The sequence below is a fragment of the Colwellia sp. E150_009 genome (assembly GCF_053543955.1).
On sequence record NZ_JBHFOM010000024.1, the window covers coordinates 1 to 57,671 of the forward strand.

50 protein-coding genes, 1 tRNA gene, 2 pseudogenes and 2 riboswitches (1 of these 55 running past the window's edge) are annotated in these 57,671 nt (G+C 37.0%); of the genes and pseudogenes, 17 read left to right on the forward strand and 36 right to left on the reverse strand.

Going from position 1 to position 57,671, the window contains the following annotated elements; genetic code table 11:
• Nucleotides 1-152 precede the first annotated feature (152 nt).
• Nucleotides 153-2,018 (reverse strand): DUF885 domain-containing protein, encoded by a 1,866-nt coding sequence (locus ACE1OF_RS11650; protein ID WP_448894629.1) that lies wholly within the window; start codon nucleotides 2,016-2,018, stop codon nucleotides 153-155.
• A gap of 81 nt (nucleotides 2,019-2,099) precedes the next feature.
• Nucleotides 2,100-2,879 carry a class II glutamine amidotransferase gene (locus ACE1OF_RS11655; protein WP_448894631.1) on the reverse strand — a complete coding sequence of 260 codons (780 nt, stop codon included), beginning with the start codon at nucleotides 2,877-2,879 and terminating at the stop codon, nucleotides 2,100-2,102.
• A 196-nt stretch (nucleotides 2,880-3,075) separates the two neighbouring features.
• Here ACE1OF_RS11655 and fadE point away from each other — a divergent pair, with 196 nt between their 5' ends.
• Nucleotides 3,076-5,496, forward strand: a complete 2,421-nt coding sequence (fadE, locus tag ACE1OF_RS11660; RefSeq protein WP_448894633.1) for an acyl-CoA dehydrogenase FadE — start codon at nucleotides 3,076-3,078, stop codon at nucleotides 5,494-5,496.
• A 123-nt stretch (nucleotides 5,497-5,619) separates the two neighbouring features.
• Here fadE and ACE1OF_RS11665 read toward each other — a convergent pair whose 3' ends face one another.
• Complete coding sequence (locus ACE1OF_RS11665) at nucleotides 5,620-7,440, reverse strand: acyl-CoA dehydrogenase C-terminal domain-containing protein (protein ID WP_448894634.1); 1,821 nt, start codon at nucleotides 7,438-7,440, stop codon at nucleotides 5,620-5,622.
• 227 nt (nucleotides 7,441-7,667) lie between these two features.
• On the opposite strand from ACE1OF_RS11665, the gene ACE1OF_RS11670 reads away from it, so the two are divergent.
• Complete coding sequence (locus ACE1OF_RS11670; RefSeq protein ID WP_448894636.1) at nucleotides 7,668-8,054, forward strand: RNA-binding S4 domain-containing protein; 387 nt, start codon at nucleotides 7,668-7,670, stop codon at nucleotides 8,052-8,054.
• Nucleotides 8,055-8,072: 18 nt separating this feature from the next.
• Here ACE1OF_RS11670 and ACE1OF_RS11675 read toward each other — a convergent pair whose 3' ends face one another.
• From ACE1OF_RS11675 to zwf, 4 genes are all read right to left on the reverse strand, one after another.
• Nucleotides 8,073-8,720, reverse strand: coding sequence for a bifunctional 4-hydroxy-2-oxoglutarate aldolase/2-dehydro-3-deoxy-phosphogluconate aldolase (locus ACE1OF_RS11675; protein ID WP_448894637.1), 648 nt, complete (start codon nucleotides 8,718-8,720; stop codon nucleotides 8,073-8,075).
• 87 nt (nucleotides 8,721-8,807) lie between these two features.
• Nucleotides 8,808-10,622 (reverse strand): phosphogluconate dehydratase, encoded by a 1,815-nt coding sequence (edd, locus tag ACE1OF_RS11680; protein ID WP_448894706.1) that lies wholly within the window; start codon nucleotides 10,620-10,622, stop codon nucleotides 8,808-8,810.
• Between the two features lie 69 nt (nucleotides 10,623-10,691).
• Complete coding sequence (pgl, locus tag ACE1OF_RS11685; protein ID WP_448894638.1) at nucleotides 10,692-11,387, reverse strand: 6-phosphogluconolactonase; 696 nt, start codon at nucleotides 11,385-11,387, stop codon at nucleotides 10,692-10,694.
• Nucleotides 11,388-11,389: 2 nt separating this feature from the next.
• A complete protein-coding gene (gene zwf, locus ACE1OF_RS11690) occupies nucleotides 11,390-12,862 on the reverse strand; it encodes a glucose-6-phosphate dehydrogenase (RefSeq protein ID WP_448894639.1) in 1,473 nt (490 codons plus the stop codon).
• A 562-nt stretch (nucleotides 12,863-13,424) separates the two neighbouring features.
• Between zwf and ACE1OF_RS11695 the strand changes: the two genes are divergently transcribed.
• From ACE1OF_RS11695 to ACE1OF_RS11710, 4 genes and pseudogenes are all read left to right on the forward strand, one after another.
• The gene (locus ACE1OF_RS11695) at nucleotides 13,425-14,273 is read left to right on the forward strand and encodes a MurR/RpiR family transcriptional regulator (protein ID WP_448894640.1); all 849 of its coding nucleotides are present in this window, start codon (nucleotides 13,425-13,427) and stop codon (nucleotides 14,271-14,273) included.
• 70 nt (nucleotides 14,274-14,343) lie between these two features.
• Nucleotides 14,344-15,801, forward strand: coding sequence for a pyruvate kinase (gene pyk / locus ACE1OF_RS11700; RefSeq protein WP_448894641.1), 1,458 nt, complete (start codon nucleotides 14,344-14,346; stop codon nucleotides 15,799-15,801).
• 288 nt (nucleotides 15,802-16,089) lie between these two features.
• Nucleotides 16,090-16,224: pseudogene (locus ACE1OF_RS11705) on the forward strand (helix-turn-helix domain-containing protein); the annotation flags it as partial.
• 62 nt (nucleotides 16,225-16,286) lie between these two features.
• Nucleotides 16,287-16,826, forward strand: coding sequence for a winged helix-turn-helix domain-containing protein (locus tag ACE1OF_RS11710; RefSeq protein ID WP_448894708.1), 540 nt, complete (start codon nucleotides 16,287-16,289; stop codon nucleotides 16,824-16,826).
• 157 nt (nucleotides 16,827-16,983) lie between these two features.
• Here the strand turns inward: ACE1OF_RS11710 and ACE1OF_RS11715 are convergent, their stop codons facing one another.
• A complete protein-coding gene (locus ACE1OF_RS11715; protein WP_448894642.1) occupies nucleotides 16,984-17,142 on the reverse strand; it encodes a hypothetical protein in 159 nt (52 codons plus the stop codon).
• 133 nt (nucleotides 17,143-17,275) lie between these two features.
• Here ACE1OF_RS11715 and ACE1OF_RS11720 point away from each other — a divergent pair, with 133 nt between their 5' ends.
• The 4 genes and pseudogenes from ACE1OF_RS11720 to ACE1OF_RS11735 form a co-directional block, all read left to right on the forward strand.
• Nucleotides 17,276-18,739 carry a PAS domain-containing sensor histidine kinase gene (locus ACE1OF_RS11720; RefSeq protein ID WP_448894643.1) on the forward strand — a complete coding sequence of 488 codons (1,464 nt, stop codon included), beginning with the start codon at nucleotides 17,276-17,278 and terminating at the stop codon, nucleotides 18,737-18,739.
• Entirely contained in the window at nucleotides 18,732-19,157 is a 426-nt protein-coding gene (locus ACE1OF_RS11725) for a response regulator (RefSeq protein WP_448894644.1), read from the forward strand. The genes ACE1OF_RS11720 and ACE1OF_RS11725 overlap by 8 nt, the downstream gene beginning before the upstream one ends.
• Before the next feature lie 26 nt (nucleotides 19,158-19,183).
• Nucleotides 19,184-20,902: an EAL domain-containing protein gene (locus tag ACE1OF_RS11730; protein ID WP_448894645.1), complete on the forward strand. Its 1,719-nt coding sequence runs from the start codon at nucleotides 19,184-19,186 to the stop codon at nucleotides 20,900-20,902.
• Between the two features lie 230 nt (nucleotides 20,903-21,132).
• Nucleotides 21,133-21,483: pseudogene (locus ACE1OF_RS11735) on the forward strand (transposase); the annotation flags it as partial.
• Between the two features lie 315 nt (nucleotides 21,484-21,798).
• On the opposite strand, the gene ACE1OF_RS11740 reads toward ACE1OF_RS11735, so the two are convergent.
• Nucleotides 21,799-21,966 (reverse strand): hypothetical protein, encoded by a 168-nt coding sequence (locus tag ACE1OF_RS11740; RefSeq protein ID WP_448894646.1) that lies wholly within the window; start codon nucleotides 21,964-21,966, stop codon nucleotides 21,799-21,801.
• Between the two features lie 482 nt (nucleotides 21,967-22,448).
• Here ACE1OF_RS11740 and ACE1OF_RS11745 point away from each other — a divergent pair, with 482 nt between their 5' ends.
• From ACE1OF_RS11745 to ACE1OF_RS11760, 4 genes are all read left to right on the forward strand, one after another.
• Nucleotides 22,449-23,033 (forward strand): histidine phosphatase family protein, encoded by a 585-nt coding sequence (locus ACE1OF_RS11745; RefSeq protein ID WP_448894647.1) that lies wholly within the window; start codon nucleotides 22,449-22,451, stop codon nucleotides 23,031-23,033.
• 3 nt (nucleotides 23,034-23,036) lie between these two features.
• Complete coding sequence (gene cbiB, locus ACE1OF_RS11750) at nucleotides 23,037-24,044, forward strand: adenosylcobinamide-phosphate synthase CbiB (RefSeq protein ID WP_448894648.1); 1,008 nt, start codon at nucleotides 23,037-23,039, stop codon at nucleotides 24,042-24,044.
• Nucleotides 24,045-24,106: 62 nt separating this feature from the next.
• The gene (locus ACE1OF_RS11755) at nucleotides 24,107-25,177 is read left to right on the forward strand and encodes a threonine-phosphate decarboxylase (RefSeq protein ID WP_448894650.1); all 1,071 of its coding nucleotides are present in this window, start codon (nucleotides 24,107-24,109) and stop codon (nucleotides 25,175-25,177) included.
• A gap of 353 nt (nucleotides 25,178-25,530) precedes the next feature.
• Nucleotides 25,531-26,466 carry a hypothetical protein gene (locus ACE1OF_RS11760; protein WP_448894651.1) on the forward strand — a complete coding sequence of 312 codons (936 nt, stop codon included), beginning with the start codon at nucleotides 25,531-25,533 and terminating at the stop codon, nucleotides 26,464-26,466.
• Nucleotides 26,467-26,539: 73 nt separating this feature from the next.
• Here ACE1OF_RS11760 and ACE1OF_RS11765 read toward each other — a convergent pair whose 3' ends face one another.
• From ACE1OF_RS11765 to ACE1OF_RS11835, 15 genes are all read right to left on the reverse strand, one after another.
• Nucleotides 26,540-27,793 (reverse strand): valine--pyruvate transaminase, encoded by a 1,254-nt coding sequence (locus tag ACE1OF_RS11765; protein ID WP_448894652.1) that lies wholly within the window; start codon nucleotides 27,791-27,793, stop codon nucleotides 26,540-26,542.
• Nucleotides 27,794-28,043: 250 nt separating this feature from the next.
• A complete protein-coding gene (locus ACE1OF_RS11770; protein ID WP_448894653.1) occupies nucleotides 28,044-29,906 on the reverse strand; it encodes a TonB-dependent receptor domain-containing protein in 1,863 nt (620 codons plus the stop codon).
• A gap of 67 nt (nucleotides 29,907-29,973) precedes the next feature.
• Nucleotides 29,974-30,106: riboswitch (cobalamin riboswitch) on the reverse strand.
• A gap of 56 nt (nucleotides 30,107-30,162) precedes the next feature.
• Entirely contained in the window at nucleotides 30,163-30,984 is an 822-nt protein-coding gene (locus ACE1OF_RS11775) for a cobalamin-binding protein (RefSeq protein WP_448894710.1), read from the reverse strand.
• Between the two features lie 5 nt (nucleotides 30,985-30,989).
• Nucleotides 30,990-32,558 carry a cobyric acid synthase gene (locus ACE1OF_RS11780; protein ID WP_448894654.1) on the reverse strand — a complete coding sequence of 523 codons (1,569 nt, stop codon included), beginning with the start codon at nucleotides 32,556-32,558 and terminating at the stop codon, nucleotides 30,990-30,992.
• Between the two features lie 17 nt (nucleotides 32,559-32,575).
• Complete coding sequence (cobU, locus tag ACE1OF_RS11785) at nucleotides 32,576-33,157, reverse strand: bifunctional adenosylcobinamide kinase/adenosylcobinamide-phosphate guanylyltransferase (RefSeq protein WP_448894655.1); 582 nt, start codon at nucleotides 33,155-33,157, stop codon at nucleotides 32,576-32,578.
• Entirely contained in the window at nucleotides 33,157-33,969 is an 813-nt protein-coding gene (locus tag ACE1OF_RS11790) for an adenosylcobinamide-GDP ribazoletransferase (RefSeq protein WP_448894656.1), read from the reverse strand. Before ACE1OF_RS11790 ends, cobU begins: the two co-directional genes overlap by 1 nt.
• A 39-nt stretch (nucleotides 33,970-34,008) precedes the next feature.
• Nucleotides 34,009-35,061, reverse strand: a complete 1,053-nt coding sequence (gene cobT / locus ACE1OF_RS11795; RefSeq protein ID WP_448894658.1) for a nicotinate-nucleotide--dimethylbenzimidazole phosphoribosyltransferase — start codon at nucleotides 35,059-35,061, stop codon at nucleotides 34,009-34,011.
• Between the two features lie 45 nt (nucleotides 35,062-35,106).
• Complete coding sequence (locus ACE1OF_RS11800) at nucleotides 35,107-36,162, reverse strand: FecCD family ABC transporter permease (protein WP_448894660.1); 1,056 nt, start codon at nucleotides 36,160-36,162, stop codon at nucleotides 35,107-35,109.
• Complete coding sequence (locus tag ACE1OF_RS11805) at nucleotides 36,155-36,988, reverse strand: ABC transporter ATP-binding protein (protein ID WP_448894662.1); 834 nt, start codon at nucleotides 36,986-36,988, stop codon at nucleotides 36,155-36,157. The genes ACE1OF_RS11800 and ACE1OF_RS11805 overlap by 8 nt, the downstream gene beginning before the upstream one ends.
• A 115-nt stretch (nucleotides 36,989-37,103) precedes the next feature.
• A riboswitch (cobalamin riboswitch) is annotated at nucleotides 37,104-37,283 on the reverse strand.
• A gap of 88 nt (nucleotides 37,284-37,371) precedes the next feature.
• A complete protein-coding gene (locus ACE1OF_RS11810; RefSeq protein WP_448894664.1) occupies nucleotides 37,372-38,013 on the reverse strand; it encodes a histidine phosphatase family protein in 642 nt (213 codons plus the stop codon).
• Nucleotides 38,014-38,029: 16 nt separating this feature from the next.
• Nucleotides 38,030-39,349, reverse strand: a complete 1,320-nt coding sequence (locus tag ACE1OF_RS11815; protein WP_448894666.1) for a type II toxin-antitoxin system HipA family toxin — start codon at nucleotides 39,347-39,349, stop codon at nucleotides 38,030-38,032.
• Complete coding sequence (locus ACE1OF_RS11820; protein WP_448894668.1) at nucleotides 39,343-39,675, reverse strand: helix-turn-helix domain-containing protein; 333 nt, start codon at nucleotides 39,673-39,675, stop codon at nucleotides 39,343-39,345. Before ACE1OF_RS11820 ends, ACE1OF_RS11815 begins: the two co-directional genes overlap by 7 nt.
• 363 nt (nucleotides 39,676-40,038) lie before the next feature.
• A complete protein-coding gene (gene bktB, locus ACE1OF_RS11825) occupies nucleotides 40,039-41,223 on the reverse strand; it encodes a beta-ketothiolase BktB (RefSeq protein ID WP_448894670.1) in 1,185 nt (394 codons plus the stop codon).
• Between the two features lie 49 nt (nucleotides 41,224-41,272).
• The gene (locus ACE1OF_RS11830) at nucleotides 41,273-41,929 is read right to left on the reverse strand and encodes a 3-oxoacid CoA-transferase subunit B (protein ID WP_448894672.1); all 657 of its coding nucleotides are present in this window, start codon (nucleotides 41,927-41,929) and stop codon (nucleotides 41,273-41,275) included.
• Nucleotides 41,930-41,931: 2 nt separating this feature from the next.
• Nucleotides 41,932-42,639 (reverse strand): CoA transferase subunit A, encoded by a 708-nt coding sequence (locus tag ACE1OF_RS11835; protein WP_448894674.1) that lies wholly within the window; start codon nucleotides 42,637-42,639, stop codon nucleotides 41,932-41,934.
• Between the two features lie 156 nt (nucleotides 42,640-42,795).
• Here ACE1OF_RS11835 and ACE1OF_RS11840 point away from each other — a divergent pair, with 156 nt between their 5' ends.
• Nucleotides 42,796-43,695, forward strand: a complete 900-nt coding sequence (locus ACE1OF_RS11840) for a LysR family transcriptional regulator (RefSeq protein WP_448894676.1) — start codon at nucleotides 42,796-42,798, stop codon at nucleotides 43,693-43,695.
• A 116-nt stretch (nucleotides 43,696-43,811) separates the two neighbouring features.
• Here ACE1OF_RS11840 and ACE1OF_RS11845 read toward each other — a convergent pair.
• The 7 genes from ACE1OF_RS11845 to rlmE form a co-directional block, all read right to left on the reverse strand.
• Nucleotides 43,812-43,896 (reverse strand) — tRNA-Leu (locus tag ACE1OF_RS11845).
• Nucleotides 43,897-44,021: 125 nt separating this feature from the next.
• Complete coding sequence (gene secG, locus ACE1OF_RS11850) at nucleotides 44,022-44,429, reverse strand: preprotein translocase subunit SecG (RefSeq protein ID WP_448894678.1); 408 nt, start codon at nucleotides 44,427-44,429, stop codon at nucleotides 44,022-44,024.
• A gap of 2 nt (nucleotides 44,430-44,431) precedes the next feature.
• Entirely contained in the window at nucleotides 44,432-45,202 is a 771-nt protein-coding gene (gene tpiA / locus ACE1OF_RS11855) for a triose-phosphate isomerase (RefSeq protein WP_448894680.1), read from the reverse strand.
• Nucleotides 45,203-45,362: 160 nt separating this feature from the next.
• Nucleotides 45,363-46,700 carry a phosphoglucosamine mutase gene (gene glmM / locus ACE1OF_RS11860; protein WP_448894682.1) on the reverse strand — a complete coding sequence of 446 codons (1,338 nt, stop codon included), beginning with the start codon at nucleotides 46,698-46,700 and terminating at the stop codon, nucleotides 45,363-45,365.
• A gap of 86 nt (nucleotides 46,701-46,786) precedes the next feature.
• Complete coding sequence (folP, locus tag ACE1OF_RS11865; RefSeq protein ID WP_448894712.1) at nucleotides 46,787-47,569, reverse strand: dihydropteroate synthase; 783 nt, start codon at nucleotides 47,567-47,569, stop codon at nucleotides 46,787-46,789.
• A gap of 228 nt (nucleotides 47,570-47,797) precedes the next feature.
• A complete protein-coding gene (ftsH, locus tag ACE1OF_RS11870; RefSeq protein ID WP_448894684.1) occupies nucleotides 47,798-49,762 on the reverse strand; it encodes an ATP-dependent zinc metalloprotease FtsH in 1,965 nt (654 codons plus the stop codon).
• A gap of 240 nt (nucleotides 49,763-50,002) precedes the next feature.
• Complete coding sequence (gene rlmE, locus ACE1OF_RS11875; RefSeq protein ID WP_448894686.1) at nucleotides 50,003-50,656, reverse strand: 23S rRNA (uridine(2552)-2'-O)-methyltransferase RlmE; 654 nt, start codon at nucleotides 50,654-50,656, stop codon at nucleotides 50,003-50,005.
• A gap of 102 nt (nucleotides 50,657-50,758) precedes the next feature.
• On the opposite strand from rlmE, the gene yhbY reads away from it, so the two are divergent.
• Nucleotides 50,759-51,055: a ribosome assembly RNA-binding protein YhbY gene (gene yhbY / locus ACE1OF_RS11880; RefSeq protein ID WP_448894688.1), complete on the forward strand. Its 297-nt coding sequence runs from the start codon at nucleotides 50,759-50,761 to the stop codon at nucleotides 51,053-51,055.
• Between the two features lie 99 nt (nucleotides 51,056-51,154).
• On the opposite strand, the gene glnS is transcribed toward yhbY, so the two are convergent.
• From glnS to ACE1OF_RS11895, 3 genes are all read right to left on the reverse strand, one after another.
• Nucleotides 51,155-52,825 (reverse strand): glutamine--tRNA ligase, encoded by a 1,671-nt coding sequence (gene glnS, locus ACE1OF_RS11885; protein WP_448894690.1) that lies wholly within the window; start codon nucleotides 52,823-52,825, stop codon nucleotides 51,155-51,157.
• 127 nt (nucleotides 52,826-52,952) lie between these two features.
• Nucleotides 52,953-54,821 carry a M1 family metallopeptidase gene (locus ACE1OF_RS11890; RefSeq protein ID WP_448894692.1) on the reverse strand — a complete coding sequence of 623 codons (1,869 nt, stop codon included), beginning with the start codon at nucleotides 54,819-54,821 and terminating at the stop codon, nucleotides 52,953-52,955.
• A 121-nt stretch (nucleotides 54,822-54,942) separates the two neighbouring features.
• Nucleotides 54,943-55,794, reverse strand: coding sequence for a flagellar protein MotY (locus ACE1OF_RS11895; protein ID WP_448894694.1), 852 nt, complete (start codon nucleotides 55,792-55,794; stop codon nucleotides 54,943-54,945).
• A gap of 267 nt (nucleotides 55,795-56,061) precedes the next feature.
• Here ACE1OF_RS11895 and rnt point away from each other — a divergent pair, with 267 nt between their 5' ends.
• Nucleotides 56,062-56,748: a ribonuclease T gene (gene rnt / locus ACE1OF_RS11900; protein ID WP_448894696.1), complete on the forward strand. Its 687-nt coding sequence runs from the start codon at nucleotides 56,062-56,064 to the stop codon at nucleotides 56,746-56,748.
• A gap of 129 nt (nucleotides 56,749-56,877) precedes the next feature.
• On the opposite strand, the gene ACE1OF_RS11905 is transcribed toward rnt, so the two are convergent.
• Nucleotides 56,878-57,483: a peroxiredoxin C gene (locus tag ACE1OF_RS11905; protein ID WP_448894698.1), complete on the reverse strand. Its 606-nt coding sequence runs from the start codon at nucleotides 57,481-57,483 to the stop codon at nucleotides 56,878-56,880.
• 119 nt (nucleotides 57,484-57,602) lie between these two features.
• On the reverse strand, nucleotides 57,603-57,671 hold the final stretch of the coding sequence (locus ACE1OF_RS11910; protein WP_448894700.1) for a Grx4 family monothiol glutaredoxin. 276 nt of this gene lie beyond the right edge of the window; the window shows 69 of its 345 coding nt (coding positions 277-345); its start codon lies beyond the right edge, outside the window; its stop codon occupies nucleotides 57,603-57,605.

Below are 57,671 nucleotides of genomic sequence, written 5' to 3' on the forward strand. Positions count from 1 at the left end.
ATTTTGACAAGGGAATGACCATTCTCTTCAATCAATGCCTTGCCTCTAAGCCTTTTAATTCTCGCTGAGTGGGAAAGAACTTAATCAACTTGGTATAATACATAAAAAAAACCTAAAGTAATCACTTTAGGTTTTTGTCATTTTCTTTACCTTTATTCTTTATTTTTAGCAATCCAAGTATTAACACGACGCTCTAAAATAGAGAGTGGCATAGCTCCTCCGCCTAAAATAGTGTCATGAAAACCTTTAATATCAAATTTATCCGCAAGTTCCTTTTCAGCATGAGCACGTAATTCTAAAATTTTCAACATGCCTATTTTATAAGCTGTTGCTTGCCCAGGTAGAACAATGTAACGTCTGATTTCTGATGTAATCGCTTGAGGCGATACCGGTGTTTTCTCTTTGAAATAAGCAATAGCTTCTGCTTCAGTCCACCCTTTAGCATGCAAGCCTGTATCAACAACTAAACGTACAGCTCGCCATATTTCATTGACTAAACGCCCAAAATCAGAAAAATCATTTTGATAACCTCCCATCTCTTTTGCTAATAACTCAGCATAAAGACCCCAGCCCTCTTGATAAGCTGTAAAGCCTGCTTGAGTTCTAAACTGTGGAATAGAGGTTAACTCTTGGGCAATAGATACTTGCATATGATGTCCTGGGTTACCTTCATGGTAAGCAACCCCTTCCATTTCATTTTTAGGTAATGAGGTCATATCAGACAAATGTATATAATAGGTACCAGGTCTTGAACCGTCTGGCGTACCAGGAAAGTAATGTTGTGCTGCTCCGTCTTGCTCTCTAAATGCTTCAACTCGTTTAACAACAAGTTCAGCCTTAGGCAAAATGCCAAAAAAGTGGGGTAACTGCTGATTAATTTTCGCTAAGTAACCTTCAACATCTGAGATGTAATTTTGACGACCTTCATCAGTATTAGAATAGAAAAATTGTGGTTCTGTTTTCACAAATTTAAAAAAGGCTTGTAAATCCCCCTCGAATCCAACTTTATTTTTAATCGCTATCATTTCTTTAGTAATACGAGCAACTTCAGACAAGCCAATTTCATGAATTTCATTTGCTGTTAGTGTCGTTGTTGTTGATGCTTTTAATCTAAAGTTATAATAGTTTTCACCATTAGGCTGTGATCCTACACCTGCTGATACTTTATCAGTGTTCACAATATCCTTCTCAAACCAAGCAATAAGCGATTGATATGTTGGCAAAAATTTAGTATTTAAAGCACCCTTAGCTTCTGCAAGTAGTTCATCAGCTTTAGTCTGATCTATTTTATTTGCATCAAGCAAACTTGTGATTTTACGTTTAGCATCAGCCCATAAGGCTGAATCATCACCCTCTTTTGTAAAAGGCGCGCCAGTTATCAATGCTTGTGCTTGTTCAATTACGCCTTCATAAGCAAACTTAGGAGGTCTAACCCCTTTGCTTGCATTTAATTGTGCCCTGACAAGTAAGTCGGCAATAGCTTGAGATATACCAGAAATACGCGATATATAAGCAAGCATATCTTTTTCTTCATCAACTTTATGAAAATTAATCAAAAATTGTGCTACGAAAGCCTGAATACCTTGCATTTGAGTAAAAATATAAGCATTTTGATTGAACCGACGTTCTTCTACGGCTTCTTCATATTGATGAAGCCAAATGTCATAAGAAATCTTTGCTTCATCATTCAGTTTATCATAATCAAAATTTTCTTTAAGCTCTTCCACATCTCGCTTTTGCAATGCTAATTTTCTAACTTCTTCTGCTTCAGTCATCACATCAATTTTATCGTAATGCTCTTTACGACCTAAAAACGTTAGCATCATAGGGCTTTCTTGTAATTGCTCTTCGTATTTTTTAGCAAACCATTCATTTATGCGTTCGCTTTCACTTTGTGCAACAGCAACCGCTTTAGTTGAATTGCCTGATACTACATCCTTTTGATTATTGCTGGTTGTATTAGGCTGACAGGCCGCTAACATAACGGCCAGTGTTACTACGGATAATGGTGTACGCATGGTGAATCCTTTTCAGTGATTATATTTTGAAGCTAAAAGCAGCTAGTTCTTTTTCTTTTTTCTATTGTACAAACAATTAACTTACTTACCACAACAAATGGATACACCTAAACGAAATAAATGCCAGCTTCCTGGTTCCATTTTGTGCCAAGTTTCATCTTCGGTTAGCGGTTGAGTGGCTATTACAGTAACAATATCATTTGCGGTTGTTTCTTTATGAAAATCAACCGCCATTTCAGCATCAATTAAACTGGCTTTACCAAACGGTGCACAGCGTGTTATCCAATGTAAATTATTTGAACAATAGGCAAATAAACATTCACCATCGCTAATAATAATATTAGCAACACCAAGCGCATCAATTTTATGAGTTAATGTTGCGATAAATTTAAATAACACTTTTGATGAAGGTTGAGTAGCACCAAATTGATAATGCAATTGGTCTAATATCCAACAAAAAGCATGTTCACTATCCGTTGTACCAATTGGTAAGTGAAACTTAACAGGTAACGTTTCCTTAAAACCTTTTAATTGACCATTATGCGCATAGGTCCAGTTTTTACCCCACATTTGTCGAATAAATGGGTGGGTATTTTCTAAACACACGCCGCCAGAGTTGGCTTGGCGTATATGACAAACAACAGATTCACTTTTTATAGGGTATCTGGTAACCAAATCAGCAATAGGGGAATGCGCGCTTGGCTCGGGGTCTTTAAAACTACGACAGCCTTTGCCTTCGTAAAAAGTGATTCCCCAACCATCTTTATGAGGACCTGTATTTCCTCCTCGTTGCATTAAACCACTAAAACTAAAACAAATATCGGTTGGTACATTAGCTGACATGGCTAACAGTTCACACATAACTAAACCTTTCGCTTAAACTAAAAAAAATACAACTTATGGTAAGAATAACAATAAGGGTTAAATCAAAATAGATCATTAAAAAACCAAAACAAATGCTTGGTTATCTTGTAAATTTACTCTATAACTAGATTATACAACTAATCATTAAAATAGTTTTAATTACTTTATTTCTATTTAACAACAAGGATATTTTGTGGATACTTTTATCTGGATAATTGCAGCATTCTCACTCATTACCTTTATGAGTTATTCTAGGGCTTCCTTATCAACATTTACGTTTGCCTTTATTGCTTTAATGGCTATAGGTACTTTTTTCAATATTATTGGGTTTGTGTCTTGGTTACTCTTTGGGGTAATTGCTTTACCACTTAATATTGATAATATTCGGCTACAATTTATTAGTATGCCATTGCTGACATTATTTAAAAAAATAATGCCACAAATGTCTGAAACGGAACAACAAGCAATAGATGCTGGAACAACTTGGTTTGAAGCTGAACTTTTTCGTGGCAATCCAAATTGGTCAAAACTACATAATTACCCTCAACCTCGTCTTAGCGCACAAGAAAAAGCCTTTTTAGAAGGGCCAGTTGAAGAAGTTTGCGCTATGGTTAATGATTGGCAAACAACTCATGAATTGGCTGATCTTTCTCCTGAAGTATGGCAGTTTTTAAAAGACAATAAATTTTTTGCCATGATCATTAAAAAACAATATGGCGGTTTAGATTTTTCAGCCTATGCACAGTCTAGAGTTCTACAAAAGTTAACTGGCGTTAGCTCCGTACTTGCCAGTACAGTAGGCGTACCTAATTCCCTTGGTCCTGGAGAATTATTACAAGAATACGGTACAAAAGCCCAACAAGACTATTACCTACCCCGTTTAGCTACTGGTGAAGAAATTCCTTGTTTTGCATTAACCAGTCCTGAAGCAGGTTCTGATGCAGGCGCAATTCCTGATACTGGTATTATTTGCCGACAAACTTTTGAAAATGAGGAAATATTAGGGATAAAATTAAATTGGGATAAACGTTATATAACCCTTGCTCCCGTAGCGACAGTGTTAGGTTTAGCCTTTAAACTTGAAGATCCTGATGGCTTGTTAGGTGATGAGAAAGAACTCGGTATTACCTGCGCATTAATTCCAACCAATATGGAAGGTGTTACTATCGGTCGTCGACATTTTCCATTAAACATTCCTTTTCAAAATGGTCCTACCCAAGGTAAAGATGTTTTTGTGCCTCTAGATTACATTATTGGTGGGAAAGAAATGGCTGGCCATGGCTGGCGTATGCTAGTTGAATGTTTGTCAGTAGGAAGAGCAATAACATTACCTTCTAACAGTACAGGTGGTATAAAAACCGTTGCACTAGCAACTGGGGCCTATAGCCGAATTCGTCGTCAATTCAAATTACCAATAGGAAAAATGGAAGGCATTGAAGAACCATTAGCCCGTATTGGTGGTAATGCCTATTTAATGGATGCTGTTACAACATTATCAACTGGGGCAATTGACCTAGGTGAAAAGCCCTCTGTAGTGTCAGCTATATCAAAATATCATTTAACTGAAAAAATGCGCTCTTCAATTTCCGATGCTATGGATATTCATGGCGGTAAAGGTATATGCATGGGGCCTAGCAACTATCTTGCAAGAGGTTACCAAGGCGCACCTATTGCAATTACCGTTGAAGGTGCAAATATTTTGACTCGCAGTTTAATCATTTATGGGCAAGGTGCAATTCGTTGCCATCCTTATATTTTAGCTGAATTACAAGCAGCCAACGAAGAAAATGCAGAAAAATCATTACACGATTTTGACCATGCGTTATTTGGTCATATTGGTTTTAGCATTAGTAACATCAGCCGAAGCCTCTGGTGCTCGCTAACTGGAGCCCGTTTTTTATCGGCTCCTTTTAATGATCAAACAAAACACTATTATCAACTATTATCACGCTTTAGCTCAAATCTAGCCATGCTAAGCGATATTGCTATGATGGTACTCGGCGCAGATTTAAAGCGTAAAGAGCGTATATCTGCACGTCTTGGTGATGTACTCAGCCACTTATATCTTGCTAGTGCCTGTCTTAAACGATTTAATGATGAAGGTAGACAACAAGACGATTTACCTTTATTACAGTGGGCAGTTGAAGATTCATTATATAATATTCAAAAAGCCATTGATGAGTTGCTAAGTAACTTTCCTAATAGAGGGGTTGCGTATATGTTAAGAGGCATTATTTTCCCTTTTGGCACCTGGTTAACAAAACCCTCAGATGATTTAGACCATCAAGTAGCTAGATTATTACAAACCCCCAGTGAGACAAGAAATCGATTGGGTAAATGGCAATATTTAACAAGAGATGGTAAAAATGTTTTTGGCATTTTAGAACAAACTTTAGAAGATATTATTGCCTGTGAACCAATTTTTGCAAAAGTGTGTATTGCGTTAGATAAACAACTACCTTTTTATGACTTAGACAACGCAGCGGCACTCGGTTTAGCGGCTAACGCGATTACTGAAAAAGAAGCAGAAATACTGATTAAAGCCGAACATGGTAGAAAAGCAACTATAAGCGTTGATGATTTTGATAGCAGTGAGTTGTCAGTGTCTGCTTAAACCGAGTTGAGGTTAATAAGTAAATTTTCAATCTGGTTGTTCAAACTAAATTATGTGATTACAAATAAAAACGCACAAGTGTTAGCTTGTGCGTTTTTTATTATAAAACAATGATTCTTTGTTTTATGAAAAAGATAATAACTCTTGATCCAGTTGCATCAGAGTTTTAGGGTCTGCCATCATGGTTTTCGCCAGTGACTTAGTTCTAGGCAACATGCGTTCAAAATAAAATTCAGCTGTTTTAATTTTTGCACGGTAAAAATCACGATTTTCAACACCTTCAGCTAATTTTTCATAAGCTGATTGCGCCATTTGAGCCCAAAAATACGCCATCACAATATAACCAGAGTACATTAAGTAATCAACTGATGCTGAGCCAACGATATCTCTATTATTTTTTGCTTTCATCGCTAATCGTAAGGAGTACTGCTGCCAATTTGCAACAGCTTTACTTAACGGCCATACAAATTTGTTCATTTGACGTTTATGTGGATTACTAGAAATCATACTTCTATCTTTACAGAAGATTAATACTTCTTTAGCAAAAGCCTTTAATGATTTACCACGAGTAAGTAAAATTTTACGTCCCAATAAATCTAATGCCTGAATACCTGTTGTTCCTTCATAAAGTGTAGCAATACGCGCATCTCGAACAATCTGTTCCATGCCCCACTCTTTAATAAAACCATGACCACCAAATATTTGCAAACCGTGGTTAGCACTTTCTGAACCAAGTTCTGTTAAAAAAGCTTTAAGGATTGGTGTAATAAAACCTAAACGTTCATCAGCAGCTTCTTTTTCAGCATCTGTTTTGGCCATTTCTATTTCATCAACAATTTTAGCCGTGTAATAAATCATGGCACGACCACCTTCAGAAATGGCTTTTTGTGTCATCAACATTTTACGTACGTCAGGGTGAACAATAATAGGATCTGCAACTTTATCAGGAAACTTCTTACCCGTAAGAGAGCGCATAGACAAACGTTCTTTTGCGTACATTAGCGAATTTTGGAATGCTAACTCTGCACTACAAACGCCTTGTAACGCTGTGCCTACTCGCGCAGTATTCATAAAGGTGAACATACATTCTAACCCTTTATTCATAGGTCCAATTAATTCACCCACAGCATTATCAAAATTTAATACCGCTGTAGAAGAAGCTTTAATGCCCATTTTATCTTCAATTGAGCCACAAGTAACATGATTAGATTCACCCACATTACCTTGAGCATCTGTTTTCATTTTAGGTACAATGAATAGAGATATACCACGAGTACCAGCAGGTGCGTTAGGAAGCCTTGCTAACACAATATGAATGATATTATCAGTTAAGTCATGCTCGCCTGCTGAAATAAATATCTTGGTACCCGTTATATTGTATGTACCATCTTCATTCGGCTCTGCTTTTGTTTTAACTTGTCCTAAATCGGTACCACAATGTGGCTCCGTTAAACACATAGTGCCCGTCCACGTACCTTCAGTTAAACGTGTTAAATACAATTCTTTTTGCGCTTCGCTGCCATGTGTTTGCACTGTGTTCATTGCACCATGACTTAAACCTGGATACATTGTCCAAGACCAATTAGCTGTACCCATCATTTCTGATTTGGCCATACCTAACGATGGTGGTAGCCCTTGTCCACCATGTTCAACAGGATGAGACAAACTTTGCCAACCACCAGCAACATATTGATCGTATGCTTTTTTAAACCCTTTAGGCGTTGTTACCTTACCGTTGTTAAAGGTACAACCTTCTTTATCACCACTTTGGTATAAAGGTAATAACTCATTTTCAGAAAATTTAGCACATTCTTGAAGAATAGCATCAACCAAATCAGGGGTTGCCTCTTCAAATTCAGGATATTTTTTGTAATGACCATAAAAGTCAAATACATCTTCAATTAAAAATTTTATGTCTGCTATGGGTGCTTTATAACTAAGCATTGTTTACTCCTACCACTGAATATATTTATGGCGTTGTTTCGATGACGATAATACTAATTAAAACACTGGTCGTACCACTTATACAAGTTATTTTTAAAGTTATTTAATTCACCATGCTGAAATTATTTATTAACATACTGTTAGTATTAATAAAATATTGAAGTATATTTTTTCAAAAATGATAAAATAATAGGCCATAATAAATTATTTACAATACAGAGAACAATATGTCAGAGAGCTATTTAGAAATACAACTTGATCAACAACCCATTGAGTTATGTAAATTACTTAAAATTGCTGATTTAGTTACCGGTGGCGGTGAAGCAAAAGTTGTCATTAGTGAGGGCTACGTATTACTCAATGGCGAGGTAGAATATCAAAAAAGGAAAAAGGTATACCATAATGATATTATTGAATTTAATGGAGAAGTAATACAAGTTGTAGTTGATGAGAATTTACAACTAGAAGAACAGCCAAAACCTGAATTAAATGAAATTATTCAGCCAGTCACTCACACTAAAGCAAAGCAACAAGAAAATAATGAACAAAAAAAAGCAGTATCACTTCAAGAGGATACTGCTAAGCAACATAAAAGAAAGCCAATTTCTTTTTAAATGACAATATGATGTAGTTTATTTTACAAATGCCAACGCTTCGTTAGACAGTTTAGTAATTTCAGACCAATTTTTGTTTTCAACTGCACTGTTCGGGACCAACCAAGAGCCTCCACAACACGCCACATTGGGCAACGCTAAATAATCACGTATATTTTTCAAGTTAATTCCCCCTGTTGGACAAAAAGTAATACCAGGAAAAGGACCGCCAATTGATTTAATGGCATTCACACCACCAGACGCTTCTGCTGGAAAGAATTTTAAATGATCATAGCCTAAATCTGATGCATCCATTAAATCTGAAATTGAGGATATACCTGGAATTAACGCAATTTCACCTTCGTTACCCGCTTGTAATAAATCTGTTGTTAAACCAGGACTTATTGCAAATTTAGCACCCGCATCAACAGACTGCTGTAGCTGTTGACGGTTTGTTACTGTACCAGAACCAACAACAGCTTCAGGTAATTCTTTAGCGATAATACTAATCACATCAAGTGCTGCTGGTGTACGTAAAGTCACCTCAAGTACTTTAATATTGGCAGCCAAAAGTGCTTCTGCAATTGGCAAAGCATCTGCTACTTTATTAATCACTAATACTGGAACTATTGGCCCCATTGCGAAAAGTTCCTTTGGCATGATTTGCCAATTTTTTGATGCTGTCATAAATCCTCAATTCTTTTTACATTTAATAATATTTAATACGTAATTTCCGTTAATCAACTCAATAATCAACGTATTGCTTACCACTTTTTATTCTGTGAACAAAGAACAAGCGCCTGTTTCTGCCGAACTTAGATTACGACGCATAAAACCAAAAAGTTCACGCCCCATACCTTGATGATGCCCATTTACTTGGAATTGCGCATTATCACGTGCTGCTAGTGTTTGTTCATCAACTAACAAGGTTAATTCACCAGTTTCACCATCTAAATTAATCATATCGCCTGTTTGCACTTTTGCGATCAAGCCACCATCTAATGCTTCAGGACATAAATGAATGGCGGCAGGCACTTTACCTGAAGCACCAGACATACGTCCATCAGTCACTAATGCTACTTTGAAGCCTTTATCTTGTAATACACCCAATGGTGGGGTTAATTTGTGTAATTCAGGCATACCACGCGCTTTAGGCCCTTGAAATCGAACAACGGCAACAAAATCTTTTTCTAATTCACCGTTGTCAAACGCAGTTTGTAATTCATGTTGATCTTCAAAAACAATTGCTGGGGCTTTAATAACGTAACTGCCTTCACGTAATGATGATGTTTTTAATACAGACGTACCTAAATTACCTTTTAGCGTTTTCAAACCACCGTCATGCTTAAATGGCTTGGCAACCGTAGCAATAACTTCTTCATCAAGTGATTTTTCTATTCCATCTACCCAAACAAGTTGGCCATCTTCAAATACTGGTTTTTGGGTATAGCGTGATAAGCCTCGACCACAAATAGTTTCCACATCTTCATGTAATAATCCCGCATTGATTAACTCTTTAAACAATAAAGCCATTCCACCCGCTTCTTGAAAGTGATTAATATCAGCTTGACCATTTGGATAAATACGAGTTATGAGTGGCACAACATGAGATAAATCATTGAAATCTTGAAAATTAATAATAATGCCAGCAGCTCTAGCAAATGCAATAATATGCATGGTTAAATTCGTAGAGCCACCAGTTGCTAATAAGGCAACAATGGCATTCACTATAGAACGCTCATCAATCATTTTACCTACAGGCATATAATTTCCAGACTGGGGTGTTAAACGAGTCACTTGTCTAGCCGCTGCTTTAGTTAACTCTTGACGCAATGGAGTATTAGGCGCGACAAAAGAAGCGCCTGGTAAATGTAATCCCATCACTTCAACCACGAGTTGATTAGAGTTTGCAGTCCCAAAGAAAGTACAAGTACCAGCAGCATGGTAAGAAGCTGATTCTGCTTCTAATAAAGCTACTTCATCAACTTCACCTTGAGCATATTGTTGACGAACACGCGCTTTTTCTTTATTAGGAATACCAGAAGGCATAGGCCCTGCAGGTACAAACACTGTAGGTAAATGTCCAAAGGTCATGCTAGCAATAAGTAAACCGGGAACAATTTTATCACAAATACCCAGCATTAAAGCGCCGTCAAACATATTATGAGATAAACCAACAGCCGTTGCCATTGCGATAACATCACGGCTCATTAGGCTTAAGTCCATACCAGGTTGCCCTTGTGTAACACCATCACACATTGCAGGAACACCACTGGCAAACTGCGCAACACCACCCGTTGACTTAACCGCCTCTTTGATTATTTGAGGATAAGTTTCATATGGTTGATGCGCACTTAACATATCATTATAAGCAGAAACAATAGCAATATCTGAGTGGTTTAACCCCTTAATTGCTTGTTTATCTTCTTTATTACAAGCAGCAAAGCCATGGGCTAAATTACCACAAGACAAACTGGCACGATGCACCGTATTCGATTTAGCTGCTGTTATTTTAGCTAGATAGTCTTTTCGTGTTGCAGCACTTCGCGCAATTATACGCTCAGTAATGTCTACTATTTCTTGTTTCATTGCTATTTTCATAAGCCTACTTCTTGATATTTATTTGTTGATTATTTGATTAATTTTTACAATCGACTTCTATTTAGCCCAATATACTTGGGTATCAATAGTGTTACCTTGTAAAAAAGCACGAATTGGCATTTCAAAAATATTATTATCGCTGAGTGCTTTCTCTAACACTTGTTTTTTACTATCACCACAAATATGTAGAAAAACGTGTTTACTTTGTTTTAATGCTGCAAAACTAAAAGTAATACGCTGATTGGGTGCTGTTTTAGGTTGAACCTTCATTAACGCATTTTTATTAGATTCATCTAACCCTGCTGCTATTTGCTCACTGCAAGGAAACAGCGATGCGGTATGTCCGTCTTCGCCCATCCCTAAAATAACAACATCCAATGGAAGTAATGTATTTACTGCCGCAATATTTAAATCAGCCAATATTTCTTCGCTAAGTGTTTCACCTTGCTTTAAATGAAAAAACTTTGCTACAGAAGCATTGTTTTGTAATAAGTTTTCGTGCACTAAACGGGTGTTACTTGCATCAGAATTTAAATCGACCCAACGTTCATCAGCCAACGTTATAGTAACTTTCTTCCAGTCTATTGATTTGTTAGACAATACTTTAAAAAAGCCTGTTGGTGTTGAACCACCCGACACAGCAATACTCGCTTTGCCTTTTGTTGCAATAGCTAACTGTAGTAATTGGCTAACTTTTTCTGCTAATGCTTCGTCTAAATCTGCTTTACTGTCAAAATTATTCAATGTATGCATAATTATTCTACCCACTGACGATCGTCACGCGCTATTAAAGAAATAGAAGAGACGGGACCCCAAGAACCAGCAGCATAAGGTTTAGGTTTTTCATTTGTGGCTTGCCATGCATCAATAATGCTATCCGCCCAAGTCCATGCGGCTTCAACTTCATCTCGACTAACAAATAATGATTGATTACCGTTCAACACTTCAAGCATTAAACGTTCATACGCATCAATAACGCGTTGGTCTTTGTAAGTATCGCTAAAACTTAAATCAAGTTTGTTTTCTTGAATATTCATTTGTGAGGCAATACCTGGAATTTTATTCATCATTTGCAACTCAACGCCCTCGTCAGGCTGCAAACGAATGGTTAATTTATTGGCAGGTAAATCACTATAACTTTCTTTAAAAATATTATGCGGTTGGGCTTTAAAGTGAACAACAATCTCACTGTGTTTTACCGGCATACGCTTACCCGTTCTTAAGTAAAATGGTACGCCAGACCAACGCCAGTTATCAATTTCCGCTTTTATAGCAACAAACGTTTCTGTTTTACTTAACGTATTAGCGCCCTCTTCATTTAAATAGCCGGGAACTGCAACACCATTCAAAAAACCATCTGTATACTGACCTCGTACTGTTTTATCTTTAATGTTTGAGCGATCTATAGGAGACAGTGCTTTTACTGCTTTTAGTTTTTCAGCCCTAATACTTTCAGCACTCAAATCAGCTGGCGGCTCCATTGCTAATAATGATAAAATTTGCAACAGATGGTTTTGAATCATATCGCGCATCTGACCTGCTTCATCATAAAAACCCCAACGCCCTTCTATACCAACACTTTCAGCAACCGTAATTTGCACATGATCAATACTGTTTCTGTCCCAATTATTAGTAAAAAGAGAATTGGCAAAACGTAATACCAATAAATTTAAAACCGTTTCTTTACCCAAATAATGGTCTATACGATAAATTTGGTTTTCATTAAAAAAACGAGACACTTGATTATTAATAACTTTTGATGACTCTAAACAGTGGCCAATGGGTTTTTCCATAACAACACGATCATTATCAGCAATTAAATCTGCATGATTTAATCCATCACAAATATCACCATAAATAACGGGTGGTGTTGAAAAATAATATACGCGGGTTTTATTTGCACTTGTTGCCAATGTTGTCGCTAAACTTGCGTAATCATCAACTTCTTTCATATCCAGTTTTACGTAAACAAATCGTGCCATGAAACGTGCTAGCACACTTTCGTCAACCGACTCTTTTACAAAGGTATTAATATTTTCTAATACAATTTCTTTAAATTCTTCATCAGTATGCTCGTTACGGGCTACACCAACAATACGACTTTGCTCATTAATTAAACCACATGCATCTAATTGATATAAAGCAGGTAATAACTTGCGTCGAGATAAATCACCTAAAGCACCAAAAATAACGATTTCACTAGCTGATTGATTATCTAATTTATTCATAAAAACGTTCAGACCTCGTATTTGAGTATAATAACTGCATAATAGTTACCGTTTTAAAAATGATGCTGCTGCATAATGAAAGCTAAATTCATCGCACACAACTCTTTAAAACCCTTTATTACAAAGAAGTCACTGATTATGGCGTAATTCTTAAAGTAATAAAATAGCACTGTAACTAAACTACATATGCATCTAATTTAGCTTCTGAACGTTCATCAGTAAAGAACTTTTTGTAATTTTATTACATTTTATACAAAAAAACGCTTAATTTATAGATTTTGTCAAAATCATATAGGAATATTTGACTTTTTTCCTAAAAAACCAATAAAAATGTTATTTATATCTCTGTTTGATTATTAAACATTTGCAAATATTCTACATTTTGCATAATATTACGGTCAACTTATGAAATAAAATTTCATTGTTTCTGTTATTTAAGCAGAAAATAAATTACAGTAGCTAGGTATAGCAGCATCAAATTAGCTATGTATAGCAATTAAATATCAACGTTATTAGGCCATATATTTGGCTTATAAATGAGTAGAGCTAGGATCAAAAAATAATGAATATATTAGAAAAGATCACTAACGAACTAGACACCCTAAGTAAATCTGAGCGTAAAGTTGCTGAAGTTATATTATCTTCTCCAAGCACCGTTATTCACTCAAGTATAGCGGCACTCGCTAAACAAGCGAATATTAGTGAACCCACGGTAAATCGATTTTGCCGTCGTTTAGATACGAAAGGCTATCCAGACTTTAAACTACATTTAGCTCAAAGCTTAGCGAATGGTACGCCTTACGTTAATCGCCATGTAGACGAAAATGACACCGCTGAAGATTACACCGATAAAATTTTTGAATCGACCATGGCTAGTCTTGAACTAGCGCGTAAAAGTTTAGACCCTTCTTTGATCAACCGTTCTGTAGATGTACTTACACAAGCCAATAAAATCTCATTTTTTGGTTTAGGTGCATCGGCCATTGTGGCTCATGATGCACAAAATAAATTCTTTCGCTTTAATGTACCCGTTGTTTATTTTGATGACATATTAATGCAACGTATGAGTGCTATAAATAGCCGACAAGGTGATGTTGTCATTGTAATATCTCATACGGGACGAACTAAATCATTGGTTGAAGTTGCTAGTTTAGCAAAAGAAAATGATGCAACTGTCATCGGTATTACCACAACAGACACACCATTAGCTAAAGAATGCAGCATTGTTTTATCGGTTGATGTTGCTGAAGACACTGATCTTTATATGCCTATGTCATCACGAATCGCACAATTAGCATTAATTGATGTTCTCGCCACAGGTTTCACACTAAGACGTGGTAGTAAATTTAGAGATAATTTGAAAAAAGTAAAAGATAGTTTAAGAAGCTCACGCTTTGAACGTAAAGACTAATATTTTATAAGTTGAGCACCTCAACGCTTAACTTACATTGTAAAACACACTAAAAAGTATAAGGATTAAAATGCCTAGAAGAACAAAAATTGTTGCTACCCTTGGTCCAGCAACAGATGACAGAGCTAAATTAAAAGCAGTACTTGCTGCGGGTGTAAATGTTGTAAGACTTAACTTTTCTCACGGCGTACCTCAAGACCACATCGACAGAGCAAATAATGTTCGTGAAATAGCTAAAGAATTAGGTGTTTATGTTGGAATACTAGGTGATTTACAAGGCCCTAAAATTCGCATATCTACTTTTAAAGATGGCCCTATAAAACTTGCTATCGGGGATAAATTTGAATTAGATGCTCTATTAGAAAAAGGACAAGGCTGCCAAGAGAAAGTTGGTATTGATTATAAAAAATTAGTTCAAGATGTTAGCGCAGGCGACATATTATTGCTCGATGATGGTCGTGTTCAACTGAAAGTATTATCAACCTCAAATACTTCAGTTTTTACAGAAGTTACTGTGGGTGGCCCACTTTCAAATAATAAAGGTATTAACCGCCAAGGTGGTGGCTTAACTGCGCCTGCTCTTACAACAAAAGATAAAGCAGACATTATTACAGCAGCAAAAATCAATGTTGATTTCCTTGCCGTTTCTTTTCCTCGCGACGCCGCAGATATGCGAGAAGCACGTCTATTGGCCCAAGAAGCAGGATGTGATGCGCGTTTAGTCGCAAAAATTGAACGTGCTGAAGCCGTGAATGATGATGAAATTCTTGATGGCATTATTTTAGCATCTGATGTTGTAATGGTTGCTCGGGGCGACTTAGGTGTAGAAATTGGCGATGCAGAGCTCGTTGGTAAACAAAAACATATTATCGCACGTTCACGTCGTTTAAACCGTGTTGTTATAACAGCAACACAAATGATGGAAACAATGATTGAACAACCTATGCCAACCCGTGCAGAAGTCATGGATGTTGCAAATGCGGTATTAGATGGTACTGATGCAGTTATGCTAAGTGCTGAAACAGCGGCAGGTAAATACCCCGTAGAAACCGTGACAGCAATGGCCAATGTGTGCCTTGGCGCGGAAAAGCATCGTTCGGTTAATATTTCTAATCACAGAATGGATCTTACGTTTACCGAAACATCTGAAACTATTGCTTTATCTGCAATGTACGCAGCTAACCATTTAGACGGAGTTAAAGCTATTATTGCCCTTACTGAGTCAGGACAAACCAGTAAATTAATGTCTAGAATTACTTCTGGTTTACCTATTTACTCATTATCACGTCATGCTAAAACACTAAATAAAACGGCTATTTACCGAGGTGTTTACCCTATTGCTTTTGATTCAACACAAAGCAGTCATGAAACATTGAGCGATGATATTTTAAAAGAGGTTTGCCAAAAATCTGATTTAACCATTGGTGATAAAATCATATTAACTCATGGTGATTTAATGGAAACAGTCGGCGCTTCAAATACATTAAAAGTTCTAACCATCACGAAAAATCATGTAACAATAGACTAACGTACAGCATATGAAAAAAGCCGTTAGTATTCATTTATACTAATGGCCTTTTTTATAGGGTATGTGTAAACTAAAGTGAAGTAATACCAATTAAATTAAATTTGTGATCTAATGAAGGTATGAAATATATTTCCCAAAAAGAGCTTGAAGAAAAGCTCAAACCTATTGATTTTAAATCATTGATCTCAAAAAAACCAATGGACGATTAAGGAGCAGATTGTTAGCAATGTCACATATTCGTGATGGTGCTGATCGTACTGAAACGGCTAAACATTAAAAGTAAATCGTCGCATGGTAAATGATTGGGCTAAACGTTTTTTCAATGAAGGACTCAATGGTTTAAAAGAAAAACCAAGAACAAGTCGCCCTAAAAAACTTACCGCTGAACAACTAACTAAATTTACACAATACGTTAAAAATTAAGCCGTTAAACCTAAGGGCGGTCGGTTTAACGGTCATGACTTTGCTCATTATATAGACGAACAATTTGGTGTTCGTTACACCGTTCAAACGTGTACTTTTTACTTCACCTGCTAAATTTTTCATGGATCACAAGTCGTTCTCGACCCCCTAAACAATCGGAAGAAATTCAAGAAGATTTTAAAAAATTCCAAAATGAGTTGATCGAACTAGTGCCCAATGATCTTTCGTTAGATCATATTGATATTTGGTTTCAAGATGAGGCACGTTTTGGGCAACAGGATACGACGACTCGTATATGGGCCGAAAAAGGTACTCGACCCAGAGTAGTAAAACAACAGCAATTTACATCTGCCTATTTGTGTGGTGTCGTTTGCCCCAAAACAGGTGCAACCGAAGTACCTGCGGGTAAACAGTCTTCATCATCAGGCAATCAAGAATACGGGACAAATCTAAAGGTTATAGGAAGGGATCTGGACGACATTATCCAAGCTGTGGAGTCAACAGAAAATAACATCATAGGTCTACAATGGCATCCTGAATACTTGTTTTATTTACCCTCACATTTTGCCATATTTCGTTGGCTGGTGAACTGTAGTCGATGATATTTAGTTTCCAGATGTGAAGTGAAGATGGCTAACGTGAGGTGATGTTCGTCAAGCGTAACTTTTCTGTAATCTTATTATTTCTATACAGTGGTGTTAAATAACCAATTCCATTAATAAATTTTCCACTAGTATCCAGTCTTTAGGTATAATTTTATTACTCTGGAGGGGCAGTTATAAAGCAATTCCAAGCCCAGCTACATTCATCAACAATATCGTCACTCCCTTTGAAGCATCTATTGGTGAGTTCATTTTGACGTGCCATTGTCACCAATGAAATTAGATTTTGGCCATCTAAAGCTGGCAGATCTACCATATCCCAGTCTTTAACAATTTAAGGTCATTACTAAAAGGACACTACAATGTAGGTATTGGTTTACATATTTTGCATTTATTTTGTTTATGAGCTATAAAATAACTAGGATATTTTTTGAACAAAAGTGACTTGTATGGATAATAACCAACATTTTTCAATGGACGAGCAACAGTTACATTCACTCATTCACATCATCCCTTCTAGTGCTATGATTGTCAATAATCTAGGTTGCATTTTGTATTGCAATCAACTACTTACTGATGCATTGGGCTATAGCGCTGGTGCGCTAACCAATGCCAATATCGAGCAACTATTACCCAAGGAATACCGCAGTTCTCATCAATCTCTGATGGAACAGTTTTTAGCATCCCCTTCAAAGAGACAAATGGGCAAAGGTAAGGAATTATTTGCACTAAAGAAGGATGGTGAAAAAATCCCGATAGAAATAGGCTTAAACCCGATAAAAGTAGGTAGTGATGTTTTAGTTCTGGCGACACTTGTTGATATTTCTACGCGTTTACGAATGAACCAAATGTTCAAGAATTCGGTGAATCATGCTCCATACGGTGTTTTGGTTGTCAGTACAGCTGGTGTCATTGCCTTTGCGAATGATTCATTATGCAACTGCTTTGGCTATAATATTGAGCAATTGCTTGGTAATCCGATAGAAATGTTACTTCCTAAGCGCTATCGTGGCGATCATCAAGGTTTACGTAATGCTTATATAGAAAAACCAACCGTTAGAATGATGGGCGTTGGCAGAGACTTAACCGCTTTACATGCTGATGGTAGAGAATTTCCGATAGAAATAGGCTTAAAGCCATTTGTTGATGAAAATAATAAAAAAATGATCTTAGTTTCTCTTGTCGATATTACCCAACGTAAGCGTATGGAAAATGAATTAAAAGAAACCAATACAAATTTAGAAGAATTTACTTATGTCGCCTCACATGATCTGCGCTCACCATTACGTGGAATTTCAGATTTATTAGAATGGATTAAAGAGGATTTACCAACTGATTGTCCTGCTGATGTTAACAAAAACATCGATCGCATCTCAATACGGGTTGATAAAATGGAAGCATTAATTGAGAACTTACTCACTTATGCTCGAGCAGGTAATTTACATTCAGAAATAAAAACCATAAATATCAGTTTATTAATAGACGATGTTTTAAGTTTAGTAGCGATCCCAGATAAATTTTCCGTAGCACTTGATATTTCCGTTGATGAACTTGAATCAGCACTAACACCATTAGAAACAATCTTACGAAATCTTATTAGTAACGCGGTTAAGCATCACGATAAAGAAGTTGGAAAATTAAATATCACTTGTCGTAGAGAAAACAGTATGTTGCATTTTATGGTTTGTGATGATGGTCCAGGAATACCAGAGAGTGCTATGAAGAGAATTTTTAGATTGTTTCAAACGGTCAGCTCTTCTGAAAGAGGTGCTTCAGGCATTGGTTTATCAGTATGTCGACGTTTAGCCGAAACCCATGGCGGTCGTATTAGTGTCAATAATAATAGAGACCTAAAAGGTGTCACCTTTCACTTATGGTGGCCTCGTTTTATAAGGAAAGATACCCATGATTAAGAATCTTAGCATTTTATTAGTTGAAGACGATGATGTTGCCGCAGAGTCTGTAATGCGCAGCTTGGCTAAAACTGCTCCTAATATTCCAATCGTGCTAGCAAGTAATGGTCAAGAAGCACTCGATATAATATTAACGGATAATAAAAAGAGCCCGCTAAGTCGTCCTTTTATTGTCTTATTAGATCTTAGCATGCCGGTAATGAATGGATTAGAATTTTTAGAGGTGGTACGACAATCGAAAGATCTTAAAGAACTGGTGATCTTTGTCTTAACCACTTCGGATGCAGAAACCGACCGTACTCAAGCTTACTATCACAACGTCGCCGGTTATATGGTGAAATCTGCCGTCGGCCCACAGTTTTCAAAACTTGCTTCTCTTTTGCTCAGTTACCAAAAAGCGGTAGCAATGATACCGTAATTTTTGATATAAGGATGTTGACATAAATGAACGCCACTTCACTAAAGTTACTTGTTGTCGATGATGACGATGTCGATAGAGAAAAAATACGTCGTATGTTGAAGTCAGTTGATTTATCAGCCTTCATAGAAGAAACGTCTACCGTTTACGATTCTATTGCGGTAATAGAAAAAAGCAGCTACGACTGTATTATCGTTGATTATCGCCTTGGTAAAGAAGACGGTCTAACATTGCTTAATCAAATCCGTAAGCGACTAGCCAAAGATTGTGCAGTGATTATTATCTCTGGGCTAGGTGATGAAGAGGTCGCTGCTGAGGCAATGCGGCTAGGCGCTAATGACTATTTAGTCAAAAGCAATTTAAAAGCAACGCAATTATTCAGTGCCATATTAAATGCAATAAGTACAGCGAAGCATAAACAGGAAATTGACAACTTAGCTCATTATGACAGTTTAACAGGTTTAGCTAGTCGCCCCTTGTTGCTGGATAGATTACGACAATCGATCAAACATATTAACCGACAAAAAAAATTAGCTGCGTTAGCCTTTATTGATTTAGACCACTTTAAGCCTGTGAACGACACGTATGGACACGAGGCTGGTGACTTTGTACTGATTGAAATAGCCAAAAAATTAAAAAAAACCTTACGTACAAGTGACACCATAGCTAGGATAGGAGGTGATGAATTTGTACTTTTGCTTGATGATATTGACGATGTACAAAAATGCGAAGAATTACTGAAGCGAGTTTTACTGGTATTAAGCATACCAATTCAGCTGCCAAATCAATATTTTGTCAAAATATCTGCGAGTATCGGCGTCTCTATCATTAACAATGGGAAATTAGATGCAGATACTATACTACGTAGGGCTGATCAAACCATGTATCAAGCCAAAAATTCAGGACGAAATAAAATATTATTCTTTGACCCAAAAGAAGAAAAAAAGCAAGAGCAATACCGAAAAATGTTAACCGACGTAGACATATCATTAGATAAAAATGAATTTACTTTATTGTATCAACCGAAAATAAACACGATATTGAATGAAATCATTGGTGTTGAAGCATTAATACGATGGAACCATCCAACACAAGGACTGTTGTCACCCGCTCATTTTGCTCACGCGTTAGAACATTCGACGCTTAGCGTTAAAATTGGCGAGTGGGTCATAGAAAAAGCGTTAAAACAGTGTGATTTATGGCGTAAAGCGGGTAGTCATATCAGCGTCAGCGTCAACATATCTGGCCCGCACATTCTCAAAAGAGATTTTATTGATTGCCTGACTGAAAGTCTATTTGAATACCCAGCAGTGACCGCCACTCTACTTGAACTAGAGGTGTTAGAATCAGTATCAATCAACAACATTGAGCTCGCGGTGCAAAGACTTGAACAATGCAGAGCTTTAGGGATGAGAATTGCCTTAGATGATTTTGGTACGGGATTCGCCTCACTCAATTACTTGAAAATGCTACCGCTTGATACGTTGAAAATCGATCGATCATTTATACAAAATATAGAAGAAGATAAAGCAGATGAAGCGATCGTTAAAAGTATGATTGAGTTTGGCAAGGTTTTTAATTATCGTCTTATCGCAGAAGGCATAGAAACTAAAGCACAACTTAAAAAGTTCCAATCGCTTGGCGGTGAATATGTTCAAGGATTTTACTTTGCCAAGCCCATGGAAGGTAAATATATATTACACTGGATAAAAAACAACAAATTTCAATGTGAAAAACAGGCTTAAAAAATTAGGATGTGTTTCGCACAATGACACTTAAGCTGTAGCAGTAACGCTGTTTTCCGCTATGTATTAGTTTGTCCATAAATTACCGTTTAGCTTAGTGGAAACAGTAAAAGCAAACGACATTGAGCCGTCGGAGTATTTTATGACGTTACAGCCACAAGCAAAGACACTGGAAGATTTGGAAGCAATACTGCCTTGGAACATTAATAAAGTGGTTGGTTAGTCGCTTACCGCTAATTCATTTTATTTTAGTAGATGGAAAAGCCTTTAACAGCGGCCTTCATGTTTCTGCTTGGTTGGGGTTAGTGCTAGGACAGCATTCAACGGGAGGAAAGCCAACCTTGTTGGGAATTTCTAAACGCGGAAATGCTTATTTAAGAACGCAGCTGATTAACGGCACCAGAGCAGCGTTCAGGCACTGTAAAAATAAAACCGACCAAGTGAGTATTTGGGCAAAGCAATTGAAAGAGCGCAGTAATTATAATAATGCCACGGTTGCTTTAACGAATAAAATGGCGCGAATGGCTTGGGCGATGCTGCACCACCAAGAAGATTACAAATATAAAAGTGCAATCAATTAACAGAAAAAATAGTTTTTAGAAAAAAAAGAAGAAAACAACCTTGTAACATTGCTAGATAATAGAGATTGATGGGATACAGTTCAGCACTGCCCTATAGGAAACCTTTTAATACCAAGGGCTATTATAAGCCGCGAAATTGATAAGGTAATAGGGGCGGAAATCTATCAGGGCTAGAGGCATCAAGTTGATACCTCAGCTAAAAGCCGAATATATGGCTGCAATGCACTCTATTTCAACGATTTAAATTGTCTTGCAATCGGAGAGGGTCCATATATGGTATAACTGCAAATAATTGCAAGTTACTTTTTTATTTTCTTAGGCTTTATAAACCCACGCTAAAAAACTTTTTGAATCATTTACATTAGTAAATTTGATTAATTTTGCACCATCTTGATCAGTAACAACAACATTATGTTTGTTAACTGAAATTGAGGTTACTGGTGATTTAATTGAATAAACCATACCTTTGTATGTATAAGACATAATAGAACTCTTTTAATTTGCGTTAAAACGCATGAATAATAAAAGCTATATTATTGTATGAAAACTTTTAGATATTTTTAAATATCAACTCAATTTGAGACTATATTTTTGATAACTCAGACAATAATTTAAGCTTAATAATTTGAGTGTTGGCTAACTGTGAAAGGGAAAGACAAAACATGGTTTACCACTTAATAGATATAAACAGATAACCAGTTAAATAAACGAGAGGAGAGTAAATAACCGCGCAACTATATAAGTTAAATAAGCATAAGTAAACTAGTTTTTCGTTTTTAATTGAAAATATGGCAATTACTGAGTTTAATTGGGAGGGTAATCACCCTAAAATTACAGCTATTAATTTGTTTACCCATTCTCCACTTAATCACGATTGCACTATAGTATGGATTTAGGTATCCTGCCCACCATTAAAAGTATGGATTTAGGTATCCTGCCCACCATTAAATTTTATACAAAAAATAATGAAAACCAGACTATATCTCGCTCGACACGGCGAAACCCTATGGAACAAAAAACGTCGACTACAAGGGCACCTTAACAGCCAATTGACACCTTTAGGTAAATTGCAATCAGCACATATTGCTGAGAAATTGTCAGCTATATCTATCAGCACCATTATATCTTCTCCGCTAGAACGCGCCGTAGAAACGGCTTTTATTTGTCAACAAGCCTTCAATGTTCCCCATAAAACGTATAACAGTTTACTGGAGAGAAATTTAGGTGATTGGCAAGGAAAAGATGTTAGCTATCTTCAAACATTACCTGAATATCATGAGTTGCTAAACCAAGTAACCTCACTCAAAATTAATAATGCAGAATCAGCCCTTGATTGTGGAAAGCGTATTTTTAGTGCCCTGCAACAACTAGCCAATGCACATTTAGGACAAAACTCCTTAATAATATTTCATGGTGAGGCAATGCGTTGTTTATTTTTTTTGCTTGGCCAAACACAAAATACCAATGCATTTAATCTATTTGCAAATGGTTGTATTGTTGCTTTAGATTATCAACAGACCCCTCCTTATTTTATGATAAAAGAGAATTAAAATTTGACGACTGACAGTAGTTTTGTAAACAGTATGATGCTGTTAGTCATACCATTTAAATTAACACTGGTTTTAGCATTTGCCTTATTACTTGATTACTTAATAGGCGAACCAAAAAAGTATCATCCATTGATCGGTTTTGGACTGATAGCGAATAAAACAGAACAATGGTTAAATAAACCTAGTCATCACACGCATTACTTTACAAGAGCAAGCGCCCTACTCGGTTTTTCTGCATGGTGTTTACTTATATTACCTTTTTGTTATCTGTTGTACCTTCTACTCGCTATATTACCAGCAAGTGTAAAATTTATAATTGAAGTGTTCTTTTTATATTTAGCTATTGGCTTAAATAGTTTACATCTACATGCAATGCAAGTTTTTACACCACTAAACCAAGGAAATCTACTAACTGCGCGCCACTTCACTGGTTACCTTGTAAGTAGAGAAACTCAGCAATTATCACCTGAAGAAATGTCACGGGCTACTGTAGAGTCTATGCTTGAAAATGGTCATGATGCTGTTATCGCTTCTTTGGTTTATTACTTGATTGGTGGAATTCCTTTAGTCATATTACATCGACTCGCCAATACACTTGATGCTATGTGGGGTTATAAAACAGACCGCTTTAATTCTTTTGGTTTTTTTGCTGCACGAGCCGACGATGCGTTAGGCTTTGTCACAGGGAAAATTTGCACTGTTTTATATGCCGTACAACAACCATTTTGTCAGGCATTAAAAAATGCTTATCAACAAGGTAATGAATATAAAAGTCACAATGGCGGTTGGGTTATGGCCGCTGGTGCTACTGTAATGCAGATTTCTCTAGGCGGTAATGCTATCTACAACAATAAAAAGATAACATCCCCAACCTTAGGCTTAAATTTAAATGAAAATACCATAGTGAAAGTAACTGATATTCCTCGCAGTATAACAGTAGTAAAACGAGCAGCTATGTTATTAGTTTTATTCATTTTTATCTATCAACTAACCCACTACATTATCGTATAAATCTTGTATATTTCTTGTATAATTAACACTATTTATAAAACTAACATTCAGGTGAATCAATTTTGGCTTTGATCCATGGCGGACAATTACAACAAGTAGCAAAACAATACAACATTCCTGCAGAAAACTGGTTAGATTTATCTACTGGTATAGCCCCATTTAGCTACCCTGTTCCATCTATTCCTGAAAAACTCTACCAAGTATTGCCACAGGCAAGTAATGATTTACAAACGGCTGCAAAGCGCTACTATAATGCCGACAACCTACTCGTTACCAATGGTAGCCAAGCCATCATAAAATTATTACCCACGCTTTGGCATGAAAAAAATCCGCATTCAACCATCGTTTATTTACCAGAACAAGGTTATAAAGAGCATGCGCTTGCGTGGCAAAACTCAGGGTTTAGAGTTTGTTGGTATCAAGATGAATTGCCCGACCTTAGTAAAATTGAAAACAATGCTGTTTTAGTCGTTATTAACCCTAATAATCCAACAGGTCAGTTATACCCAAAACCTACCTTAATTAAATATCAAGAAAAACTAGCAAACAGTAACGGCCTCTTCGTCATTGATGAAGCCTTTATTGATGTAGTAAGCCCTTCACAATCCATGACACATACAATTAACGGCAATTTGATAAACACCAATATAAAGACTAATGTAAACACCCTAATTTTACGCTCTTTTGGTAAGTTTTTCGGCTTAGCTGGTATTCGCATTGGTTTTTTAATTGCTTGCGAAACTTGGATAGACAACTTTCATGAGCACCTAGGGCCATGGCAGGTAAATGGTCCTGCACAGTTTATTGCAAAAACAGCATTGGCTGATTATCAATGGCATGAGCAACAAAAACACAAGCTACAACTTTTAAGTGCTCAATTACGTACAATACTCATTGAAAGTATACCCAGTGAATACATTGATAAAATAACAGGAACGAATTTATTTCAAACCGTTTATTTTCTCAAAAATACTGAAGCAAAAAGCCACGCTGAAAATTTCTACGTTTCACTATGCCAACAGGCAATATATGTACGCTTAACCGATGACAAACAAGCATTAAGGTTTGGTTTAGCCAAGAAGGAACAACTTGCACGACTAAAGACTGGTTTAATACATATAGCTCTCTCTTAAAAACCAATTTGGTTTTTCATGATAATCCACCAAACAATCTTGTATAAATCAATTTTAGCATCTATTCTTTTTACAGAAGCATCACTGAGTAATTATATTTTATTAACTATTAGGGTCTGTTGATCTTTCATGTTTAAATTTGTTCGAATTAAATGCCTTTTTGACCGCAATGCAAGGAACGTAACTATAGTCATTCTATGTAAACTCCTTGCAACAATGAGCAAAAGGCATTTTAATGAATCCGCAGAACAGCGTTTATTAGGCATTTCTACTACATTGTATAAAAGGCTAATGAACTGCTACAAAAACAATCAGAAAAATTCAACAGCACCTAATAAAGAAAGGAGTTATTAATGGGAGATCCTTTTTTATTTACGCCTCGCGATAGTGTTCGTGACCAGGCATACCTAGATCACCGAAATCAACATTTTGATGCTATGGATTTAGATGAAAACGAACCCTCTAGGAGTATGTCATACCATTTCAGTAGTACATTACGAAATATTAACAATCAATTTTTTAATAACCCACAAAATCCAGCGCTGGCAAGTCAAGCCCAAAAAAACAAGAATAAAACACGAGCCGCAAATACTAAAAAGGAAGATTTAGCCTACCTAGATATGAGCCAATTTGATGTTAGTAGCGGTTTACATGAATGGATTCCTACCGATCTTATCGGTAAAGTTATTGCTTCTCAAAATAAACGCTGGCTATTTTTGTTCAATATGATGAGATGCCCAACATGGCTGTTAATATTAAACCCAGCTAAATACCATGAAAATGGACAAAATTACCTATCAAAAATAAAACAAGCTGCCCATAATGCAAAAATGGGAGGACAATCAAACGGATATATCCTAGCATCTGAATTAGGGTTAAATGGTCATTCTGCGGGGCTCAGCATGAATAGAATGGGTAAAAGCCCAAAACAACTGACACAATTTCAATCGCAATGGCATGATGAATTGCGTAATATTTTTCGTACGCATCTATCGACTAATGACTTCCAAGGCTGGGCTAATGCTTTAAATACAATATTGGCAAATACATTCTTATTTTCTAATAATATGAATTTACATGGTGTTGGCCCAGGAGATCCTCCTGTTGAAGCAGTAATGGATCGTATTTTATGGGATTTAAATTTGACTACTTATGGAGAAGAATTAAACCCTAAAGAATTAGGCTCTCCTCCTTATTCAATGTTAAAAGTTGCTCAATTCATGCGTAGAAATTGGAATGAGCATATGCAATTATTGTCAAACAACTTTAAGACATCCATTCATATGTAAGTTGATACAAGACCACTACATCTGTTAAATAACTACGTTACTCTTAGTGAATAATGTTTAAATTTTGAAAATATTATTCAACCTGATATAGCGCCTTTAATTCTTGCTGAATAATGTTGATGCCCGCGGTAATTTTCTCTGGGCTTTGGGCGTAAGATATTCTTATACATTCTTTTTTGTGTTGCCACTCATCTAAACCAATAAAAAATTCCTCTCCTGGTATCACTAAAACCCCTTTAGATTTCAATTTTTGATACAGTTCATTTGAAGTAATAGGTAAGTCTTGTAACCATAGCCAGATAAAAATAGCTCCCTCTGGCACATGAATTCTATAAGGTATTCCTGTAAGTGCCTTTTTAAACGCTTGAGTAACAAACTCAACTTTTGTTTGATAATAATGACGCACCGTTTGGGTTAAAGTTGTTATTTCATCATTATTAAATATTCCCGATATTAACGTAGGCCCAGTACTGCTAGTGGCTAAATTACAAATAGTATTAACCCGAGTAAATTGCTCAATAAATTCTTCATTGGCGATAACAATGCCTGTTCTTACGGCAGGTAGCCCTAATTTAGAAAGACTCAGCACTAAAATAGTATTATCATTCCAGTGTGGTTTTGCTTCGACAAACGTAATGTTAGGGAAAGGTAAACCGTAAGCACCATCGATAATTAATGGAATATTATGCTGCTTTGCCAACGCATCAAGCTGGTTAATTTCCTCATCGGTCAATACATTACCCGTTGGGTTTGTTGGCCTTGATACGGATAATGCCGCAATATTATCGTTAACTTTTAGTCGTTCAAAGTTAACATGATACTTAAACATATCGTCACCAATAAGTTCAATATCAGGTTTGGTTGATGAAAAAAATAAGTCACTTAAGCCCGCATTAGCATAACCTACATACTCTGGCGCAAGAGGAAAATGTATTTTCTTTTTCTCTCCATTTGGCATTTCACCTGCCAATAAATTATAAATCGTAAAAAAGGCCGATTGACTACCATTTGCGAAAGCGATATTTTTTTCAGTTATTTTCCAGTGAAATCGGCGGCTCAGATAACTTGCCATCTCTTTACGTAATTGTAATTCGCCTTGGGGTGATTGATAAACACTTAACAGATTAAACCTAGCGTCTTCACTTTCTGCAACTTGTTTGAGTCTTTGGTGAAAATAATCTTCTATTTCAGGGATACGGGCAGGATTTCCTCCGCCCATAAAAATTAAATCAGGATTTTCATTAAGCGCTGTGCCTAAATCTTCCATTAAACTAACAATGCCTGATTCTTGGGAAAATTTTTCTCCAAATTTAGAAAGTTTAAACATAGTTGAACCCTTTTTTCCTTAGCTTGTTTCGATTCTGGTAATAGTATGAATACATTTATTGATAAAAAAACACCATAATCAAGAATACATATTTTATTATGGTGTTTTATATCATTTATACTCGCTCCACTGTTAAATTTTAAAATGTAGGTTGAAATTTACTCTGACACAGGGCAATAAAATTCCCCTTCCCTACAACTACATCAAAGATTTCATGAGCAAAAAGCATAACCAGTTAAATTTAATTAACTTAAAAAGTATAGGTTGCAGCTAACTGATAATTAATACCATCAGTAAAGTAATGCTCTGCAACAGTATAATCTTTATCAAAAAGATTATTTACTTTAGCTAGTAATGAAAATTTGTCTGATAACTGGTAGCTTAGCGAAAGATTAGTTAACAATACTGAATCAACCGTTATAAGAGTATATTTATTATCTTTACTATCACCACGGTAATCTAAAATAAGGTTTGCAGCTATTGCTTCTACTTGGTAACCCAAAGTATAAGTTGCTTTAATTTTAGGTCGACGTAACAACTCATTCCCTGTTGCTTCATCTTCTGTTTCAACATAACCCGCTGCAAGTAAGTGAGAAAAATCACCCAATTGTAGTGAAACGGTTAAATCAAGCCCCTTAGCAGACGCCTTATCGATATTAGCTGGCGACCAGTTGCCCTCGGCATCTGGCGCCCAATTAATTAGATTGTCGATATCAGCATCATAAACACTGATTTCAACACTACCATTGTCAAACTGATTACGAAGTAAAATTTCTTTGCTGTCAACTTTTTCAGGTTGAAGTGTTGGATTACCTGATCCTGGCCAATATAAGTCATTAAATGTAGGTGCTTTAAAACCAGTTCCTTGACTTACACTTAATAACCAATTGTCATTAAACTGATAACCAACAGAAAGGTTATAAGTATTTTCTTTATCTAGCCTTCGAATATCATCATGACGAAGTGCGCCTTCAAATAGAAATGAATTCAATTGATGACGTGCTTGCACAAAAACAGCACTAGCATCTCGACTATCTTTTACATACTCAGACCCTGTATTTTTTACTTCTTCTTCGTACCAATCAAATCCACCAACAAAACTTGTATTTTTACTTAACTCATATTCAGCTAATAAGCCAAACTGATCACGCTTAGTGGTAATATCACTAACAACTTTTGGCTTAACATCACCTTCAAATGTGCCCGCTTGATCTTGCGATTTAGCAAAAGAGGTTTCAACTAATAGTTTTTCAGAATGGTAAGCACCACCCAATTTTACAGAATAATTTTTATATTCATTCTCATCTGCGCCGCCATACTGCGTGTCATATTGAGATCCACCCGTTTCATAACGTGAGACTAAATTAAGGGAATACTCATTAGTTAACTGACTTTGACCATTAATACTAAACGATTGACGGTCGTAACCATCATCATCAGCTTGACCATCATAATCGGTCGCATTGAAACCATCACTTTCTTCCAAAGCGCCAGCAATCGTTAGCGAATGTTTCTCATTACCTAAACCAATGGCTGCTTCGGTTTTCCAAAAGCCGTTACTACCTACACCCGCGGTTACATGACCATCACCAGATTGGAGTTTTTTAGTGAAAATTTGAATAACACCGCCAATAGCATCTGATCCCCAAAGTGCACCACGAGGACCTTTTACTACTTCAATGCGATCAATTAATCCCACCGACATTGAAGAAAAACTGGTTGTGCCTAATGTTGCTGAACCAACACGGACACCATCAACCAACACAAGCGTATGATTACTGTTAGTACCACGCATATACACAGAAGCTGCTTGTCCTGCGCTACCTAAATTGGCAACCGTGACCCCTGCAACTGTATTGAGTAATTCGGTAATATTTTGTGGCTGAATCATTTCAATTTCAGCTTTACTAATCACTTGTGTTGATGAAAGTGATAAAAATTGTTCTTGTTGAGAACGGTTTGCTGTTACCACAATTTGTTCTACACTTGTGTCTGCTAGATCTTCGTTTGCATTATCAGCTGCAATTGAAACAGAAGACATCAATGTAGTAGAAAGTATTGCTGAAGAAACAGCAAGTTGAGTTAGTGTTTTATTAAATAGTTTAGTTTTCATGTTACCTCGCTCTATGATGCCCTCCGCATCATGTTGATCATTTAGCTATGTTAATTACGCCAAATGACTATTAGGTAAGTACAAGGTGTCGGACTTAAACTTGTTAATGAACATCAAGTTATTACCGTTGCGGGGGCAGTATCTAAGTTTCATAGATTTCCCTCGTTGCTTACCATAGTTAAGTGAAAATACTTTCACTTGTTCGTTTTTTGATTTAATTAAGCTTTGTGCTCTTAATGTTATATTTACCAAGCACTTAACGAAACTCATCAATTTTTTCACACATATCTTCAATACCTTCTAACATTCGAGTACTGAATCTATGTAATAAATCGGCGTTAATATGAATAAAACGGTTATGTTTAACTGCAGGTATTTCGGGCCATTTTAGCCAGTCAATAATCGGTTGTTCTATCGCAGATTTTTCGTCTGGATAAATAATAATTTCAGGTTGTGCCACAATCACATTTTCAATGCCTATTTGAGGATAAGCGGTCGGATTATCAGCAAAAACATTTTGCCCCTGACAAACTTCAATCATTTGATTGATTATCGTCTCTTTGTTAATGGTACGCATTGGCTCAGGCCAAAGCTGATAAAAAACTTTCATTGGTTTGATATTGGCATGATCTTGGCGTAACTTTTCAAGCTTTTTGGTATAGTTATTAGCTACCACTTCAGCTTGCGCTTCATGGCCTATAGCTTTACCCAAGTGTCGAAGTTCGCTTGCCACATCTTCAATGTTATGTGGAAGGCTATAAACAATATTCAGCCCCATTTTTTCCATTTGTTCAATATCTGACACCTTGTTACCTGATTGCCAAACCATCACTAAATCAGGTTTTAATGCAAGTACCTTTTCTATTTGTATGCCATGATATCCTCCAACACGAGGAATGGTTAATGCAGCTTCAGGATAATCAGCGTATTCCACCGTACCCACAATATTTTCGCCAGCGCCTATGTCGAATAACATTTCGACAATATGCGGCGCAAGTGCAACAATACGTTGCTCGGTGGCAATACTTGAATAAGAAGCCAAGAACAAACTTAACAACACATAGACGGGCCTAATAATCACTTTCATGCCTTTACCTCTTGAGCGTTTGTTCCAACACCATTGTTAGCACAAGTGCTAACACCTGCCTGTAAAATTTGTTCAATCATATCCATGCGTAAGTGTTCATTACAAATATCGGCTAAACGATTTAACTGAATTTCCCGGTGTTCATTAATATCTATCACTGTTTGCACACCATGATCTTTTTTAACCCATTGTAATACAGCATGTGTCACTGTTCCGTGATCAAACACACCATGTAAATAGGTTGCTGCAATTTGATTATCATCTGAAATAAAGCCATCAACCATGGAGTTTTCAGTTGATAATCCAGTAATTAGTGGTTTGTTAAATGCGCTGCCGCTTGATTGACCACAATGAATTTCATAGCCAAAAACGTCATAACTCTGCTCTGCTAACGTTAACTTTCCTGACACCTGTGTAAGGGTTTTTTCTGTCGTTAATATTGTTGTAAAGTCGGCTAAAGCCAAACCTTCAACAGTTCTGTTACCGTTTTTATCAGCATATTCATTTACTTTGCTATTATTGAAACTTGATTCAATACCATAAGGATCGGCAATGGTTTGACCTAACATTTGTAAACCACCACAAATACCAAATACTTTACCGCCATAACGTAAATGATGATCAATGTCATCTTGCCATCCTTGCGCTTTTATAAACGCCAAATCAGCAATAACATTTTTACTACCGGGTAAAATAACTAAATCACAATGCTCAATACGCTCACCAATTTTCACATAATGTAAATCTATTTCAGGGTTAAGCCTTAATGGATCAAAATCGGTATGATTACTCATATGAGGCAACAAAGGCACAACAATTGAAATCTTGCTTGCAATAACCTTATTATCAAGTGCAACAGCATCTTCAGCATCAAGTGCTAAATCATGCAAATAAGGTAATACACCTAATACTGGTTTATTGGTGCGTTTTTCTAGCCAAGTTAACCCTGACTCAAGCAGTGCAATATCACCGCGAAAACGATTAATAATAAAACCTTTAACACGCGCTTGTTCAGACTCAGACAATAATGCTAGGGTGCCAACTAAATGAGCAAACACGCCACCTCGATCAATGTCAGCAACAATAATCACGGGGCAATCAACTTTCTCAGCATAGCCCATATTTGCTAAATCGTGAGCTCGTAAGTTTATTTCAGCAGGACTGCCTGCGCCCTCTACTATTAATACATCAAAATCATTCGCAAGCCGATAATGCGAGTCAAGCACAGCATTCATCGCTACTTTCTTATAATTGTGATAACTGCTTGCCTCCATATTTGAAAGCGCCTTACCCTGTACAATAACTTGTGCACCCGTATCGCTATTGGGTTTTAATAAAATAGGATTAAAATCAACACGCGGTGTTACATTGGCAGCAATTGCTTGCAGTGCTTGTGCTCGACCTATTTCTCCGCCGTCTTCGGTCACCGCGCTGTTTAATGCCATATTTTGTGGTTTAAAAGGCGCAACTTTTATCCCTTTATTGGCAAGTACGCGACAAAGCCCTGCGACTACGGTACTTTTACCTGCGTCAGAGGTGGTGCCCTGTATCATTAACGTTTTCATTTACGCCCCTTTGACTTTTATTGCATTAATTTAAGTGACTTTGATTTAAGCGACAAGGCAATACCCGCCATAATAAAATCAACATCTGTTGCTATCGCTGCAATGTCTTGATGTAACCAACCTGCTTGGTCAACAAAATTACGAGACAGTTCTCCCATTGGCACAATACCGTGCCCAACTTCATTACTTACCAGTAACAAATTGACCTTATTTGACGTACTTAAAGTGGAAAGCACATTAAGAAACAATTGTTTTTCTTGCTGCCAACAGTTTTTTTTAGCCGAGCATAAACAATTACTTAACCATAAAGTTAAACAATCAACCAAAATAGTCATAGACGATTCATGTTCACTTTGATGTGTGAATATTAAATGCTCAATAGCAGCACCCAAATGAATTGGTGATTCAACTAACCCCCAATGTTCAGGACGTTGCAGTTGATGTTGTTCAATTCGCACTGACATCTCTTTATCTAATGATTGCGCGGTTGCAAGGTAAAAAACCTGAGCATTAAAATTTGTTTCATTCTGCTTAGCAAGTTTTTCAGCAAACGAGCTTTTTCCAGAGCGAGCACCACCTAAAATCAAATGAATAGACATTAATTAACAACTCCTGAGCTAACGCCTAATACAGACTCACCATACCCAAATATTAATAAACTTAAATAAACAACAATTTCACTACTTTGTTGAGCTGCACCTAAACAATCACCAGTATAACCACCTAATTGACGGGTAAACCAAAAAGCTAATAAGGCTCTAAAAATAAATAAAATAACAAACAATAAAATACATTCACCTACAGGCAGAAAACAGATACTGACCAACAGCCCTGTTAATAATAAAATAAGTAAACTATTGGTTGATAAATATTGTGCTAAGGGCTTTACTTTCGATGTGGCATCAAAGGCTACATAAGACATGTCAAAAATTAAGCTAGTGGCAACAACACGGCTTAAAGTATTAGCAATAATAAGTGCGATAACGGGTGAGGGAAGTGCAATGAGGCTTTGATATTTTAGTAATAAAATAAGAAATAAAGCTGCCGCACCGTATGTTCCTAAACGACTATCTTTCATGATATTTAGTTTTTGTTCTATACTCCAGCCGCCACCAAAGCCATCCCACACGTCAGCCCAGCCATCTTCATGAAAACTTCCCGTGATAATTAAGCTTGCAGCCATCGCAATTAAAACAGCAATGCTTTTCGGTACATGTTCAACTGAAACTGCATAAATCAATGAACAAATAAGGCCAACCAAAAAACCAACCACGGCAAAGTATCTACTGGCTTTATTTAGTTGCTCAGCAGTAATATCAGCAGGTAAACGCACAGGTATACGAGTGAAAAAACTAATGGCTAACAAAAGTAGCATAAGTTGCGGTTTTATTTGTTGATGAAAGCTATGCATCTTTATATGACTCTTCAAGTGCGTAAATGGGTGTCCGAGCTAAACAACGTTAGTCACCTCTGCTTGTTCAAAACTGGCCATGTCGTTATAAAAAGCGACTGACGCTTGAATTAGTGGTAATGCCAATGCCGCTCCAGTGCCCTCGCCTAAGCGTAAGCCAAGATTTAATAACGGTTCAACCCCTAGCCATTTGAGCATTTTATGATGCCCTTGTTCTCCCGAACAATGTGCGAATATCATATAATCTTTTACGGCAGGATTTATTAACACCGCAACCATCGCTGCAGCAGTACAAATAAAACCATCGATTAAAATATGCATACTCTGTTCAGCTGCTGCTAACATAGCACCCGTTATTTGAACAATTTCAAAACCACCTAAACAAGCTAATAGCTGCCAAGGATCATTTAAACTATTACGGTGTAACTTTAATGCTTGTGTAACCACTTGTTGTTTTTTAGCCATAATGTCATCTGATACCCCTGTACCTTTACCAACAGTTTCTGCTGGCGATAGTTTCATAATAGCTGCCATGATTGCCGACGCTGATGTAGTATTACCAATGCCCATTTCACCAAAAGCAACTAAATTACTGCCCTTTTGTTTTACGTTTTTAACCAAGTCTCTCGCCATTACAAAGCCGTGTTCTACCGTCGCTAAAGTCATAGCTGGTGCTTGGTGTAATGGTTCAGTAATAGATCCTAAACGCTGATTTATCACCTTTAATTGCGCTGGTGGCTCATGTAAAATACCCGCGTCAACAACACTAAGTTGCCACCCTAATTGACGACAAAACACATTAATAGCTGCGCCACCCGTTGCAAAATTTGCCACCATTTGCCCAGTCACTTCACTGGGGGCTATCGACACGCCTTCTGACGCTACACCATGATCACCTGCGAAAACAATTAAGGTTGGCTGATTAATCGCTAAAGAATCAATTTGATTAGTAACCATTCCTTGTATTGCGGCTATTTTTTTAGCAATAACTTCTATTTGCCCTAACGCACCAAGAGGCTTTGTTTTACCGTCAATTTTCGCTTGAATTTTTTCATCAAAGTGCGTGTTAACCATTGTAATTGCGTATTTCATGCTTGTCTCATTTGAAAGTATTTATCTAATTGTTAGTAAAAGAGTTTAGCTAGGCCTATTCTTTCTAAAATAAAGTAAGGTTAGGAAAAACAAGCTACCTGTCGCAGCAGTAATCACTCCGACAGGTAACTCTTGGTTCACCAAAAGTGTTCTTGATAATATATCTACCCAAATCATAAATATTCCCCCCACAAGTGCCGTTAATACAATACCGAAAACGGTGCCTTGGGAGATAAAAAAGCGAACAATGTGTGGGATCATTAAACCAACAAAACCAATTCCACCACACATAGACACAAGCGTAGCGGTAATTAAGGAACTAAGAAGTAACATAATAATACGAAAACGATTCACATTAATGCCCAAGGTTGTGGCACTTTCGTCACCTAATAACATTGCATTTAATTGACGTCTATAGGCCAACATGAAAATAATGCAGGCAATAATAACAACGGCAGGAAAAAACAAATTACCCCATTGAGCACGTGAAAAGCTCCCCATTGTCCAAAAAAGTACAGCAGAGACAGCTTGGGGATCTGTGTGGTAAAGCAGCAGGCTGGTAAAAGAACTAAACAAAAAAGACAAGGCGACACCAGCTAATAACATGGACTCAACCTGCTGGCTTTGTCGGCGGCCTGCTATTAACATCAACATAACCATAGCCACCAAGCTGCCAGCAAAAGCAGCAATAGGTGTCATCGCAGTAAAAACCCCCCCCATAAAAGCAATAAGAATAACGACGCCAAGCGAGGCACCCGATGATATTCCAAATAAATAAGGGTCTGCCAATGGGTTACGTGTTACAATTTGTAAGATAAGTCCTGAGATAGCCAAACCACAACCAGCTAAAAATGCCAAAATAGCTCGGGGCATGCGTAACCCCCAGATAATACGCTGTATAAAACCAACATTTTTATCTTCATTATTTTGCCAAACACTATGCCACACATCGGTAAAAGTAATATCTGCCGCACCAAAAGACAGTGCACAAAAAAGACTAAAGATACACACAAATAACACTAGCACTATGATAGCTGGCTGGCTTATATGGCTTTCAGTCAATCTAGATACCTTTTTCTTTTCAACAACTGCGCTAAACATGATTATCCTCATGTTCAGTATCATTTTGAACATAGCCATAGTAATAAGAAATATGCGGCACTTTATGTTGATGGTGTTCGCTAACATGCGCGCACACGCCAAACACATCCGACAACATTTCACGGGTAAGCACTTCTTGAGGAGTGCCTTGACAGACAAGCTTGCCTTGATTTAATACCAAAATATTATCACACATCGCACTGGCAAGATTCAGATCATGAAAAGAAGTGATAACGGTTATACCTAGAGATTTTGCCAGTTCCATTATTTGAATTTGATAACGAACATCTAAATGGCTAGTGGGTTCATCCATAAGCAACAAACTGGGTGATTGCACCATAGCACGTGCAATTAATGCTCGCTGTTTTTCGCCACCTGACAAATGTTCAAAACTTTGTTTATCTTTATGCGTTAAGCCGACTTGTTCTATGGCCTGTGATATTTTTTCATCGTCAGTTTTATTGGCACGTGAAAATATTCCTTTATGGGGAATTAACCCTAGGGCAACCACATCGTGCACAGTTAAATTAAAATGTGACGGTGTTTCTTGTAAAACAACAGCAACATTTTTGGCGAAATCATTAGCATTTATTTGCCAGATATCTTGACATTCAAGGCTAATAACACCTTGTTCAGGTTTTATAAAGCGATATAAACAACGAAGTAAACTTGATTTTCCTGCACCATTTGGCCCAAGAATACCAGTAAAGCTGCCCTTTTCAACAACAAAACTAATATCATCAAGGATCACATTACCGTCAGTACACCAACGTAGATGTTCTGCCGTTAAAAATGCTGATTGAGTGACTTTAAGACCCTGGGTCATTGTTTACTCGCTTTTGGTAAGCGGTCAAACAACGCACAATCAATTCGTTATTGTTAACATAAAAATGCTACAACTGAATGAAGAGACACTGTTCGAGTAACCCGCTCGAATTAATATAGGTGATTAACTTTTAATGGGTATCCTGACTTGTCAGCCAATTACACAAGTTTAACTTGGATAAATATTGAACACTGACTTACAGTTGCGGGTACAGTTGTGGCTTTTCACCACATTCCCAAATATTACACTTTTAGTTAATTTTAAGTGTAATAACATTAAAATTTAATGACTATCTTTACAGCACGTGATTATCAACGGCTGAATAAAAATAGCAAGCGTTATTTCTTTTTTTGTGAAAGGAAACCGTGATAAAAAAATATATGCTATAACACTATTTTCGACCACACTTTCCCCAACTCATCTCGGTATAGGGATATTTTTATCAAACTTGCATATGGCACATCAATTGAGGTCATATGTACTGTACCAGGAATAGGTAAATTTAACACTTTAGCCAATAGGTATTTGATTACCCCTGCATGAGTCACTACCAAAGTATTTTGTAATGGCTTGTCTGCACAGTAGTGTTGCCACCAATGATCAACACGGCTTACAAAATGCTCCATCGTTTCACCATTAGGAGGTTGGCATTGCCATGGATCTTGCCAAAAATCACCAATAGAACTTGTGCCAGCCTGTTCAGTTTTATCCCATAATGATTGATAACGTTGACCGTCCCAATCACCAAAATCCATTTCTTGTAATTGATTATCAACTTCAAGGGGTAAGTTATGTTGCTGACAATACTTTTTTGCCCATGTATGGCACCGTATTAAAGGTGAACTAATACAGCGATTAATATCTTGAAGTGACCCAGCCGTTTGTGATAATTGTTTCACGCCAACATCAGACAAAGGAACATTAGTTTTACCAGCTAAAATACCTGGTGTGCTTATTTCACCGTGACGCAATAAATACAGTATTCCCTCGCCTACGGGCATTAATGCTTTTAGTTTAGTATTCATGTCAGCTGTTGCTCATTCATAAATCAAGCCTGAGGTTTTTGCTCACTTCTTTTATCAAAGAACTAGGTACTTCTTGCTCTAATGCAAGTTTATCCCAATTTGATATAACCTCAGTGGTTTGATTTAGTACGTCATCTATTTTACGTTTAGTAAATATAGGGCTTAATTTTTGAAAACTGTAAAAATCATCTCTGGTGAAATTGTCTTGTTTGCCATTCAAAGTCATCCAATGTTTACTAACCCAATGACTATCAGGTTTGTAGCTATAGGCTAAATCATAAGCTGGAGCTAATTGCCATGCATTTTTTTGATCTAAAGTAAAAGCGAAGTTTTTAGCATGATCGTCATGGTTTCGAGAGATTACATTAAACACCATACGTTTGAATAATTGTACGGCATCATCAGGGCTAAGATGTAGCTTTCTTGCGGTACCAAATAGCTCAGCATAAGAATACGAACCTATTTGTTTGTAACTTACATGCTCAAGCCCATTAAGTGTTTGAATGTGTATTTTATCATTGCCGTTACGATCAAACCTTTGCGTTATAAAGTGTCTTCTATTACCCTCATTAAGTAGATAACATGGCATCATATCAATACCACACTTTTTGGCTAATAAGTGATATGTATATTCCATTGCCCCATACCCCATAGGATCACCAAAAGTCTCTTGGTTTTTATTGTGTTCACTTACACCATCAAATTTCATTAAATAATGAGTAAAACCTTTTGGCGCATCCGTTTGCCCAGAACGCACTTGACTAAAATTTTCATTAAACGCAAGTACGGCTTTAGGCCTTGCTCCACCAGCGCTCATGCCAACAGACAACAGCGACATCATACTTTCTTTATCCTCTTGCCCTTTGCTGCTTAAATTAAGTGTAAATTGTTCACGTTTATCTAAAACACTCTGAGCAATGGCAATGAGAGACTCAATATGTATTGGTTGAGAAGCATTGAGGTTTTTTCTTTTTGTTGCAGGCGAAAAAGTTAAAGCACCCATACCTCGTTTACCCGTGTATTGTAATCGCTGCAAAGGCGTTATATCGCTTGTTGATTTACCCTGGCTAGCTATCCAAGCATTCATAACAGCATTACCAAAATCATCAGGCAGTGAGTCGGCAATAAGCCCTGGTAGCCCTTTAAATGTTAGGTAGTCTAATTGTGGAAATGAGTAAATTTTTTTACTCAGAGGCATTTTGATCGGTGATAATTCTATGCCTGTTCTTATAAAGCTTGGAAAGTATTCAAACGCACCTATTTTGGTATCAGTATTATAACTTACTGCGCCTACGTCATATTCTTTGTATTTAACCTTTATAACCTCAGTTACCATGTTGGAGTATCCTTACTTTGTTCGTTGCTTTTAGGCGTACTTGAGGCTCTTTTTCTTTCTTTACCTTGTAATTCCATTAATTGAACAGGAGAGATTTCTTGTTTAGGTATAAAAGTGTTGAATTGTTCTGTTATTTCAAGCGCAATTAAAATAGCAATTATCGACTCAAGTGTTGATTTGCCTTTTTCACTATTCGTTACTGCTTTAAGTGATAGTCCAGCTTTTTTAGCTAATGCTTTTTGGGTAAGATTAGCATTAAGACGAGCAGTTTTAATTCTTTCCCCTAACTCGCTTGCAATAGCATGTGGCGTTAAATCTTTAAACATGATAAAAACCCTTAAAAGTAGCTTTATGGAAATTAAAACTAATTAACATCCCTATAGGGTTTATTAAACCACACAAACAAAGCATCAATCAAGACTTAACAATAGTACTTTAAAGTGCTTTTAATACCAAGTTCATGCCGTTATTTATTAATCTAAGTGTTCACTCGTTCCTAACTTCATAATAACGTCAGTACTTTATGAAATTGAGTAAAATATATTTGGTAGTATTGAAATGGTAGCAAGATGGCCTGCTACCATAATTGCATAAGCATTTGTGACACTTTTTATATGATGCATATTAAAGTAAAACAGAAAAGCTCACACCTAAACCAATTTGTTTATCGGTTCACAATGTTAAACCTATTAACAGCGTTCTATTAACGCGGCAATACCTTGTCCGCCGCCAATACACATAGTTACAACCGCATACTTACCTTGAATGCGTTGTAATTCATAAATAGCTTTAACGCTAATTAACGCGCCCGTAGCACCAATTGGATGACCAAGCGAAATACCTGAGCCATTCGGATTTACCTTGCTCATATCAAGATCAAGATCACGACATACTGCTAGTGCTTGTGAAGCAAAGGCTTCGTTAATTTCCCACACATCAATATCATTTTTGTTAACGCCCGTTTTTGCTAATAACTTATTTACCGCAGGTACTGGACCCACACCCATGATTTCAGGGGCAACACCAGCAAAAGCATAACCCACTAACTTAGCAATAGGTTTTAAACCATTTTTTTTAGCATATTCACTATCTGCCATCACCACGGCGGCTGCAGCATCATTTATTCCTGAAGCATTACCTGCTGTAACGGTACCATCTTTTTTAAATACAGTACGCAGTTTCTTCATATCGGCTAACGTACAATCAAAACGTACATGCTCGTCAGTATTATAAACCGTTACGCCTTTACGCGTTTTAAGTTCAATATCAACAATTTGCTCACCAAAACGATTTTCTTCAATAGCACGTTGTGCACGACGGTGAGATTCAACTGCCGCTTCATCTTGTTCAGCTCGAGTAATGCCCCATTGCTCAGCAACATTTTCGGCCGTAACTCCCATGTGTGTATCGCCAATAGGACACGTTAATGCGCCCACCATAGGGTCAACCATTTGCGTATCTCCCATTTTGCTACCAAAGCGAGCAGTTGGAACCCAATAAGGCACACGAGACATAGATTCTGCGCCACCAGCAACAGCTAAATCGCAGTCATTCAATAATAACAACTGCGCCGTTGACACAATTGCTTGTAAACCTGAGCCACACAGGCGATTAACCGTTAACGAAGGCGTCGCTTCAGATAATCCCCCTTTAAGCGCAGCAACACGACTCATGTACATATCGCGACGATCAGAGTGAGTCACATTACCAATAACACAATGACCAACATCTTCACTCTTTACACCTGAGCGCTTAACCGCTTCAGCAACCACAATCCCAGCCAAGTCTGTTGGTGCCATATCTTTTAATGAGCCACCAAAATCCGCAATAGCACTACGAACACCACTTAAAAAAACTACTTCACGATCTGACATAATATTCTCTTATTTTCAAAATTATAAATACAAACTCAACATATAATGGTTAAAACTGCATTTCAGGTACATTGTCAGGAACAACCAAATCCCCTGCTGTTAACTTAACAATTTCATCAACCGAAACCCCAGGGGCACGTTCTAACAAATGAAATTTACCTTCTTTAATTTCAAGAAATGCCAAATCAGTAAGTATTTTTTTAATGCACCCTTTACCTGTTAGTGGCAGAGTACAGTTAGCTAACAGTTTTGATTCACCATGTTTTGACGCATGAGTCATGGTGACAATAATATTGTCTGCCCCTGCAACTAAGTCCATTGCACCGCCCATTCCTTTAATTAATTTTCCTGGAATCATGTATGAGGCAATGTTGCCATTAACATCGACTTCAAAAGCCCCCAATACGGTTAGATCAACATGACCACCACGAATCATGGCAAACGATTCAGCTGAGTCGAATAATGACGCACCCTTTGCCATGGTAACCGTTTGTTTACCTGCATTAATCAAATCCGCATCTATCTCATCTTCTGTTGGAAATTGCCCCATGCCTAAAAGGCCATTTTCAGATTGAAGCATAACTTCCACACCTTCAGGTACATAGTTAGCAACCAGTGTTGGAATACCTATGCCTAAATTTACGTAATAACCGTCTTGTAATTCTTGAGCGACACGTTGCGCAATTTGTTCTCTGGATAAAGCCATGATTATTCTCCTGAAGGTCGGGTGGTTCGTTGTTCAATTCGCTTCTCAAACGTACCTTGAATTAAACGATTTACGTAAATACCGGAGGTATGAATTTCATCAGGGTTCAACTCGCCTGGCTCAACAATTTCTTCCACTTCAACTACAGTTATTTTACCAGCCGTTGCCGCCATAGGATTAAAATTACGCGCTGTTTTTCTAAAAACTAAATTTCCATACTTGTCAGCTTTCCACGCTTTTACAATGGCAAAGTCACCCGTGATTGATTCTTCTAAAATATAATCTCGACCATTAAATTGACGTTCATCTTTACCTTCAGCAACTGGCGTACCTACACCTGTTGCCGTGTAAAAAGCAGGAATTCCAGCACCACCTGCACGCATTTTTTCAGCCAACGTGCCTTGTGGTGTTAGCTCTACCTCAAGTTCACCTGACATCATTTGACGTTCAAACTCAGCATTTTCACCCACATACGAGGCAACAATTTTTCTAATTTGGCGATTAGGTAATAATAAACCTAAGCCAAAATCATCAACCCCACAGTTGTTAGATACAAGTGTTAAGCCTTTAATGCCTTTACGTTTTATCTCAGCAATTAAATTTTCTGGAATGCCGCACAAGCCAAAACCGCCTGCGATCACAGTCATGTTATCTGTTAACCCTGCCATAGCTTCTTCATAACTATGTACTACTTTATTAAACCCTGCCATATTATTTTACTGTTCTTATTATGTAAGAAGAGCCCTTATGCTTTTAAAACTAGGGCCTAAGCATCTTACAATTGAATAGATTTGTAAAATTGATTAATATTAATAATTGATAACTTATTTTTATAAATAAACATATGGATGTAACGTGAATGTAATATGAATATAACCATTAAACAGATTAGAGCTTTTCTAGCGGTGGTTGAGGTAAACAGTTTTGTTGAAGCCAGCGAATTACTGCATATATCGCAACCTGCATTAAGCACTGCCTTTAAAAACTTAGAAGAAAGTGTTGGCGGAAAACTCTTAGCAAGGTCAACAAGAACACTGTCACTAACCCCTGAGGGTGAAATATTTTTACCTGTGGCTAAGCGATTACTCGCTGATTTTGATAATGCATTTGTTGAACTTAATGAGTTATTTTCGTTACAACGTGGGAACTTATCACTTGCTGCTATGCCCTCCTTTGCAAGCACACACCTGCCACAACACCTTTTAGCATTTAACAAACGATATCCAGACATCAAAGTGAAAATTCATGATGTTATCGCTGAAGACGCGATTGAAATGGTACAAACGGGTAAAGTAGAATTTGCGATAACTTTTGATCCAGGAGCGTCAGACGACTTAAAGTTTGAGGCCTTATATTCCGATAGATTTGTCGCCGTTTTTCCAAAAAAACACCCCCTAATGAAAATTGAGCAAGTGGGTTGGCAACATTTAATTGATTACCCTTTCATCACCTTAAAACGCCCTTCGAGTATTAGGTTACTCATGGACAATATATTGGCAGAACAAGATATATTCTTAAATGTAAGTTTTGAAACCAATCAATTAGCCACGGTTGTTCAAATGGTAGCAACTGGGTTAGGCGTTAGTGTTATGCCATCGCTTTATAAACAACAAATGCAAACGTTAAACCTTGAGTTTAGAGAACTCTCATCACCCGTAATCAGTCGTAGAGTTGGCATTATTACTCGTCGTAGATATCCACTATCTAAAACGGCACAAGCTTTCGCCGAAGTATTACAACGTTATTATCAACAACTAGTGCTTTAGCTAGTGCTAAATGGACTAGATTTTCCCCCCTCAGAATAGAGTAAACATAAAAAAACCAGAACCCTTTATTATTAAAGGCTGTTCTGGTCTATTTCGTTCTTCTTTGTTTAATTTAGTGGTGCGGTTGGGGGGACTTGAACCCCCACGACCTAAGTCACCAGCCCCTCAAGCTGGCGCGTCTACCAATTCCGCCACAACCGCGCAATACTAAATTTATCCTGTCTGTTTTTTAAGTTAACTTGCTATTATTGAAGTTGCTTAGCTAAGTTACTTTTGTGCTATTTGTACTAACTATTTTTACCAATTAACTAACTGTACTGCTTGCGTTATTTAGGAATATCGCTTTCGTCTTTTTCAGTAACAGGTGCATCAGCTGCAGGTACGTCTGAGTTTTCAATCATTTGTGGTTCTGCACTGGCATCACTTGGAATGGCATCGGTAGCAATAGTTTGCTCACTAACAGGTGCGCTTAGGTCATTCCATTCTTCTACTGATTTAGTACGGTTTGCCGTTAGGTTACCTAATACTAGACTAATAGCAAAAAAACCTATAGCTAACCATGTAGTCATTTTAGTTAAAAAGTTACCTGATCCGCCTGAGCCAAAAACCGTTGCTGATGAACCTGCACCAAACGATGCGCCCATATCGGCACCTTTACCTTGTTGAATTAGCACTAAACCGATTAAGGCTAAGGCAATAAGTACGTAAGCTATAATTAAAACTTGATACAACATTTTTACTTTCCTTTAGCTGCTGAACAAATCACTTTGAATTGTTCAACTTGTAAACTAGCACCGCCAATAAGACCACCGTCTATATCAGGTTGTGCAAATAATTCTTCACAGTTTGACGCGTTAACGCTGCCACCATATAACAAAGGCACTTTAGCCGCGACATTTTCATTAGCTTTCGCTAAAAATTGGCGAATAAATTGATGTGTTTCTTGTGCCATCTCACTTGATGCTGTTTTTCCTGTGCCTATAGCCCAAACGGGTTCGTAGGCAATAACAACATCAATAAATTTTTCTATACCTACTTCGTCAATTACGGGTTGTAATTGTAAAGCAAGTACTGTTTCTGTTTGTTCCGTTGCTCGCTCTGCTTCACTTTCGCCAATACACAAAATAGGCGTTAAACCTGCATTCAGTGCAGCTTTAACTTTATGAGCAGCTTGGGTAGAAGTTTCATGATATAAGCATCTACGTTCAGAGTGGCCTATAATAACAAATTCTACCGACAATTCCTGCAACATTTTTGTAGAAATTTCACCAGTAAACGCACCATTGTCATGTTCACTGACATTTTGCGCGCCTATACTAATAGTTGCATTTAATTTATCTTCTTTTGCTTTTACTACTAATGCTGATAAATAGGGGGTGCTAGGACAAATCACTACCTTGACGTTGTCTTGCAGTTCAACGTTATTTAAACCCGAAATCATGGTGTTAACTAAAGCTGTATCACCATTCATTTTCCAGTTAGCTGCAACAATTGCTTCTCTAGTCATAAATTATCCTCTATCCACTTTTCAATGCATTGTAAAATGAAGCCGCGAGATATTAACTAACCTGAGATTAACTTACAAGTGATAAGTTAAAATCTATCAATTATCACTTCAATTATTTGTGTAATTGCTGTTTTTTCAAACATATAATATGCTTATTGAATTAACTGGCTAATTTAACGGCTTCGGCAATTTCATTTGCCAATGCAGTCACTTCATCCATCACTGGTCCTTCAACCATCACTCTAATTAACGGTTCTGTACCAGATTTACGTAATAATACCCGTCCACGCCCTGATAATACTTCATTAACCCGTTCTACAGATGCTTTTACGCTAGGAGAATTAATAGGGTCACTGTCACCAGTAAAACGCACATTAACGAGTATTTGTGGCAGCATCGTCATGCCTTGACGTAATTCAAATAATGATTTGTTTTGCTGTTTAATTGCTGTTAGCACGTTTAAAGCGGCAATAATACCATCACCTGTCGAGGTGTGGTTTAAATTAATAATATGGCCTGAATTTTCAGCACCGAGTTGCCAGCCTTTGTCTCTGAGCAATTCCATTACATATCTGTCGCCTACATTACTGCGTGCAAATGGTATGTCTAGTTGCTCTAATGCTAGTTCTAGCCCCATGTTACTCATTAATGTGCCAACTACACCACCTTCAAAAACGCCAGATTTCAAATCATTACAAGCAATAATATACACTACTTCATCGCCATCAATAACGTAACCAGTATGATCCACCATCATTAAACGATCACCATCACCGTCAAGTGCAATACCTAAATCAGCCTTGTGTTCAACAACGGCCTCACTGATCAATTTCATTGAGGTTGCGCCACAACCATCATTAATATTAATACCATTAGGCGATGCCCCGACTTCGATTACGGTTGCCCCTAATTCACGAAAAACATTAGGGGCAATATGGTAAGTTGCGCCATGAGCACAGTCAACAACGATAGTTAAATTTTGTAATGACATTTGGCTTGGAAAATTACTTTTGCAAAATTCAATATAGCGCCCTGCTGCATCTTCAATTCGGTAGGCTTTACCTAAATAAGCGCTTTCAACACAGCCCATTGGTTTATCTAATTCTGCTTCAATGGCTAATTCAACCTCGTCAGGTAATTTTTGCCCATCTTGTGAGAAAAATTTAATGCCATTGTCATAATAAGGGTTATGAGATGCGCTGATCACAACGCCCGCTTCTGCACGAAATGTTTTAGTTAAGTAAGCAATTCCTGGGGTAGGCATAGGCCCTAAAAGACCAATATCGATGCCTGCGGCAGAAAATCCAGCTTCTAAAGCTGATTCAAGCATGTAACCTGAAATGCGTGTATCTTTACCAATTAATACTTTTTTAGTACCTTGGGCTGCTAAAACTTTACCAGCAGCGTAACCTAGTTTCATAACAAATTCAGGGGAAATTGGATATTGACCTACTAATCCGCGAACACCATCAGTACCAAAATATTTACGACTAGACATTGTTTTTCCTTTATCTTTATATTCAATTTTTTAGCTTAGTATTAGCTTGCTTTTAGGCTAAAGCTAAACGTCTCGCGAGTAACTGCTTACGTTTCCTGTTGAGCTACTGCGGTTAAAATTTTAAGTGCATCAACTGTTTCTGCCACATCATGCACTCGTATTATACTGGCTCCTTTCTGCACGGCAACAATGGCTGAAGTTAAACTACCCGCTAATCGATGATTAACGTCACGGTTTAATAAATTGCCAAGCATTGATTTACGTGATGTACCTGAAAGTAGTGGTAAATTAAGTTTTTTAAATTTTGCCATTTGTGCAAGCATTTTATAATTATCGGTTAAGGTTTTACCAAACCCAAAACCGGGGTCTAAAATGAGTCGACGCCTATCAATGCCCTTTTCTTCGCAACATTGAATACGTTGTTCAAAAAAACGTATTATATCAGTCATGATATTTTCATAATGTGGATTTTCTTGCATTGTTCTGGGCATACCTTGCATATGCATTAAGCAAACCAAAACATCACTTTGTGCTATAACATCAATACAACCATTATTTTGTAATGCTCGTACATCATTAATGATATCTGCATCATATGTAATGGCTTCGCTCATTACATTAGCTTTACTGGTATCAATAGACACTTTAACGTTAAAACGCGATTTTATGGCTTTTAATAATGGAATAACTCGTGCTATTTCATCTTGGTCATTTACAGCTAATGCACCAGGACGCGTTGATTCACCGCCAATATCGATAATATCAACACCATTGCTTATCATTAACTCAACCTGCACTAAGGCGTTATCAATATGAGCAAATTTACCTCCATCAGAAAAAGAATCTGGTGTGACATTAACTATTCCCATCACTTCTACACTATTTAGGTGTGATAAAGGCGTTATATTAGTAATGATTTGGCTCGATATGCCTTTATTAGATGGGGTGGATTTAGGTTGATTTTTTAACGCTGTTTCAGGCATGATTTTATGGTTACAAGTTATAAAAATATTTAAAGACTGTTTATAAAATAAAGCCTCGATGTTTACTTTCTTTTTAGTAAATATCGAGGCCTTTTAATTAAGTTTTATGCTTAATTATTTAGCTGGTGCATCGCTACTTGGCTCAGTAAGATCTGGTGTCACCTTTACCTCTGGTTTTTCTGATTTTTTTTCAGAGCCACCTTTAGTATTTGAGCTTGAGTTAGAACTAGAGTTAATGCCTGAGTCGCTGTCGTCCCAATCTGCTGGCTGTCTAACTTCTGTTCTTGCCATTAAATCATCAATTTGTAATGCATCAATCGTTTCATATTTCATTAATGCGTCTTTCATTGCATGCAAAATGTCCATATTATCTTTGATCATTGTTTCTGCACGTTTGTAGTTACGATCAATCACTGATTTAATTTCTTCATCAATCAATTTAGCCGTTTCATCAGACATATGTAATGATTTAGCAGACGTTCTGCCTAAAAACACTTCGCCTTCTTCTTCAGCAAATAACATAGGCCCCATTTCAGATAACCCCCATTGCGTTACCATTTTACGGGCGATATTAGTCGCACGTTCAATATCATTTGACGCACCTGTTGACACTTTATCACTACCATAAATAACTTCTTCAGCAATACGGCCACCATATAATGATGAAATATTACTTTCTAAATGCTGTTTAGAATGACTAAATCTGTCTTGCTCAGGTAAATACATAGTAACACCCAGTGCACGACCACGAGGAATAATACTCACTTTATACACTGGATCATGATCAGGTACTAAACGACCAATAATAGCATGCCCTGCTTCATGGTAAGCTGTCATTTCTTTTTCAGACTCACTCATCACCATCGACTTGCGTTCTGAGCCCATCATAATTTTGTCTTTAGCTTTATCAAATTCATGCATAGAGACAATACGACGTGATGTACGGGCAGCCCATAAAGCCGCTTCGTTTACCAAGTTAGCTAAATCAGCACCAGAGAAACCTGGTGTACCACGTGCAATAACCGATGCTTTAACATCATCACCTAAAGGTACTTTACGCATGTGTACTTTCAAAATTTGTTCACGACCGCGAATATCAGGTAAACCTACCGTTACTTGACGGTCAAAACGGCCTGGGCGCAATAATGCAGGGTCTAACACGTCTGGACGGTTGGTAGCTGCAATAACAATAACGCCTTCATTACCTTCGAAACCATCCATTTCTACTAGCATTTGGTTTAGGGTTTGTTCACGTTCATCATGTCCGCCTCCCATACCTGCGCCACGTTGGCGACCTACTGCATCAATTTCATCAATAAAGATAATACATGGTGCCGATTTTTTCGCTTGTTCAAACATATCACGAACACGAGAAGCACCAACACCAACAAACATCTCAACAAAATCTGAGCCAGAAATTGTAAAGAAAGGTACTTTTGCTTCACCCGCAATGGCTTTTGCTAATAACGTTTTACCTGTACCTGGTTGGCCAACCAGTAGAATTCCTGAAGGTATACGTCCACCTAACTTTTGAAACCGTGTTGGTTCTTTTAAATAATCAACTAATTCTGCAACATCTTCTTTCGCTTCATCACAACCAGCTACATCGGCAAAGGTAGTTTTGATCTGTTCTTCACCTAATTGACGAGCTTTTGATTTACCAAAAGACATAGCGCCTTTTCCGCCACCGCCTTGCATTTGGCGCATGAAAAAGATCCAAACACCAATTAATAGGATCATTGGGAACCAAGAAACAAAAATTGTTGTTAGGAAGCTTGTTTCTTCAGGTAATTTACCTTGAGCCCGAACACCTTGTTTAACTAGATCATTGATTAAGTCACGATCATAACCACCAGGAATTGTAGTGGTATAACTTTCTCCACTGCGTTTTTCACCTGTAATCACACCGTTTCGGTCTACACTAGCATCACGAATTTGTCCTTGACGAACATCAGTGATGAAACGGGTATAGTCCATTTGTGATTCATTGGCTTTATTAGGAGAAAAACTCTGAAAAACAGACATTAAAACAACAGCTATTACTAACCATAAAATAAGATTTTTTGCCATATCGCTCAACTTAATGACCTCATTGGGTTTGAAAATTTAATATACTTTGGTCGGAATAAACGCCAACCCAAACTATCATGTTGTGCCTAATTTACTACAATTCAAGCTTTGCTGCTAATTTACTTTAGTCGGTATTTACAACTAGTAACAACTTTAGCTTCAATAAACTATGCATAAAGTAGTATATGGCTACATTCAACCTATTGTAACTAAATTAAAAATTATCTCTATAGAGATAATCTACATTAGTTAACCTTTAAAACCTGTAGCCACTAAATAAACTTCGCGCGAACGGGCGCGTGAAGATTCGGGTTTTCGCGTTTTTACGCTCTTAAAGACTGAACGCACAGCTTTCATGAATTCTTCAAAACCGGCACCTTGAAATACTTTAACAACAAAAGAACCATTGGGTTTAAGTACTTGATGGCACATATCTAACGCTAATTCGACTAAGTACATACTTCTAGCAGAATCAGCACTTTCATTGCCCGTCATATTTGCCGCCATGTCTGACATTACCACATCAATTTTTCTTGAAGCATGAGTAGCATCTATTCGCGTTAACAATGCATCAAGCACAGCTTCTTCACGAAAGTCTCCTTGTAAAAAATCAACCCCTGCAATGGCATCCATAGCCAATATATCACAGGCAATAACTTGGCCGTTATCTCCAACGGCTTTTACTGCATATTCAGACCAACCGCCAGGTGCAGCCCCTAAATCAACTACTTTCATACCTGATTTTATCAATTTGTCTTTATTATTAATCTCTTCAATTTTGAAAACAGCACGAGAACGCAAGCCTAGTTTTTGTGCTTTTTTTACATACTCGTCTTCAAAATGTTCATCAAGCCATCGTTGAGAACTGTTAGTGTGCTTTTTCTTTGCTGGATTTTTTGCCATATTCTTTACCATATTAAGAGTTTTTTCGACTATTAATGGATATTAAGTGTTAAATAAGGGTAAAATAACGGTAATTCAAGTTAACCACTATCGAAAATTTTAATGACTATTAATAAAAAACAAATTCAATACTTAAAAGGTGTTGCTCACCCACTGAAACCCATTGTGTTATTGGGAAATAATGGCTTAACTGAAGCTGTTGTGGCTGAAATTGATTATGCCCTGAATCATCATGAATTAATCAAAGTAAAAATACCCACTGATGACAGAGAAACTAAAGCCTTAATTGTTGAGGCTATTTGCCGCGAAACAAATGCAACTAAAATTCAAGTAATAGGTAAAACATTAATTATTTACCGTCAAAGTAAAGAGAAAAAAATTCGTATTCCTAAACTTTAAACGATCAATATTACAAATTATTTTTAAAAGCCCTAAGTTAATTAACATAACACTTAGGGCTTTTTAATAAGTCATAATAGGAATAGCTATAAAAATATTTTACTGAGAAATTTTTGCCCAAGTATCACGTAAACCTACCGTACGATTAAAAATTAACTCACCTGCATTTTGAATATCATTATCTAAACAAAAGTAACCTTGACGTTCAAATTGAAACGCTTGTTCTGGTTTAGCTTCAATTAATGATGGCTCAACTTTAGCTGTTTCTATTGTGATAAGCGATTCTGGGTTCATCACTTTATGAAAATCATCTTCAGCCGCAGGATTAGGCACAGTAAATAATCGGTCATATAAACGTACCGTTGCATCAAGCGATTTATTTGCATCAACCCAATGTATAACACCTTTAGGTTTAGTACCATCGGTTGGATTTTTGCCTAATGTGTCTTCTAGGTACGTGCAATAAACGGTAGTAACATTACCTTGTTCATCTTTATCACAACGCGTTGCTGTAACAACATAAGCACCACGTAAACGTACAGCTTTATCTAAAACTAAGCGTTTATATTTTTTATTTGCTTCTTCTTTAAAATCTTCAGCTTCAATAAATAGCTCTCGGCTAAAGGGTACAATACGCGTACCTTGGCTTTCATCACTGGGATGATTTTTAACCGTCAATGCTTCTGTTTCATTCTCAGGATAGTTTTCTATCACTAGTTTAATAGGGTCAAGCACTACCATAGCACGTGGCGCATTGTCATTTAAATCTTCACGAATGCAGGCTTCTAGCACGCTCATTTCAACGGTGTTTTCCATTTTAGTAACACCAATACGTTTTGCGAATTCTCTTAACGAAGCCGGTGTATATCCTCTGCGTCTAAAAGCGGCAATGGTTGGCATACGTGGGTCGTCCCAACCATCCACAAGTTTTTCTTCAACCAAAGTATTAAGTTTTCGCTTACTCATCAAAGTGTATTCAAGATTTAAACGTGAAAATTCGTATTGATGTGGCTTAGCTGGCACTGAAACATTATCAATGACCCAATCATACAAACGCCTGTTATCTTGAAATTCTAATGTACATAAGGAGTGTGTAACACCTTCTATTGCATCAGATAAACAATGGGTAAAATCATACATGGGATAAATGCACCATTTATCACCTGTTTGATGATGGTGTGCAAAACGAACACGATAAATAATAGGATCGCGCATACACATAAAACTAGAGCTCATGTCTATTTTAGCGCGTAATGAACATTCCCCTTCTTTGAATTCGCCGTTACGCATTTTTGCAAATAACGCTAAGTTTTCTTCAACTGAAGTGTCACGATAAGGGCTCTTCTTACCTGGCTTATTCAATGTGCCGCGATATTCTCGCATGTCATCAGCATTTAAAAAGCAGACAAAAGCTAAACCTTTTTCAATAAGTTCAACAGCAAAATCATGCAATTGCTCAAAATAATCTGAGGAATAATGAATATTACCAGCCCATTGGAAGCCTAACCATTTCACATCTTTTTGAATGGCATGCACATAGTCAATGTCTTCTTTTTCAGGGTTGGTGTCATCAAAGCGTAAATTACATAAACCATTATAATCTTGTGCAATACCAAAACTTAAACAAATAGCTTTAGCATGACCAATATGCAAGAAACCATTAGGTTCTGGCGGAAAACGTGTTTGAATTGAGCTATGTTTGCCACTGGCAAGATCCGCATCGATTATTTGACGAATAAAATTGGTTGGGCGGTTTTCAACTTCCGACATCCACTGAGCCTCTAAAGAAAGTAACTAAATTGGCGGCATTATATCAAGAGTTATCAGGAACGAATAGCAAAAAGGCTCAACCGAGCCTTTAAATTATTTGATTGTATTTACTATACTTATTTTGTAGTTACTTATTCAAAATGCCATCAATAGTGCCTTGTGCTAAACCATGATAACCAGGGCGAGCTTTTTGATATACATTTACCGCCCATGCTTTGCCTTGCTCGGTTTGAGCAAGCTCTTTATACAAAGGTACAATTAACTTACGACGACCAATAGCAACTAAGTATTCTGACATAGCAGGATATACAACATCATAGCCCGCTCGAACAGATAATAAATACCATGCATGAGCAATTTCAGCATTTTTGCTATGGGTTAAATCAAACGTTTGGTCAAGTGCCGTCATACGTTCAGTTTTAAGGTCAGTAGGCAAATTATTAATAAAATGTAACCATTCATGCAATGTCCAATCTACTGTGGGTAATTGCGCTAGTGTTATTTTATTGGTTAACCATTGCGAAATTTGTTGATCAATAGTACTAAACGCTGTAGAAGTAGGTTTTGGAGCATAAGCAGGTAATCCTTGCTTGTAAATCCACTCATTCACTTCTTCATCGCTAACAATATTTGGGTATTTATGGGTTAGGTTGGCTTTTAGGTATTTAACAAAGTTAGCAGTTCCTAAACTTTGAAACGCATGACTATCAAAATATTCTAAAACAAACGCATCAAAACGGTCACGACCAAACTTTTGCTCTAAGTAAATTAAAAATAATTGACCTTTTGTGTAAGGCACTCCAGAAAATGCATCGTCAGGATCGCGCCCTTTTAAATCAATGTAGAGCTGTGTATCGCCTGATGTTAATTCAGCAATTTCATGGTTAAGGCCTTGTGCATCAAGTGCTTGTTCCATAATAGCTCTATTTTTACCAAAAACAGCTTCCATAATACGGTTTTCAACATAGCTAGTGAAGCCTTCGTTTAACCATAAGTCACGCCAGCTTTCATTCGTTACTAAATTACCAGACCATGAGTGAGCTAATTCATGAGCAATTAAATTAACTAAGCTTTTATCACCAGCGATAACTGTTGGAGTAATAAATGATAAACGTGGGTTTTCCATACCACCAAATGGAAAACTAGGAGGTAAAATTAATAAGTCATAACGACCCCAACGATATTTTCCATACATTTTTTCAGCTTTATCAATCATTGCTTGTGTATCATCAAATTCAGCTACAGCAGCGTCTAAAACACTAGTTTCAGCATAAATTCCAGTTTGATGACTCATGGCTTTAAAATGTAAATCACCCACACCTATTGCAATTAAGTAAGCAGGAATAGCTTGTGGCATAGAAAAGAAATAATCACCATCTCGCTCAGTATCAGGTACATTATTAGCACTCATAACAGCTAATAAGTCTTTGTCTGTTGAAATACGAGCAGTGTAAGTTACGCGAACACTTGGCGTATCTTGAATAGGAATCCATGAACGAGCATGAATGGCTTGGTTTTGGCTAAACAAAAAAGGTTTTTCTTTACCTGCTGTTTGCTCTGGTGATAACCATTGTAATCCTGACGCTTTTTCAGTTGAGTTATAGTAAACCCGTAATTTTTTTGCGTTAAACTGAGGCGTAATAGCCAATTTAGCCCCTAATACTGAATCACGCTTAGCAAGGTTAAAACTCACTTTTTTCCAAATACCTTGATTATTTTGAGCCAGTACATTGTGAACAACTAAATCACGTGTATCAAGAATAATAGTTTGAGATTTGTCATTGAGCCACTTTAAAGTAAGTTCAGCGAAACCTGATAAAGCTTTCTTTTCAAAATCAACGGCCAAATCTAAATAAAGATGCGTTGTAATGACTTGATCATAATTAGAATAGGTATAAGCATCATTTAAAATAGGCTTATTGGCCGACGTTTCAGCTATTGCAAACTGGGATAGTGTTAACACTACTAACAGTATAAAGCGCGTAAAAATTTTCATTTGGATTATCCTAACAAAATTCACAAAAAATAGGCCTGTAGATTACTTTGAATCTACAGGCCTATACAACCATTTATATTGATTAAACACTCAATAAATTAACAATAATATAAAGAATTATTTACAACTTCTGCATTTGAATCACAACACGACGGTTTTTACCACGTCCAAGTGTTGTTTCATTCGATGCAATATGTCGCTTTTCTCCATAGCCTGTTGCTTCTATGCGACTAGCATCAATACCATTTTTAACAAAGTAGTCTCGAACTTGTAATGCTCGGCGTTCTGATAACTTAAAGTTAGCCCAACGACCACCATAGCTGTCTGAATAAGCATCAACAAGAACTAATTCAAGCTCAGGATCTAAACTTAAATACTCTTTAATCATATCAACTCGTCGTTGCGACGCTTTAGTAAATTTATCACTATTAGATTGATAATTTAATACAGTGTAAGCAATGTCATCAAAACTGTAGTTTAATAAATTACTAACACAAGCAACAAAGTTTTGATAAGCCCCTTTAAAACGGGCAGTTGATAAACCAACAGAAATTTTATCTTGTTCGCTGTACCAATCGTTATAATAAAAAGTAGGACTCATACCCTGCTCTAACTCACTCAACATAGTCCAAGCGACTTTTTTGGGTAAACTTGGATTAAATTGTTTTTGAAGTTTCATGTCAGCTATTACCCTGCCGCCATGACCTGGACGCCAATTAGGTGACTCACTTCGCACTTGAGCCAGTGAGTAACTATCAGGCAAAAGCATCATGTCCAGTTCAAACTCCATATTAAGTTTGCGGCTTGCCTTAGCTGAAAATCGTGCTTGACCATAATTAGGAATTTGATGAGCTAATGTGCATTGTAAACGGGAGTCATTAGCCAATTTCCATGATGAACTATTGAGATCTGCACTGTATTGTCGAATCCCTGCATGGGCTTGAGTAGTGATAACACTGAAAATTAGCGTCATAAATGCTGTTACGAAAAATGTCGAAGTAAATAATAACTTATTGGCATTGTGAGAATATATTTTCATAATATTTATAACATAATTAATTAGTGACATTCGTTATATCGTCTCGAACTAACATAACTTTAGCACTTTATTGTTTTTTTTGCGCTTATTTATACCTATTCGACTATCAAACCTAATGATATTAGTGTTGCTATCGTGTTTTATATAATTTTCTGAGATAATCCAACCTCTAGATTTCCTCGCTCAAGATCAAGTAATAATATGTCAGACAAAGAAAAAATAAAAGCAGACAAAGTTAACAACGAAAATAGTAAAATTATTAAGCCACTCTTAGCACAACGATTTCGCGGTTACTTTCCCGTTGTGATTGACGTAGAAACAGCGGGGTTTAATGCTCAAACTGATGCATTACTAGAAATTGCAGCCTCTGTTTTAACCTTAGATGACAGTTCAAACAAATTATCTATTGATGAAACGATACAATTTAATGTGCATCCATTTGAGGGTGCAAATCTAGAACCCAAGGCGTTAGAATTTACGGGTATTGATCCCACAAACCCGTTACGAGGTGCGGTTGATGAAGAAGTAGCATTAAAAGCCCTATTCAAATTAGTTAGAAAAAAAATGAAACTAGCTGGCTGCCAACGTGCCATTATTGTTGCACATAATGCTGCGTTTGATTTAGGTTTTTTAAATGCAGCAACCACTCGTTGTCAAATTAAACGCAGCCCATTTCATGGGTTTGTTAGTTTTGATACAACCACTTTAGCAGGCCTTGCGTTAGGGCAAACAGTATTAGCTAAAGCGTGCGAAGCAGCAGAGATTGATTTTAATAACAGTGAAGCACATTCGGCACTTTATGATACGGAAAAAACTGCAGAGTTATTTTGTTATATAGTAAATAAATGGCAGGAGTTAGGCGGTTGGCCTCTACCGATTAGCGAATAGCGAATAGCGAATAGCGAATAGAAAATTACCCATAAAAAAAGCTAGTGTCGATCGACACTAGCTTTTCAAAAAAAATATTATTAAGATAAATTTATTAACGATTCACTTATTAATACTGTAAATTAATGCTTAAAGTTTATCAGCATTGTCTGTTAAGTATGATGCAACACCATCTGGAGAAGCTGTCATACCTTTGTCGCCTTTATTCCAACCTGCAGGACATACTTCACCATGCTCTTGGTGGAATTGTAGTGCGTCAACCATACGTATCATTTCATCAACATTACGACCTAAAGGTAGATCATTCACTACTTGATGACGTACATTGCCTTCTTCATCAATTAGGAATGAACCACGGAATGCAACGCCTGCATCTGGATGCTCCACATCATAAGCTTTACAGATTTCATGTTTAGTATCAGCAACTAATGTATATTGAACTGGACCAATACCACCATCATTTACTGCAGTATTTCTCCATGCATTATGAGAGAATTGTGAATCAATAGAAACACCAATCACCTCAACACCACGGCTTTTAAATTCTTCTATACGATGATCAAAAGCTAAAAGCTCTGATGGACATACAAAAGTAAAATCTAATGGGTAGAAAAACACTACCGCTTTTTTGCCTTTAATTGCTTCACTTAATGAAAAGCTATCAACAATTTCACCCGTACCTAAAACCGCTGCGGCTGTAAAGTCTGGGGCTGGACGACCTACTAAAACACTCATATATGCTCCATTTTTATGTTATTAATGATTAAAAAATATTATTGCGTTAACAAATACTCACAACTAGTTATTGTGCTTAATTGGAAAAAATCAATACTAAATTCATACAGAATAAAAATTTATTCTGCGTTTGTGTCTTTAGAAGCATCTTTAGCCGTTGCTTCTTTAATTAATGTTTGTAATTCACC

Bases quoted from the DNA above. Each gene is read 5' to 3' on its own strand.
- ACE1OF_RS11650 (WP_448894629.1), bottom strand. From the start codon at position 2,018: ATGCGTACACCATTATCCGTAGTAACACTGGCCGTTATGTTAGCGGCC.
- ACE1OF_RS11655 (WP_448894631.1), bottom strand. From the start codon at position 2,879: ATGTGTGAACTGTTAGCCATGTCAGCTAATGTACCAACCGATATTTGT.
- ACE1OF_RS11665 (WP_448894634.1), bottom strand. From the start codon at position 7,440: ATGCTTAGTTATAAAGCACCCATAGCAGACATAAAATTTTTAATTGAA.
- ACE1OF_RS11670 (WP_448894636.1), top strand. From the start codon at position 7,668: ATGTCAGAGAGCTATTTAGAAATACAACTTGATCAACAACCCATTGAG.
- ACE1OF_RS11675 (WP_448894637.1), bottom strand. From the start codon at position 8,720: ATGACAGCATCAAAAAATTGGCAAATCATGCCAAAGGAACTTTTCGCA.
- edd (WP_448894706.1), bottom strand. From the start codon at position 10,622: ATGAAACAAGAAATAGTAGACATTACTGAGCGTATAATTGCGCGAAGT.
- pgl (WP_448894638.1), bottom strand. From the start codon at position 11,387: ATGCATACATTGAATAATTTTGACAGTAAAGCAGATTTAGACGAAGCA.
- zwf (WP_448894639.1), bottom strand. From the start codon at position 12,862: ATGAATAAATTAGATAATCAATCAGCTAGTGAAATCGTTATTTTTGGT.
- ACE1OF_RS11695 (WP_448894640.1), top strand. From the start codon at position 13,425: ATGAATATATTAGAAAAGATCACTAACGAACTAGACACCCTAAGTAAA.
- pyk (WP_448894641.1), top strand. From the start codon at position 14,344: ATGCCTAGAAGAACAAAAATTGTTGCTACCCTTGGTCCAGCAACAGAT.
- ACE1OF_RS11715 (WP_448894642.1), bottom strand. From the start codon at position 17,142: ATGGTAGATCTGCCAGCTTTAGATGGCCAAAATCTAATTTCATTGGTG.
- ACE1OF_RS11720 (WP_448894643.1), top strand. From the start codon at position 17,276: ATGGATAATAACCAACATTTTTCAATGGACGAGCAACAGTTACATTCA.
- ACE1OF_RS11725 (WP_448894644.1), top strand. From the start codon at position 18,732: ATGATTAAGAATCTTAGCATTTTATTAGTTGAAGACGATGATGTTGCC.
- ACE1OF_RS11730 (WP_448894645.1), top strand. From the start codon at position 19,184: ATGAACGCCACTTCACTAAAGTTACTTGTTGTCGATGATGACGATGTC.
- ACE1OF_RS11740 (WP_448894646.1), bottom strand. From the start codon at position 21,966: ATGTCTTATACATACAAAGGTATGGTTTATTCAATTAAATCACCAGTA.
- ACE1OF_RS11745 (WP_448894647.1), top strand. From the start codon at position 22,449: ATGAAAACCAGACTATATCTCGCTCGACACGGCGAAACCCTATGGAAC.
- ACE1OF_RS11760 (WP_448894651.1), top strand. From the start codon at position 25,531: ATGGGAGATCCTTTTTTATTTACGCCTCGCGATAGTGTTCGTGACCAG.
- ACE1OF_RS11765 (WP_448894652.1), bottom strand. From the start codon at position 27,793: ATGTTTAAACTTTCTAAATTTGGAGAAAAATTTTCCCAAGAATCAGGC.
- ACE1OF_RS11770 (WP_448894653.1), bottom strand. From the start codon at position 29,906: ATGAAAACTAAACTATTTAATAAAACACTAACTCAACTTGCTGTTTCT.
- ACE1OF_RS11780 (WP_448894654.1), bottom strand. From the start codon at position 32,558: ATGAAAACGTTAATGATACAGGGCACCACCTCTGACGCAGGTAAAAGT.
- cobU (WP_448894655.1), bottom strand. From the start codon at position 33,157: ATGTCTATTCATTTGATTTTAGGTGGTGCTCGCTCTGGAAAAAGCTCG.
- ACE1OF_RS11790 (WP_448894656.1), bottom strand. From the start codon at position 33,969: ATGCATAGCTTTCATCAACAAATAAAACCGCAACTTATGCTACTTTTG.
- cobT (WP_448894658.1), bottom strand. From the start codon at position 35,061: ATGAAATACGCAATTACAATGGTTAACACGCACTTTGATGAAAAAATT.
- ACE1OF_RS11800 (WP_448894660.1), bottom strand. From the start codon at position 36,162: ATGTTTAGCGCAGTTGTTGAAAAGAAAAAGGTATCTAGATTGACTGAA.
- ACE1OF_RS11805 (WP_448894662.1), bottom strand. From the start codon at position 36,988: ATGACCCAGGGTCTTAAAGTCACTCAATCAGCATTTTTAACGGCAGAA.
- ACE1OF_RS11810 (WP_448894664.1), bottom strand. From the start codon at position 38,013: ATGAATACTAAACTAAAAGCATTAATGCCCGTAGGCGAGGGAATACTG.
- ACE1OF_RS11815 (WP_448894666.1), bottom strand. From the start codon at position 39,349: ATGGTAACTGAGGTTATAAAGGTTAAATACAAAGAATATGACGTAGGC.
- ACE1OF_RS11820 (WP_448894668.1), bottom strand. From the start codon at position 39,675: ATGTTTAAAGATTTAACGCCACATGCTATTGCAAGCGAGTTAGGGGAA.
- bktB (WP_448894670.1), bottom strand. From the start codon at position 41,223: ATGTCAGATCGTGAAGTAGTTTTTTTAAGTGGTGTTCGTAGTGCTATT.
- ACE1OF_RS11830 (WP_448894672.1), bottom strand. From the start codon at position 41,929: ATGGCTTTATCCAGAGAACAAATTGCGCAACGTGTCGCTCAAGAATTA.
- ACE1OF_RS11835 (WP_448894674.1), bottom strand. From the start codon at position 42,639: ATGGCAGGGTTTAATAAAGTAGTACATAGTTATGAAGAAGCTATGGCA.
- ACE1OF_RS11840 (WP_448894676.1), top strand. From the start codon at position 42,796: ATGAATATAACCATTAAACAGATTAGAGCTTTTCTAGCGGTGGTTGAG.
- secG (WP_448894678.1), bottom strand. From the start codon at position 44,429: ATGTTGTATCAAGTTTTAATTATAGCTTACGTACTTATTGCCTTAGCC.
- tpiA (WP_448894680.1), bottom strand. From the start codon at position 45,202: ATGACTAGAGAAGCAATTGTTGCAGCTAACTGGAAAATGAATGGTGAT.
- glmM (WP_448894682.1), bottom strand. From the start codon at position 46,700: ATGTCTAGTCGTAAATATTTTGGTACTGATGGTGTTCGCGGATTAGTA.
- folP (WP_448894712.1), bottom strand. From the start codon at position 47,569: ATGGGAATAGTTAATGTCACACCAGATTCTTTTTCTGATGGAGGTAAA.
- rlmE (WP_448894686.1), bottom strand. From the start codon at position 50,656: ATGGCAAAAAATCCAGCAAAGAAAAAGCACACTAACAGTTCTCAACGA.
- yhbY (WP_448894688.1), top strand. From the start codon at position 50,759: ATGACTATTAATAAAAAACAAATTCAATACTTAAAAGGTGTTGCTCAC.
- glnS (WP_448894690.1), bottom strand. From the start codon at position 52,825: ATGTCGGAAGTTGAAAACCGCCCAACCAATTTTATTCGTCAAATAATC.
- ACE1OF_RS11890 (WP_448894692.1), bottom strand. From the start codon at position 54,821: ATGAAAATTTTTACGCGCTTTATACTGTTAGTAGTGTTAACACTATCC.
- ACE1OF_RS11895 (WP_448894694.1), bottom strand. From the start codon at position 55,794: ATGACGCTAATTTTCAGTGTTATCACTACTCAAGCCCATGCAGGGATT.
- rnt (WP_448894696.1), top strand. From the start codon at position 56,062: ATGTCAGACAAAGAAAAAATAAAAGCAGACAAAGTTAACAACGAAAAT.
- ACE1OF_RS11905 (WP_448894698.1), bottom strand. From the start codon at position 57,483: ATGAGTGTTTTAGTAGGTCGTCCAGCCCCAGACTTTACAGCCGCAGCG.